General features: G+C 71.9%; 41 protein-coding genes and 1 riboswitch. Of the genes, 27 read left to right on the top strand and 14 right to left on the bottom strand.

Annotation, left to right across the window (positions count from 1 at the left end; genetic code table 11):
• Positions 1 to 52 precede the first annotated feature (52 nt).
• Together E1295_RS26575 and E1295_RS26570 are read right to left on the bottom strand one after the other, a co-directional pair.
• A complete protein-coding gene (locus tag E1295_RS26575; protein ID WP_201761224.1) occupies positions 53 to 361 on the bottom strand; it encodes a ubiquitin family protein in 309 nt (102 codons plus the stop codon).
• A 3-nt stretch (positions 362 to 364) separates the two neighbouring features.
• On the bottom strand, positions 365 to 1,444 hold the full coding sequence (locus E1295_RS26570) for a WD40/YVTN/BNR-like repeat-containing protein (RefSeq protein WP_132633791.1): 1,080 nt from the start codon (positions 1,442 to 1,444) through the stop codon (positions 365 to 367).
• A gap of 152 nt (positions 1,445 to 1,596) precedes the next feature.
• On the opposite strand from E1295_RS26570, the gene E1295_RS26565 reads away from it, so the two are divergent.
• A complete protein-coding gene (locus E1295_RS26565; protein WP_132633789.1) occupies positions 1,597 to 2,388 on the top strand; it encodes a helix-turn-helix domain-containing protein in 792 nt (263 codons plus the stop codon).
• Positions 2,389 to 2,895: 507 nt separating this feature from the next.
• Here E1295_RS26565 and E1295_RS26560 read toward each other — a convergent pair.
• Complete coding sequence (locus E1295_RS26560; protein WP_132633787.1) at positions 2,896 to 4,491, bottom strand: sialidase family protein; 1,596 nt, start codon at positions 4,489 to 4,491, stop codon at positions 2,896 to 2,898.
• Between the two features lie 83 nt (positions 4,492 to 4,574).
• The gene (locus E1295_RS26555) at positions 4,575 to 5,693 is read right to left on the bottom strand and encodes a globin domain-containing protein (RefSeq protein WP_132633785.1); all 1,119 of its coding nucleotides are present in this window, start codon (positions 5,691 to 5,693) and stop codon (positions 4,575 to 4,577) included.
• A 459-nt stretch (positions 5,694 to 6,152) separates the two neighbouring features.
• Here E1295_RS26555 and E1295_RS26550 point away from each other — a divergent pair, with 459 nt between their 5' ends.
• Genes E1295_RS26550 through E1295_RS26540 form a run of 3 tightly spaced genes read left to right on the top strand, consistent with a single transcriptional unit; the run spans position 6,153 to position 8,539 of the window.
• Positions 6,153 to 6,839, top strand: coding sequence for a gamma-glutamyl-gamma-aminobutyrate hydrolase family protein (locus tag E1295_RS26550; protein WP_132633783.1), 687 nt, complete (start codon positions 6,153 to 6,155; stop codon positions 6,837 to 6,839).
• A 9-nt stretch (positions 6,840 to 6,848) separates the two neighbouring features.
• A complete protein-coding gene (locus E1295_RS26545; protein ID WP_132633781.1) occupies positions 6,849 to 7,778 on the top strand; it encodes an alpha/beta hydrolase in 930 nt (309 codons plus the stop codon).
• Positions 7,760 to 8,539 (top strand): enoyl-CoA hydratase/isomerase family protein, encoded by a 780-nt coding sequence (locus tag E1295_RS26540; RefSeq protein WP_132633779.1) that lies wholly within the window; start codon positions 7,760 to 7,762, stop codon positions 8,537 to 8,539. The genes E1295_RS26545 and E1295_RS26540 overlap by 19 nt, the downstream gene beginning before the upstream one ends.
• Positions 8,540 to 8,839: 300 nt before the next feature.
• On the opposite strand, the gene E1295_RS26535 is transcribed toward E1295_RS26540, so the two are convergent.
• Positions 8,840 to 10,021 carry an acyl-CoA dehydrogenase family protein gene (locus tag E1295_RS26535; RefSeq protein WP_132633777.1) on the bottom strand — a complete coding sequence of 394 codons (1,182 nt, stop codon included), beginning with the start codon at positions 10,019 to 10,021 and terminating at the stop codon, positions 8,840 to 8,842.
• Positions 10,022 to 10,047: 26 nt separating this feature from the next.
• On the bottom strand, positions 10,048 to 10,638 hold the full coding sequence (locus E1295_RS26530) for a class I SAM-dependent methyltransferase (protein ID WP_132633775.1): 591 nt from the start codon (positions 10,636 to 10,638) through the stop codon (positions 10,048 to 10,050).
• A 129-nt stretch (positions 10,639 to 10,767) separates the two neighbouring features.
• On the opposite strand from E1295_RS26530, the gene E1295_RS26525 reads away from it, so the two are divergent.
• From E1295_RS26525 to E1295_RS26470, 12 genes are all read left to right on the top strand, one after another.
• Complete coding sequence (locus E1295_RS26525; RefSeq protein ID WP_246080370.1) at positions 10,768 to 12,372, top strand: sensor histidine kinase; 1,605 nt, start codon at positions 10,768 to 10,770, stop codon at positions 12,370 to 12,372.
• Entirely contained in the window at positions 12,369 to 13,046 is a 678-nt protein-coding gene (locus E1295_RS26520; protein ID WP_132633773.1) for a response regulator, read from the top strand. The genes E1295_RS26525 and E1295_RS26520 overlap by 4 nt, the downstream gene beginning before the upstream one ends.
• Before the next feature lie 51 nt (positions 13,047 to 13,097).
• Positions 13,098 to 13,685, top strand: coding sequence for a phosphoribosylanthranilate isomerase (locus E1295_RS26515; RefSeq protein WP_132633771.1), 588 nt, complete (start codon positions 13,098 to 13,100; stop codon positions 13,683 to 13,685).
• Positions 13,685 to 14,467 (top strand): GNAT family N-acetyltransferase, encoded by a 783-nt coding sequence (locus E1295_RS26510; RefSeq protein ID WP_132633769.1) that lies wholly within the window; start codon positions 13,685 to 13,687, stop codon positions 14,465 to 14,467. Before E1295_RS26515 ends, E1295_RS26510 begins: the two co-directional genes overlap by 1 nt.
• Before the next feature lie 158 nt (positions 14,468 to 14,625).
• Positions 14,626 to 15,207 (top strand): cardiolipin synthase ClsA, encoded by a 582-nt coding sequence (gene clsA, locus E1295_RS26505; protein WP_132507165.1) that lies wholly within the window; start codon positions 14,626 to 14,628, stop codon positions 15,205 to 15,207.
• Between the two features lie 4 nt (positions 15,208 to 15,211).
• Positions 15,212 to 17,716, top strand: coding sequence for a mannose-1-phosphate guanyltransferase (locus tag E1295_RS26500; RefSeq protein WP_132633767.1), 2,505 nt, complete (start codon positions 15,212 to 15,214; stop codon positions 17,714 to 17,716).
• Positions 17,717 to 17,995: 279 nt separating this feature from the next.
• Positions 17,996 to 18,508: a double zinc ribbon and FHA domain-containing protein gene (locus E1295_RS26495; protein WP_132633765.1), complete on the top strand. Its 513-nt coding sequence runs from the start codon at positions 17,996 to 17,998 to the stop codon at positions 18,506 to 18,508.
• A 67-nt stretch (positions 18,509 to 18,575) separates the two neighbouring features.
• Entirely contained in the window at positions 18,576 to 19,235 is a 660-nt protein-coding gene (ftsR, locus tag E1295_RS26490; protein WP_220448899.1) for a transcriptional regulator FtsR, read from the top strand.
• 132 nt (positions 19,236 to 19,367) lie between these two features.
• Positions 19,368 to 19,838, top strand: a complete 471-nt coding sequence (locus tag E1295_RS26485) for a bifunctional nuclease family protein (protein WP_090771501.1) — start codon at positions 19,368 to 19,370, stop codon at positions 19,836 to 19,838.
• 147 nt (positions 19,839 to 19,985) lie between these two features.
• Positions 19,986 to 20,606 carry a MerR family transcriptional regulator gene (locus E1295_RS26480; protein WP_132341165.1) on the top strand — a complete coding sequence of 207 codons (621 nt, stop codon included), beginning with the start codon at positions 19,986 to 19,988 and terminating at the stop codon, positions 20,604 to 20,606.
• A gap of 58 nt (positions 20,607 to 20,664) precedes the next feature.
• A riboswitch (glycine riboswitch) is annotated at positions 20,665 to 20,763 on the top strand.
• 179 nt (positions 20,764 to 20,942) lie between these two features.
• Entirely contained in the window at positions 20,943 to 23,774 is a 2,832-nt protein-coding gene (gcvP, locus tag E1295_RS26475; protein WP_132633763.1) for an aminomethyl-transferring glycine dehydrogenase, read from the top strand.
• A 93-nt stretch (positions 23,775 to 23,867) separates the two neighbouring features.
• A complete protein-coding gene (locus E1295_RS26470; protein ID WP_132633761.1) occupies positions 23,868 to 24,665 on the top strand; it encodes a tetratricopeptide repeat protein in 798 nt (265 codons plus the stop codon).
• Between the two features lie 73 nt (positions 24,666 to 24,738).
• On the opposite strand, the gene E1295_RS26465 is transcribed toward E1295_RS26470, so the two are convergent.
• On the bottom strand, positions 24,739 to 25,086 hold the full coding sequence (locus tag E1295_RS26465; protein ID WP_132633759.1) for a hypothetical protein: 348 nt from the start codon (positions 25,084 to 25,086) through the stop codon (positions 24,739 to 24,741).
• An 81-nt stretch (positions 25,087 to 25,167) separates the two neighbouring features.
• Here E1295_RS26465 and E1295_RS26460 point away from each other — a divergent pair, with 81 nt between their 5' ends.
• Complete coding sequence (locus E1295_RS26460; RefSeq protein WP_246080368.1) at positions 25,168 to 25,857, top strand: alpha/beta hydrolase family protein; 690 nt, start codon at positions 25,168 to 25,170, stop codon at positions 25,855 to 25,857.
• Here the strand turns inward: E1295_RS26460 and E1295_RS26455 are convergent.
• On the bottom strand, positions 25,814 to 26,011 hold the full coding sequence (locus E1295_RS26455) for a DUF5999 family protein (RefSeq protein WP_132341476.1): 198 nt from the start codon (positions 26,009 to 26,011) through the stop codon (positions 25,814 to 25,816). The genes E1295_RS26460 and E1295_RS26455 overlap by 44 nt on opposite strands.
• 200 nt (positions 26,012 to 26,211) lie before the next feature.
• The gene (locus E1295_RS26450; protein WP_166427425.1) at positions 26,212 to 26,772 is read right to left on the bottom strand and encodes a TetR/AcrR family transcriptional regulator C-terminal domain-containing protein; all 561 of its coding nucleotides are present in this window, start codon (positions 26,770 to 26,772) and stop codon (positions 26,212 to 26,214) included.
• A gap of 114 nt (positions 26,773 to 26,886) precedes the next feature.
• On the opposite strand from E1295_RS26450, the gene E1295_RS26445 reads away from it, so the two are divergent.
• A complete protein-coding gene (locus E1295_RS26445; protein ID WP_166427424.1) occupies positions 26,887 to 27,285 on the top strand; it encodes a hypothetical protein in 399 nt (132 codons plus the stop codon).
• A gap of 72 nt (positions 27,286 to 27,357) precedes the next feature.
• Here the strand turns inward: E1295_RS26445 and E1295_RS26440 are convergent, their stop codons facing one another.
• The 3 genes from E1295_RS26440 to E1295_RS26430 all read right to left on the bottom strand — a co-directional run bounded on the left by E1295_RS26440 (position 27,358) and on the right by E1295_RS26430 (position 30,394).
• A complete protein-coding gene (locus tag E1295_RS26440; RefSeq protein WP_132633755.1) occupies positions 27,358 to 28,710 on the bottom strand; it encodes an RNA polymerase sigma factor in 1,353 nt (450 codons plus the stop codon).
• A 180-nt stretch (positions 28,711 to 28,890) separates the two neighbouring features.
• Entirely contained in the window at positions 28,891 to 29,205 is a 315-nt protein-coding gene (locus tag E1295_RS26435; protein ID WP_132633753.1) for a hypothetical protein, read from the bottom strand.
• Positions 29,206 to 29,248: 43 nt separating this feature from the next.
• Positions 29,249 to 30,394, bottom strand: coding sequence for an AMP-binding protein (locus tag E1295_RS26430; protein WP_132633751.1), 1,146 nt, complete (start codon positions 30,392 to 30,394; stop codon positions 29,249 to 29,251).
• Positions 30,395 to 30,496: 102 nt separating this feature from the next.
• Between E1295_RS26430 and E1295_RS26425 the strand changes: the two genes are divergently transcribed.
• Together E1295_RS26425 and menD are read left to right on the top strand one after the other, a co-directional pair.
• A complete protein-coding gene (locus E1295_RS26425) occupies positions 30,497 to 31,390 on the top strand; it encodes an o-succinylbenzoate synthase (RefSeq protein ID WP_246080372.1) in 894 nt (297 codons plus the stop codon).
• Positions 31,387 to 33,048, top strand: coding sequence for a 2-succinyl-5-enolpyruvyl-6-hydroxy-3-cyclohexene-1-carboxylic-acid synthase (gene menD, locus E1295_RS26420; protein ID WP_132633747.1), 1,662 nt, complete (start codon positions 31,387 to 31,389; stop codon positions 33,046 to 33,048). The genes E1295_RS26425 and menD overlap by 4 nt, the downstream gene beginning before the upstream one ends.
• On the opposite strand, the gene E1295_RS26415 is transcribed toward menD, so the two are convergent.
• The gene (locus tag E1295_RS26415) at positions 33,045 to 33,938 is read right to left on the bottom strand and encodes a 5'-3' exonuclease (RefSeq protein WP_132633795.1); all 894 of its coding nucleotides are present in this window, start codon (positions 33,936 to 33,938) and stop codon (positions 33,045 to 33,047) included. The two genes, menD and E1295_RS26415, sit on opposite strands and share 4 nt — an antisense overlap.
• Before the next feature lie 31 nt (positions 33,939 to 33,969).
• A complete protein-coding gene (locus E1295_RS26410) occupies positions 33,970 to 35,190 on the bottom strand; it encodes a PP2C family protein-serine/threonine phosphatase (protein WP_132633745.1) in 1,221 nt (406 codons plus the stop codon).
• Positions 35,191 to 35,336: 146 nt separating this feature from the next.
• Here E1295_RS26410 and E1295_RS26405 point away from each other — a divergent pair, with 146 nt between their 5' ends.
• The 7 genes from E1295_RS26405 to E1295_RS26375 all read left to right on the top strand — a co-directional run bounded on the left by E1295_RS26405 (position 35,337) and on the right by E1295_RS26375 (position 41,228).
• Positions 35,337 to 36,446 (top strand): M24 family metallopeptidase, encoded by a 1,110-nt coding sequence (locus tag E1295_RS26405; protein WP_166427423.1) that lies wholly within the window; start codon positions 35,337 to 35,339, stop codon positions 36,444 to 36,446.
• 157 nt (positions 36,447 to 36,603) lie between these two features.
• Positions 36,604 to 37,437, top strand: a complete 834-nt coding sequence (locus tag E1295_RS26400; RefSeq protein WP_132633743.1) for a hypothetical protein — start codon at positions 36,604 to 36,606, stop codon at positions 37,435 to 37,437.
• Positions 37,434 to 38,072 (top strand): hypothetical protein, encoded by a 639-nt coding sequence (locus tag E1295_RS26395; protein WP_132633741.1) that lies wholly within the window; start codon positions 37,434 to 37,436, stop codon positions 38,070 to 38,072. The genes E1295_RS26400 and E1295_RS26395 overlap by 4 nt, the downstream gene beginning before the upstream one ends.
• A 27-nt stretch (positions 38,073 to 38,099) precedes the next feature.
• Positions 38,100 to 38,861 carry a protein phosphatase 2C domain-containing protein gene (locus E1295_RS26390; RefSeq protein ID WP_132633739.1) on the top strand — a complete coding sequence of 254 codons (762 nt, stop codon included), beginning with the start codon at positions 38,100 to 38,102 and terminating at the stop codon, positions 38,859 to 38,861.
• Between the two features lie 148 nt (positions 38,862 to 39,009).
• Positions 39,010 to 39,876, top strand: coding sequence for a terpene synthase family protein (locus E1295_RS26385; protein ID WP_132633737.1), 867 nt, complete (start codon positions 39,010 to 39,012; stop codon positions 39,874 to 39,876).
• A gap of 258 nt (positions 39,877 to 40,134) precedes the next feature.
• Entirely contained in the window at positions 40,135 to 40,728 is a 594-nt protein-coding gene (locus E1295_RS26380; RefSeq protein ID WP_132633735.1) for a GTP-binding protein, read from the top strand.
• A gap of 23 nt (positions 40,729 to 40,751) precedes the next feature.
• Complete coding sequence (locus E1295_RS26375) at positions 40,752 to 41,228, top strand: Lrp/AsnC family transcriptional regulator (protein WP_132633733.1); 477 nt, start codon at positions 40,752 to 40,754, stop codon at positions 41,226 to 41,228.
• The last annotated feature ends 140 nt before the right edge of the window (positions 41,229 to 41,368 follow it).

Below are 41,368 nucleotides of genomic sequence, written 5' to 3'. Positions count from 1 at the left end.
TCCCCGGCCGGAGCGGCGGGCCCGGCCGGTGTCACGGCCGGTGGCGACGGGCTCAGGCGAGCGCGGGCAGCACGTAGACCTCCGCGCCCGGCGGCAGCGCGCAGTCGAGGCTGCCCAGCCCCCGGGCGTTCTCGCCGCACACGATCATGCTGATGTGCCTGCGGATGCGGCCGTACTCGTCGCGCAGCCGCTCCTCCAGCAGCGGATGCGTGCGCCGGAGCATGTCGAGGGCCGAGCCGAGCGTGGGCGGGGAGTCACGGTCGGCGCCCACCGCGAAGACCTTGACCTCCTGCATCCCGCTCACCCACCTGCGCAGCGAACTGGGCAGCACGAACACGACCAACATCACCGGTCTGCTCATGAGTCAGAGCACCGCCGCGCGCACGGTGAGCACGTCGGGCAGGTGCCGGCCGACCAGCGACCAGGTCTCGCCGTCGTCGCGCGAGCAGTGGACCTCGCCGTCGCGCGTGCCGAAGAACACCCCCGCCCCCGACGCGGTCATCGCGTCACGCAGCACGGCCGCGTGGACGGGCTCTTCCGGCAGGCCCGCCGAGAAGGGCTGCCACGTCTCGCCGGTGTCGTCGCTGCGGTGGACGCGGTAGCGGTGGCCGACGGGTGTGCGGTCCATGTCGGCCGTGAGGGGCAGCACGAAGACCGTGCCGGGCCGCGACGGATGGGTCACGATCGGGAACCCGAAGTCGGACGGCAGCGCCGAGCCGATGTCGTGCCAGTCGCCGCCGAAGTCGTCGCTGCGGTAGACGCCGAAGTGGTGCTGCAGGTAGAGCCGATCCGGCACGGCCGCGTCGGCGGCGACCTTGTGCACGCACTGGCCGAACTCGGGGAACTGGGCGCCCTCCGGCAGGAACGGGGCACGGATGTTCTGGTTGGCCGCCTCCCACGACAGGCCGCCGTCGCTCGTGCGGTAGAAACCGCCGGTCGAGACGGCCACCCCCATGACCGCCGGGTCGGTGGCGTGGCAGATGATCGTGTGCAGGCACAACCCGCCGCCGCCCGGCTCCCAGAGCGGGCGGTGGGGGTGCTCCCACAGGCCTTCGACGAGCCGGTAGGTGACCCCGCGGTCCTCGGAGCGGAACAGCGCGCCCGGCTCGACGCCCGCCCACACCACGCCGGGCTCGGACGGAGAGGGCGTCAGCTGCCACACCCGGGCGAGCGTGGCCCCGGTCTTCTCGGGGAAGGCGATGGGCGGCTGCTCGGCCTCCTGCCAGGTCTGCCCGAGGTCGTCGGAGTACATGACCGACGGACCGAAGTGGCCGTATTCGACCCCGGCCAGGAGCCGGGGCGTGGCACCGCGCGTGTCGATGGCCACCGAGGGCACCGCGATCGTGGAGAACTGGATCGGTTGCAGCTCGAACGGGCCGCCGTCCGCCGAGCGGGCCAGGAACAGACCCTTACGGGTGCCGATCGCGAGCACTGCGTCACTCATGACATGCTCCCATGTTCGCTTTGCGGCCATCGTGCCACGCGCCACCGACAGTTACCGAAGTCTGGGAGATTCCCGTCGCCCGTCACCGGTCCGGCGCCGCTTGACCTGGGAGGTAATCGTCCGCATTCTCCCCAGGCGCTAACGTTCCGGATATGAGAGCGGTAGTCGTACATGATGAGTCTTATGGTGATTTGCTGCGGTCATGGCGGCAGCGGCGGCGGGTGAGCCAGCTCGATCTGGCCATCGAGGCCGGGGTCTCCGCCCGCCACATCAGCTTCCTTGAGACCGGCCGCGCCCGGCCGAGCCGCGCGATGGTGCTCAAACTGGCCGAGGAACTGGAGGTGCCGCTGCGGCACCGCAACCGGCTGCTGGTGTCCGCGGGGTTCGCACCGATCTATGCCGAACGCGCGGTGCGGGCTCCGGAGATGCACATCGTACGCCAGGCGCTGGACCGGATCCTGGCCGGGCACGAACCGTACCCGGCGCTCGTCGTGGACGCCGCCTGGAACCTGGTGGCGGCCAACCAGGCGGCCGGGATGTTCATGGACGGCGTACCGGCGGAACTGCTGGCGGAACCGGTCAACGTGATGCGCCTGTCCCTGCACCCCGACGCGATGGGCGGGCGCCTGCTCAACCTGGCCGAGGTACGTGCCCACCTGCTGCACCGGCTGCGCAGGCAGGCCGAGGCGTCCGGCGACGGGCACCTGGCCGAGCTCCACGACGAACTGGCGTCCTACACCTACCCGGGGGTGGACCTGAACGTGGCGCACGTGCCGGGGCCCGGGGACATCCTGCTACCGCTGCGCGTCGCCGCCGGTGACCGGGTGCTGTCGATGTTCACCACGATCGCGACGTTCGGCACGCCGATGGACGTGACGGTCTCGGAGCTGGCCATCGAAACCTTCTGGCCCGCCGACGAAGAAACCGCCGCCACCTTCCGCTGACCACCCGCCCCGCCCTCCGCGTGCGTCCCACGCCCGCGCGCTTCGCCCGCGCCTTCTGGTGGTCGTTGGGGCCCGCCGTATCTCCGCCACTCCCCCGACGCCTTCCCGCCTCCTCGGTGCGCGTTTTGCCCCCGCCTCGCGATGGTCGCTGAGCCCGGCCGCCTCCCCGGCGCCTCCCCGCCGCGCGGCGCAGCGCGCTGCCGGTAGCGCTCCACCGTCAACGCCGGCTCGGATCGCCGCGTCCCCTCGTCACGTCGCCGGCTCGCGCCGTCGTCCTTGCGCGCGTCTCGTCGTCGTCTCGTGTGGTCGTCCTCCGGCGCCTCCCGCCGTCGGCTTGCGCCGTCGTCCGTCCGCGTGTCCCGCCCGTCGGCTCGTCGCCCGGCGACGGGACGCATGCGAAGGACGGAGCGCCCCGCGACGGGGAGGCGAGCCGCCGTCCGCGCGTGCCGTCGTGAGGCCGTGCGTGTCCCTGTGGACCCCCGTGTGGTCCGCGGGCCCCTGCGGTCGTCACCGGGCGGTGGTGGGGCGGTGCGGGCCGTCCTCGCCCGGCGCTATGGCCACCTCGGCCGAGATCGGGGCCGGGCCTCCGCCCGTGATCGGCAGGCCGCCGGAGACGGTGTAGGTGCGTACGTCCAGCGCCCCGCCCGAAGGCGGCGCCGCCACCGTGAAGGCCGCATGGGCGCCGCCGCCGGGCACGACCGACGTGGAGATGTAGTCGCCCGCCATACGGCCGTGCGCGGTGTCGGCGAACCACTCCAGCGGCATCCCCCCATGCAGTTCACGAGGGGCGGCCCAGGTGGCCCCGCCGTTGGCCGAGGAGGTGTAGCCGACCGTGAGGCGACACGTGGCGGCGGTGCACGCGGGGTCGGCGTAGCGGTAGTAGGTGAGGGCGAGCCGGACCGTGCCGCCCGCGCTGGAGCGGTCGACGCCCAGGCCGGGGATGAAGTGGTCGCCGCCGTCGCTGGTGGCCCGCATGACGCGGCTCCACTCCTCACCGGTGGCCGAGCTGCTCAGCACGATGTCGTTGCCGGCGCACCGGTACTGGAAGCGGCAATCGTGCCAGGCGACGTACACGGCGCCGGTCGCGTCCGTCTCGGCCGACGGCAGAGGCGCGGCACGCAGTCCGCCCGCGACCGTGTGCCGGCGCACGGTGGTGACCGGCACGCTGGGCTCCCAGCTCGCGCCGCCGTCGCCGGAGCGGATGGACCGGACCTCGTCCTCGTCGCTCAGGTACGGCACCACCACGGCGCCGTCAGGCCGCACGACCGGCTGCCCTCCGAGCCCGCTCTCCTGGGTGGGGGTCACCGTCCAGGTCAGTCCGCCGTCGGAGGAACGCGCCATCATGATCGTGTTGCCCGCTGCGTGGTCGTCGAACGTCACGTGGCAGTGGCCGTAGAAGGGGCTGGCCGGAGTGTTGTCGCAGACGATCCAGCTCTTGTCCAGATCCCCGCCGTCCCGATCCCCGCCGTCCCGATCTTCGCCGTCCGGGTTCTCGCTGTCTGGGTCTCCGCCGGTCCGGTCCCCGTCGTCCGGGTTCTCGCCGGCCTGGTCCGCGTCCCCGTTCACGTCGCCGTCGGCGGCTGTGGCGACCGTTACCGGCGCGTCCCAGGTGCGGCCGCCGTCGCCGGAGCGGCTGGCGAGCACCGCCGTCCCCCTGATCCCGCCCCGCTCCGACAGCGCCAGCGACGCGATCAGCCAGACGCGGTGCCGGGCGTCGTAGGCGACCGACGGGTCGCTGACCCGGTCATGGGAGCCGCCGCCGAACGTGGTGATCCCCGGCAGCACCCCTTTCGTCCAGGTTCCGCCGTTGTCGGGGGAGGCGGCGAACGCGATGCCCGTGGCGCCCCCGTCGAAGAACCTGCCCGACTGGTGCGCGGTCACGATGGCCGAACCCCACTGGTAGGTGTCGGCTCCGGCCTGGGTGCCGTGCCGGCTGGTGGCGTTGGCGTACGGGTCGGACCCGAGCTCGGTCAGCGGGACCGCCGCGGCGGAGGGGGAGGCCGCGGCGGAGGGGGAGGAGGAAATGAGGAGGAGCGTCGCGACGATGACGGCCGGTACGGACGAGAGCCCGCCGATTCCTCGGCGCCTGGCGGGGGCTGGCACGGTCCACCTCCACTTGGCGTGTCAGTTACAGCTGGCACCGTCCCGCCGCCGCTGTCAACCTTTTGATCGCCGGCCGGTTCCCGTCATCGCCCGGCGTGCACGACGTCGCGGTGGATCCGTGGCAGCGGTACGCCGTCCTGCTGCAGGCAGCGCACGGTCTCGTTCACCATGGGCGACGGGCCGCAGACGTACACGTCGTGCTCGGTCCAGGAGCGTAAGCGCCGGACGGCGTCGGGCAGGTGGCCGCGCATCCCGTCGTACGACGGCTGGTCCGACACCACGGGCACGACCCGCAGCCAGGGGAAGGCCGACTCCATCCTGATCAGGTCGGGCAGGTCGTACAGCTCTCCGGCGGTGCGGGCGCCGTACAGCAGGTGGATGGCGGGCCGGCGGCCGGAGGCGATGATGGACTCGACGATCGCCTTCAGCGGCGCCAGGCCCGTGCCGCCCGCCACGCACAGCACGTCCCGTACGCTCTGCTCGCGCGGTGTCATCGTGCCCGTCGGCGGCCCCAGCATGACGGTGTCGCCGACGCGCGTGTGCCTGGTCAGGGTCGTCGACACCCAGCCGCCGGGCACCGAGCGCACGTGCAGCCTGATGGTGTTGTCCTCGCGCGGCGCGTTGGCGATGGAGAACGTGCGCCACACGCGGGGCCAGCGCGACGTCTGCACGGTGACGTACTGGCCGGACGTGTACGGCAGCCGCTGCGCGGGCCGCAGCGTGATGACCGCGATGTCCTGGTGGCGCAGCTCGTGGCCGACCACCTCGGCCACCCACCAGGCGGGCGAAACCCCCGCGTCGGCCTCGGCCGAGTCGATCATCATCTTGGCGGCGGCCGCGTACGCCGCCATCCAGGCCTCCTCGATCTCGGCGGTCCAGACGTCGGCGGCGAAGCGGCGGACCGTGGCGAGCAGCGCCTTGCCCACGGCCGTGTAGTGCTCGGCGACCACGCCGTACTTGCGGTGGTCCCTGCCCATCTGGCCGAGGTACGCCGCCATGCTGTCCGGGCTGTCCAGGCTCCACACGATCCTGGTCAACGCGCTGAACAGCCGGTCGCGCTGAACGTCCAGAGCCGGCGGGAACAGGCCTCGCAGGTGCGGATTCTCAGCGAACAGCCGGCCGTAGAAGTAGGCCGTGGCCTGTTCGGCCACCGGCTCGATGACGGAGAAACTCTCCTTGACCAGGCGCGGATTCAACGACATATTCCCACCCCACTTGTGACCGGAAAGGCATTCCGGTCTTGTCGTTCACCTCCCTGACGGTTCCGGGTCGTGAGCGCACGTCCGTCCCCGGCAGCTCCGATGCGCTCGCAAATGAGTCTTACACCACCGATGACGCGTCACAACCATTTCCCTCCAATAAGGTGCGAAGCAGAATCTCGCGCCGCGTTGGCCGTACGATATTTCTCAGTTTTTCGGACATAAATCCCGAACAAAAGTCACTTTCATCTTTGTAGGGATGAGTCAGGTCCGGGACGCGCGGCCGAGGGCCGCCGCGGGCGCGGGCGGCGTCCACCGCTCCGGCCGCGTGGGAGGCACGTGGCGGGAGGGGATCTTGAGGAGGGGTGACATATCGGAAAGACTGTGCGCCATGATGGGCATGTAGCCGTCACCTCGACCGGCTGGTGGCCGAACGAACTCCACCATGCCCCTGGAGATCGCATGTCCCGTCCGCTGATCGGTATCACCGCCTACTTCGAGGCCGCCCGCTGGGGCGACTGGGTGCGGGAGGCCGTACTCTCGCCGCCCTCCTACGCCAAGGCGGTCGACCGGGCCGGAGGAGCCCCCGTGGTGCTCCCGCCGCTCGGCCTGCACGCCATCGACGACTACGTACGCGGCCTGCATGGCGTCGTCCTGGCCGGAGGGGTGGAGGTGGAGGCCTCCGCCTACAACGGCGAGCACGACGACCGCGTCCCCGAGGGCCAGCCGCACCGCGACCGCTTCGAGCTGGCCCTGGCCAGGGCGGCGGTCAAGGCCGACGTGCCGATCCTCGCCATCGCCAGAGGCATGCACGTGCTCAACGTCGCCCAGGGCGGCACCCTGATCCCCTGGCTGCCCGAGGTGCTCGGCAACCACCGTCACGCCGAGCCGGGCACCCCGCACACGCTCCAGGTCAGCGTGTCCAGCAAGCTCGGCAAGGCGGTCGGCGAGCAGGTCGAGGTCGTCACTCCGCACCACCAGTCGGTGCGCCGCCTCGGCACCGGGCTGCTCGCCGTCGCGTGGGCCGACGACCAGATCGTCGAGGGCATCGAGGTGCAGGGCCACAGGTTCGGCGTGGGCGTCCAGTGGCATCCCGAGCGCGACGTCGAGGACCGGCTCTTCGATGCGTTCATGGAGGCGGCCCGCTAGGCTGCGATCATGCCGCTGCACCCTCAGTCGCGGGACTACATCGCCGTCCATCCGTCGGATCTGGGCGTTGATCCGGCCATGCTCGACCCGGACGGGATCCAGGAGTTGCGCGCACATGACGGCCTGGCGGCCCAGCGCGGTCCGCTCACCAAACTGCCCTACGTCCGCGACGAGCGCGCCGAGGGCGTGCCGATCCGGATCTACCGCGCCGACCCCGGCGACGCCCCGCTGCCGGTAGTGGTCTACTTCCACGGCGGCGGATGGGTGCTCGGCAGCGTCAAGCGCAACGACGCGCTGGGACGCGACCTGGCCATCCGCACCGGTGCGGTGGTGGTGTCGGCCGACTACCGCCTGGCCCCCGAACATCAATTCCCCGCCGCCGCGGACGACGCCTGGACGGTGGTGCGCGACATCTTCGCCAGGCCCGCCTTCTACCAGAGCAACGGCCGCGTGGCGGTCGTCGGCGACAGCGCGGGCGGCAACCTCGCGGCCGTCGCCGCCTGGCAGGCCCGCGACGCCGGGCTGCGGCTGGCCCACCAGGTGCTCGTCTACCCCGTGCTCGACGTGGCGATGGACACACCCAGCTACTCGGAGTTCGCCAAGGGCTTCGGGCTGGAGGCCGGGGAGATGGCGTGGTTCGCGCGCCAGTACGCCCCCGACGCCGACCCGGCCGACCCGAGGCTGTCCCCGCTGCGCCTGCCCGACGTCGCCGGCCTGGCGCCCGCCACCATCGTGACGGCCGGGCACGACGTGCTCCGCGACGAGGGCGAGAGCTACGCGCAGCGCCTGAGGCAGGCGGGCGTGCCGGTCGGGCTGCGCAGGTTCGACGGCGCGGTGCACAACTTCTTCGGCCTGCCCGGCCTGTTCGACCAGGCGGGCGAGGCCCGCGACCACATCGCGGAACGGCTGCGAGAGGCGCTGTGCCCTACACCAAGCTGAAGATCGACACCCCCGCCGACGGGGTGCTCCGGGTCACGATCAGCGAGCCCGGCCGGCTCAACGCCGTCGACGCCGCCGCCCACCGCGAGCTGGGCGAGATCTGGCGCGACGCCGACCGCGACGACGGCGTGCGCGCCGTGCTCGTCCGCGGGGAGGGCACGGCGTTCTCCGCCGGCGGCGACCTGTCCATGATCGAGGAGATGACCCGCGACCACGCCACCAGGCTGCGCGTGTTCACCGAGGCCCGCGACATCGTCTACAACGTGCTCAACTGCTCCAAGCCGATCGTGTCGGCCATCCGGGGCCCCGCCGTCGGCGCCGGGCTCGCCGTCGCGCTCCTGGCCGACATCTCCGTCGCCGGGCGCACCGCGCGGATCATCGACGGTCACACCCGGCTCGGCGTCGCCGCCGGCGACCACGCCGCGATCGTCTGGCCGCTGCTGTGCGGGCTGGCCAAGGCGAAATACCACCTGCTGCTGTGCGAGCCCGTCACGGGCGAGCAGGCCGAGCGGATGGGCCTGGTCAGCCTGTGCGTCGACGACGACCAGGTGCACGACCGGGCGATGGAGATCGCGGTCCGGCTGGCCGAGGGCGCCCAGGAGGCGATCAGGCTGACGAAATACTCGCTCAACAACTGGCTGCGCCTGGCCGGGCCGTCGTTCGACGCCTCCCTCGCCATGGAGTTCCTCGGCTTCACCGGGCCCGACGTGCGCGAGGGCGTGCGCGCCCTGCGGGAGAAGCGGCCGCCGTCGTTCGGCTGAGCGGCGGGTGTGCTTGCCGCCCGCTCGGGTAGGCGCAGCCCGTAGGTCGACCAGATGGTCGCGCCGGCACCGGCGGGCACGGTTCGCCGAGGCCGAGACCGCCGCCCCGGGGGACGCGGAGCCGAGGGTCTCGCAGGCGTCCGGCGCAGTCCGTACGACAGCTAAGGGGGAGACAGCGTCGCGGCGACGGGCCTGGCGGACGGCGAACGCGCCGGAACGGGCGTCGGCGCTCCACGCCCAGGGGCCGTACCGGCCGCAGGGCCGCTAAACGCCTTCCTGGCCGCACCGGCCCGGAGGCCGCTAGAAACTGCGGGGGAGTCCGAGCACCTGGGTCGCGAGGTAGTTGAGCAGAAGCTCCTCGGTCACAGGTGCGACCTTCGCGATCCGGGCGTCGGTCAGCAGCCTGGCCACCGGATATTCGTGGGAGTAGGCCATCCCGCCGTGCGTCTGGAACGCCGCGTCGGCCGCCTCCCAGGCCGCCTGCGAGGCCGTGAGCTTGGCGATGTTGGCCTCGGTGCCGCACGGCAGCCGCCGGTCGAAACACCACGCGGCCTTGTAGATCATCAGCCTGGCCAGCTCGATCTTGGCCTTGACCTGTGCCAGCGGGAACGAGATCGCCTGGTTGGCGCCGATCGGCCGGCCGAACACCTCCCGCTCCTTGGCGTAGTCGACGGCCACCCGCAGCCCGACCTCCGCGGTGCCGAGCGCCGAGGCGGCCAGCAGCACCCGCTCCGGGTTGAGGATGTCCCACAACACCGCCACGCCCTGGTCGACCTCGCCGACCACGTTGGAGGCGGGCACCCGCAGGTCGTCGATGAAGACCATGTTCGACGGAGTGGTGTTCGCGCCCATCTTGGGGATCGGCCGGTACGTCAGCCGCCCCGCGGCGACCGCCTCGGGCACGTTCACCAGCAGCACCGTCAGCCCGTGGGTGCGCGGGCGCGCCTCGGCGGCCGGGACCGTCCTGGTCACCAGCAGCATCCAGGTGGCCCGCTGCACGCCGGTGATCCAGATCTTCTGCCCGTTGACCACGAAGTCGCCGCCGTCGCGCCTGGCCGACGTGGTGATCGCCAGTGAGTTGGACCCGGCGTCCGGCTCGGTCAGCGCGAAGCAGGTCTCGACCTCGCCGGTGGCCAGCCTGGGCAGCAGCTCCGCCCGCTGGCTCGCCCTGCCGTGCCGGTCGATCGTGAGCGCGCCGAAGCCGGGAGTCAGCACGTACGTGAACGCCGCCCCGCCCGCCGCGCCCGACGCCGACAGCGTCTCCGTGGCCACCGCGAGCTCCAGCAGCCCCTGGCCGCCGCCGCCGTGCTCCTCCGGCACCGCCAGGCCCAGCCAGCCGCCCTTCGCCAGCTCGTCCCAGACCTCCTCAGGCCAGCGCCGGTCGCTCTCGCACCGCTGCCAGTAGCTGAGGTCGTAACGGGAGCAGATGTCGCCGATGCCGCGCTGGACGGCGAGGGCGCTGTCCGGAAGGGTGAAATCCATCACACCATCGTAGAATGATGTTCTGATCAGGGTCGAGGCCGCCTCGCGTGGAACACGAAGGCCGGGGGCGGGTTGCGCCACACCGTACGCCCCGGCACGACCTCCTCGAAACGCTCGGCCAGCAGCGAACGGAACCGCCTGGCCCTGCTGAGCGGGATGGCGTGCACGTAGGAGAACGTGGTGAACGCCGCCACCGGGCTCATCGCCGACGTCACGGCACGGAGCAGCTCATGCTGCGTCTCCTCGGGGAAGGCCGCCCACGGCAGCCCGCTGACCACCACGTCCGCCTGCCGCAGCCCCCGCTCGCGCAGCAGGTCGCCGAGCTTGGCCGCGTCGGCGTGTGCCACGTCCACGGCGGGAAAACGTTCGGCGAGCAGCCGCGCCATCAGGTCGTTGACCTCGACGGCGAGATGGTGACCGCGCCCGGCGAGCCGCTGCTGGATCTCCGCGGTGAACGGGCCGGTGCCCGGCCCCAGCTCCACCACGGTGGGCTCGCCCCTCTCGGGGATCGGCGCGCAGACGTTCGCCGCGAGCCGCCGCGAACTCGGGGCGACCGCGCCGATCTTGGAGGGGGCACGCAGGAACTGGCCTAGGAAGAGTGCGGTGTCGTTCGACATGGCACGACTTTAGGGGCAAGATCTTGAAAGGTCGCTCCATCCTCAGGGCGGATGTCCGGCCAGTTGGAGGAGGCGCGCTCGCCTGGCGGGCGGATCGGCTCTCCATGCTGGGCGGATACCGTTGTGCCCATGCGCTGGCGCGGTGCCCCTCTCGATGTCCTGCTCGCCGTCTCCGGCGTGGGCCTCGACCTGCTCACGACGGCGCACGCGGGCGACACCGCGTTCCTGCCCGCCGAGATGAACGTGCCCATGGCGCTGCTGGTGGGCCTGCCCATGGGGATCGTCCGGCACCGGCCGGTGCTGGTCACCTGCTATCTGGCCGTGCTGCTCGTGGTCACCGACCAGATCGGCTCGTTCACCTCCAACACCGCGCAGATCCTCATCTGCGTCGCCGTCGGCGTGGCGGGCCACCGCTCCGGGCTGCGGGCCACCGCCGCCGCCGTGGCCGTCACGATCGTCGCCACCGCGTGCAACATCGCCGACCCCGGCTTCGCGCCCACCGCCAACACCTGGATGTACTCCGTCCTCCTGCCGGTCTTCCCCGCCGTGCTCGGCGCCTACCTGCGCAGCACGGCGGGCCGGCTGGAAGAGCGCGACGTCACCCCCGACGCGCTGCTCGCCGCCGGCGGGGTCGCCATCACCGTGCTCAGCACGTGGAGCTCCTGGCACCTGGGCGAGCAGCCCGTGTGGGTGGTCGGGCTGCTCGCCGTCGTGGGCGGGCTGTCGCTGGGCATCGCCAGGCGGCTGCCGGGGCTGGTGTTCCTGCTGCAGGGCGTGCTGCTCGTCTCCGCCGACACGTACCTGAACAACACCGTCAACACGTGCGTGATCCTCACCCTGACCGCGATCGGCGTGTTCTCCATGCGGGTGGGGTCATGGGCCTGGGTCGCGGCCGCCTACCTGACCGGGTGCCTGCTCACCGCGATCGCCGTCGTCGGCAACGAGACCGAGATCACCCCGCTCCGCGTCGGCGTGCTGATGACGCTGGTCGCCACGCCGATCGCCATCGGCCGCTACCTCGGCATGAGACAGGCCGCCCTGGCCGCCGAACGGCTGCGCGCCGAGGAGTCCGCCCGCGCGGCCGTCGCCCAGGTGCGCGCCGACCAGCTCGCCGAACGCGAGCGCATCGCGCGCGACGTGCACGACATCGTCGCCCACCACGTCGGGGCCATGGTGCTGCGCGCCGGCGCCGCCCGCTACGCCGCGCCCGACGGCCCCGTCGCCGACGCGCTCACCGACATCCGCGACACGGGCCACCAGGTGCTGCAGGACCTGCGCGAGCTGCTCGACCTGCTGCGCGACCCCGACAGGCAGCCCGGCCTGCTGGCCAACCCCGCCGACGTCATCCGTGAGGCCGCCGAACGCGTGGCCGCCGCGGGCCTCGACGTCGACCTCGATCTCGACCCGGCCGCCGACCACACCCCGCTCATCGCCCGAGCCTCCGCCGCCCGTATCGTCCAGGAAGGACTCACCAACGTGCTCAAACACGCCGGACCAGGCACGAAGGTCCGCGTCAGCGTCACCCCGTCAGGCGACGGGCTTTCCGTGGAGATCCGCAACGGCCGTCCGCCTGCCGACATGGAACGCCTGCCTTCCTCCGGGCGCGGGCTGGCCGGCATGCGCGAACGGGTCCGCGCCCTCGGCGGCACCCTGTCCGCCGGTCCCGACGGCGACGGCGGCTGGCTCCTGGCCGCCCGCCTGCCCGTCCGCCTGTCCCAGGGGAGCGCCGCGTGATCCGGGTGCTGATCGCCGACGACCAGGCACTCGTACGCGCGGGCGTGCGCATGCTGCTGCAGGCCGCGGGCGACATGGAGGTGGTCGGCGAGGCCGTCGACGGCGCCGAGGCGGTGCGCCTGGCCGAGCACCACCTGCCCGACGTGATCCTCATGGACCTGCGCATGCCCAGGGTCGACGGCCTGGAGGCGATCAAACGTGTGCTAAGGGCCCGTCCGGGGTGCCGGATCGTGGTGCTGACGACCTTCGCCGAGGACGCCAACGTCTACGCCGCCCTGCGCGCGGGCGCGGTCGGGTTCCTCGTCAAGGACGACGATCCCGAGCGCATGGTGGACGCCGTGCGCCGCGCGGCCGCCGGCGAGCAACTGCTGGCGCCGTCGGTGTTGCGCAGGGTCGTGGAACGCTTCCTCGCCGCCGGGGAGGAGCACGTCTCGCCCGCGCCGCCCGCCGGGCTGACCGACCGGGAGGTCGAGGTGCTGGCCCTGGTGGGGGCGGGCCTGTCCAACGCGGAGATCGCCGAGGAACTGCACGTGGGCGTCACCACGGTCAAGACCCACATCGCGGCGGCGATGGACAAACTGGGCCTGCGCAACCGCATCCAGGCCGCCGTCGTCGCCCACCGGACCGGCCTGGTCGACGCCTCTTTCCGCCCCGTGCACCCGCGCCGCGGCTGAGCGCGGTGCCGCGGTCGCCGCGGGGCGGGCGCCGCCGCTACAGTCGGAGGTGTGTACGTGAAGATCTGCGGGCTGACCGATCCCGGGCAGGTGAGCGCCGCCGTCGAGGCGGGAGCCGACGCCGTCGGGCTCGTCATGACCCGCAGCCCCCGCAGGATCACCACCGAGAAGGCGGCCGCGCTGGCCGCGCTCGTGCCCGCCCACGTGCTCACCGTCGGGGTGTTCCGCGGCGAGGACCCCGAGACGGTGCGCGCGGCCGCGCTGGCGTCAGGGGTGCGGGCCGTGCAGTTGCACGGCCGGCACCCGCACGGCGACTTCACCGCGTTGAAGGACCTCGGCGTGCGCCTGGTCAGGGCCGTCGACGCGGAGGCCGACCTGCGATGCGGCGCCTTCGACGAGGACCTGCTCATCGTCGACGCGCCCCACGCGGGGTCGGGCCTGCCCTGGGAGTGGGCGGCCGTGCGCGGCCGGCCCTCCGGGCGATGGCTGCTGGCGGGCGGTCTCGACCCGGCCAACGTCGCCGGCGCGATCGCGGAGGCCGAGCCGTGGGGGGTCGACGTCTCCAGCGGCGTCGAGACCTCTCCTGGGGTCAAGGACCCGGCTCTCATCAGGGCGTTCATGAAGGCCGTGCGCGGCTGATGGACATGCTTCCCGGCGCGGCGCCGGCCGACCTGGCGCGCGCCATCGGCTTCGTCCACGCCTTCGCCCGCCGCAGGGCGTCCGCCGAGGTGCCGGTCCCCGGCGGGTTCGCGGTGCTGGACGACCGCTTCCCCGGCTCCTACGACGACAACAAGCTGATCGTCGGCTCCGGCGGCCCGGGCGCCGACGAGGTGCTGCGGGCGGCGGACGAGGTGCTCGCCGGGCGGGCGCACCGGCTGGTGTGCGTGGACGACGACCGGCTAGGAGCCGCTCTCGCACCCGCCTTCGCCGCCGCCGGCTACGAGCACGAGACCAACCTGATCATGGCCTACCGGGGTGAGATTCCCCACGATCCGCCCCCGGCCGAGCGGCTGGAACTGACGGAGTTGCTGCCCGTGCTGCGCCGCGACTGGCGCCAGGTGATGCCCCAGGCGCCGGACGACGTGATCGACGGGCTCGCCCGGCGGGTGGAGCGCCGGCTGCGCGGCGCCGATCAGGTGGGCTTCCGCGCCGTCCGGGCCGGTGACGGCCCGGACGGCGAGATCGCCGCCAGGGCCGACCTGTACGTCGACGGCGGCATCGCCCAGATCGAGAGCGTCTTCACCAGCGTGCCGCACCGGGGCAAGGGCCACGCGCGGGCCCTGATGGCCGCGCTGCTCGCGGAGGCGGCCGAGGCCGAGCTGATCTTCCTGGTGGCCGACGCGGACGATTGGCCGAAGGACTTCTACGCCAGGCTCGGCTTCGAACCCCTCGGCTGCACGCACGCCTTCCTGCGCGCCTGACGGCCGCACTCGGAAGGGGCGGCCACAGGCGTCCGTGCCCGGCAGGTCAGCGGGACCAGGCGGGGGCGGGCCGGGCTTCCGGATCGCCGGAGTGGCCGTCTGGAAGGGGGTCCGGACGGGAGCGCTGTGGTGGAGTTTCACGCAGTAGGGTCTGCTGCGTGAGCGATACTTCCGCCGAGGACCGGATCTGGACGGTTCCTAACCTGCTGAGCTTCCTGCGCCTCCTGGGCGTCCCCGTGTTCCTCTGGCTGGTTCTGGGGCCCAAGGCGGACGGGTGGGCGATCGGGATCCTCGTGGTCGCCGGGTTCACGGACTGGCTCGACGGGAAGATCGCCAGGGCCTTCAACCAGACGAGCAGGCTGGGCAGGATCATCGATCCGGCGGCCGACAAGCTCTACGTCTTCGCCACCATCTTCGCCCTGCTGCTGCGCGACGTCATCCCGTGGTGGCTGGTCGCGGTCATCGTCGGACGCGAACTCTTCGTCGCGTGTTCCTTCCCCGTACTTCGCAAACACGGCTATAAGGCACTTCAGGTGCATTTTCTGGGCAAGGCCGCCATGTTCAATCTCATGTACGCCTTCCCTCTCCTCTTCCTGGCCTCCCACACTGGGTGGTATGCCGATATAGCACGAATTGTCGGGTGGGCGTTCGCCCTATGGGGAACGGGTCTGTACTGGTGGGCGGGGGTGCTGTATGTGGTACAGGTGCGCCGGCTCGTAACCTCGGCCAAGAAGGAGTGATCGGGTGAAGGCGGTCGTCATGGCAGGCGGGGAGGGCACTCGGCTGCGTCCGATGACCGCCAACCAGCCCAAGCCCCTGCTCCCCGTGGCCAACCGCCCGATCATGGAGCACGTCCTGCGCCTGCTCAGGCGGCACGGCATCACCGACACCGTGGTCACCGTCCAGTTCCTGGCCGCGCTCGTGCGCGCCTACTTCGGCGACGGCGACGAACTCGGCATGAACCTCCAGTACGCCACCGAGGACCTGCCCCTCGGCACCGCGGGCAGCGTCAAGAACGCCGCCGACCGCCTCCGCGACGATCGTTTCCTGGTCATCTCCGGGGATGCGCTGACCGATTTCGATTTAACGGACATGATCCGCTTTCATCGTGAAAATGCGGCTCTCGTGACGATCGGGCTGAAACGCGTACCGAATCCGCTCGAGTTCGGGATCATCATCGTGGACGACGAGGGCAGGGTGCAGCGGTTCCTGGAGAAGCCCACCTGGGGCCAGGTCTTCTCCGACACCGTGAACACCGGCGTGTACGTCATGGAGCCCGAGGTCCTCGACATGGTGGCCACCGGCGAGCCCGTCGACTGGTCCTCCGACGTCTTCCCCGCCCTGCTCGCCCGCGGCGCCGCCATCTACGGCTACGTGGCCGACGGCTACTGGGAGGACGTCGGCACCCACGAGAGCTATCTGAAGGCCCAGGCCGACGCCCTGTCCGGCAAGGTCGCGGTGGACATCGGCGGCTTCGAGCTCTCGCCCGGGGTCTGGGTGGCCGACTCCGCCGCGGTCGACCCCGACGCCGTGCTCAAGGGCCCGCTGCTCATCGGCGACTACGCCAAGGTCGAGGCAGGGGCCGAGTTGCGCGAGTACACCGTGCTCGGCAACAACGTGGTCGTCCGCGAGGGCGCCTTCCTGCACCGCGCGGTCGTCCACGACAACGTCTACCTCGGCCCGGGGGCCCACCTGCGGGGCTGCGTCATCGGCAAGAGCACCGACGTGATGGCCGGGGCCCGCATCGAGGAGAACTCCGTCATCGGCGACGAATGCGTCATCGAGGCCGAGGCGTACGTCTCCAGCGGCGTCAGGGTCTACCCGTTCAAGACCATCGAGGCCGGAGCGGTCGTCAACACCAGCGTGATCTGGGAGTCGCGCGGCCAGCGCAACCTCTTCGGCACGAGGGGCGTCAGCGGCCTGGTCAACGTCGAGATCACCGCCGAGCTCTGCGTCCGCCTGGCCAGCGCGTACGCCACCACCCTCAAGAAGGGCGAGCACGTCGTCACCTCGCGCGACTGCTCGCTGGCCGCCAGGGCGCTGAAACGGGCCGTCATCGGCGCGCTCACCGCGGGCGCGATCAACGTCCTGGACCTGGAGGCGGCCCCGCTGCCGGTGGCCCGCTTCCACACCGCCAGGGGGTCGGCGGCCGGCGGGATCGCGCTGCGCACCACGCCGGGTGACCCGCAGAGCGTGGACATCGTCATCATGGACGACCGCGGCGCCGACCTGCCCCCGGCCGCGCAGCGCAAGCTGGAGCGGGTCTTCTCCCGCCAGGAGTTCCGCCGCGCCTTCCCCGGTGAGATCGCGGAGCTCGCCTACCCGGCCAGGGCCGTCGAGGACTACACCCAGGAGCTGCTGCGTCACGCCGGCGTGACCGGGGTCAAGGACATGAAGGTCGTCGTCGACTGCGCGGGCGGCACCTCCTCTCTGGTGCTGCCCACGCTGCTCGGCCGGGTCGGCGTCGAGGTGCTCACCGTCAACGCCCGCCTCGACGACGTCTCGCCCACCGAGACGCTCGCCGGGCGGCGGCGTGACCTGCAGCGCCTGTCCGAGCTGGTCGGCTCCTCGCGGGCGGCCTTCGGCGTCAGGTTCGACCCGGTCGGCGAGCGCATCGCCCTGGTGGACGAGATGGGCCAGCTCATCAGCGAGGAACGCGCCCTGCTCGTCGTGCTCGACCTGGTCGCCGCCGAACGCAGGAGCGGCCGGGTGGCCCTGCCCGTCACCACGACCAGGGTGGCCGAGCAGGTGTGCCGCTTCCACGGCGTGCAGGTGCAGTGGACGTCCACCGCGCTCGACGCCCTCACCTCGGCCGCCGCCGGCCCTGACATGATCTTCGCGGCCGACGGGCGCGGCGGCTTCGTGGTGCCGGAGTTCAGCCCCGCGATCGACGGGCTGGCCGCGTTCCTGCGCCTGCTCGGCCTGGTCGCGCGCACCCGCCTGTCGCTCAGCCAGATCGACGCGAGGATTCCCGAGGTCAGACTGCTCAGGCGGACGGTGCCGACACCGTGGGCGGCCAAGGGCGCCGTCATGCGCTCGGTCATCGAGGCGGCCGAGGCCGAGCCCGAGGGCCGGCGCATCGACACCACCGACGGGGTGCGGGTGGCCCGCGAGGACGGCAGCTGGGTGCTCGTGCTGCCGGCCGCCGCCGAGCCGGTCACCGACCTGTGGGCCGAGGCGCCCGACATGGACGGCGCGCAGGCGCTGCTCGAACGCTGGGCCCGCATCGTGGAACAGGCCGCCCAATGACCACCGGCACGCCGTGGCTTCGGGCGCGTGGAAAAAGGGTGGAGCGCGATGTGCGCAGAAGGTCCCGCAAGATCGTAATGTAGAAACGCGCGGCGGCATGGACCGAAGGGCGGGGGCGGCGGTAACTTTGTCTGCGTCCTGACCACAGTCCAGCGCCCCCGTCTTGACCTTTGCCGCTGATCAGCGTAAGTTGCGGCATTCGCAAACTTGAAAAAGCGAAGCGAGGCGCGCTCCAGAGCACCGTCGCCGCGTCTTCGCGGTAGGAGGCCGAGCCGATCGATGCCGAGCGTCTACTGCACGCAGTGCGGGCACGCCAACCCCGAGGATGCCCGTTTCTGTTCCCGCTGTGGGTCACCGCTGACCAGACTCGAGGTCGCCGGGGACACCACATCGACGATCTCGGTGGCGGGAATCGAGGCGTATGAGGCTGAGACAGGCGACATGCTCCAGGCCGAGCGGGCGCTGGTCGAGCAGCTGCCGCCCGGCGCGGCTCTGCTCACGGTGACCAGGGGGCCCAACCAGGGCAGCCGCTTCCGGCTCGACAAAGACCTGACCACGACCGGGCGCCATCCGGAGAGTGACATCTTCCTCGACGACATCACCGTCTCCCGCCGTCACGTCGAGTTCTACCGCCACCGCGGCGGCCAGTTCTCCGTGCGCGACGTGGGCAGCCTCAACGGCACCTACGTCAACAGGGAGCGGATAGAGGAGGTTCCCCTGCACTCCGGTGACGAGGTGCAGATCGGCAAGTTCCGACTCGTCTTCCTGATGCGGGGCAGCTCCGGGGCATGAGGGGGCGAAGCGGGCGGCCGGCGTACGCCGTCTCGTGCGTGGCCATGCGGCAAGGGGAGGAGCGCGCATGACGTCACAGGCGGCACGCTCGCACATGAGCATCGGGGAGGTGCTCGCGCTGCTGCAGGGCGAGTTTCCCGATGTCACCATCTCCAAGATCCGGTTCTTGGAGGGGGAAGGGCTGATCGAGCCCGAGCGCAGCCCGTCCGGCTACCGTAAGTTCACGCACCTGCACGTGGAGCAGCTGCGTTTCATCCTCACCGAGCAGCGCGACCACTACCTGCCGCTGCGGGTGATCAAGGACAGGATGGCGGAGGGCTTCGGCCGTCCGCGAGCCGTCCAGGACACCGACAAGCAGGAGATCAGGCTCAGCAGGGCCGAGCTGATCGAGGCCGCGGGCATCGACGAGGAGACCCTCGACGAGCTGGAGGACTACGGCCTGCTCGCGCCGGTGGCCCGTCGCTACGACGAGGAGGCGCTCACGGTGGCGCGCACCGTCGGCGCGCTGGCCCGCTTCGGCCTGCGCGCCCGGCACCTGCGCGCGGTCAAGGCGGCGGCCGAGCGGGAGTGCGGCCTGGTGGAGCAGACCGTCGCGCCAATACTCAAGCGGCGCGCCCCCGGTGCCATCGGCGAGGCCGACGAGGTGGCCAGGGAGCTTTCCTCGCTCCTGCTCGACCTGCACGCATCCCTTGTGCGCACGGGCGTCCGGTCCGTCCTGGGGCGTTGAGACCGTAGCGAGCTGGGAGGCGGGGGCACATTCCAGGCCCGCCGGGTGTTACGTTGAATTGCAGAAGCCAGTCAGCAGAAGCAACGACCAAATAGCTGTGCCGGGACACCGGTCAGGAATACGGAGCAGCCCGTGTTGCAGATGGAGGTTGTGGGCGTTCGGGTCGAAATGCCCACAAATCAGCCGATCGTCTTGCTGAAGGAGGCACACGGGGAGCGGTTCCTTCCTATATGGATCGGCATGACGGAAGCCACGGCCATCGCCCTGGCCCAGGCAGAGGAGCCTCCGCCGCGGCCGCTCACCCACGACCTCTTCCGAGACGTGCTGAGCGCCCTGGGCGTAGGCCTGCGGGCGGTCAACATCGTCGCCCTGCGTGACGGCATCTTCTTCGCCGACCTGGTGTTCTCCAACGGCGTGGAGGTGAGCGCGCGGCCGTCCGACTCGATCGCGCTCGCCCTGCGCACGGGGGCGCGCATCTTCGCCAGCGAGGAGGTCGTCCAGGAGGCCGGGGTGATCATCCCGGACGACCAGGAGGACGAGGTGGAGAAGTTCAGGGAGTTTCTTGACACGATCACTCCCGAGGACTTCGGCCGGGCGGGGTAGGTATTTCAGTGCATTTACGCTTCACGACGCGCCGAGCCGGATCGTTGACTGAGCATGGTCGCGGTCCTACGGTGCAAGTGAAACCCGTGGCTGCGCTTCACATACCCCCAGATCAGGCCACGGGATGAGAGAAAGCCGGAGGTCCGCGTGGCGGTCAGCAGCGGCGAGGGAAAGACGGCCGGCCAGGAAGATCCGGTGCGGCGCGAGAGCGCGCGGCAGCGTGCCGGGGAGCAGGGCCTGCTCTTCGACGAACAGCCCGCGGCGCTGCCGGGCGACATCGGATACCGCGGGCCGACGGCGTGCTCGGCGGCCGGCATCACCTACCGGCAGCTCGACTACTGGGCGCGCACGGGCCTGGTCGAGCCCACGATAAGAGCCGCGCAGGGCTCCGGCTCCCAGCGTCTCTACAGCTTCCGCGACATCCTGGTCCTCAAGGTCGTCAAGCGGCTGCTCGACACCGGGGTGTCGCTGCAGCAGATCCGCACGGCCGTGCAACACCTGCGTGACCGCGGGGTGGCCGACCTCGCACAGATCACGCTCATGAGCGACGGCGTCAGCGTCTACGAGTGCACCTCGGCCGACGAGGTGATCGACCTGCTCCAGGGCGGCCAGGGCGTGTTCGGCATCGCGCTCGGGCGGGTCTGGCGCGAGGTCGAGGGCTCCCTCGCGGAGCTGCCGGGGGAACGCGCGGCGGCCGAGGACACCGTCCCGGCCGACCACCCCGCTGACGAACTCGCCCGGCGCCGCCGTGCCCGCCGCACCCGGTGAGCACGGCTCCTGACATCCGGACGAACCGGGCGTAGTAACCTGAGGACAGCAAGGCCGACGACCCCGTGCGGGAGAGTCCCCGGGCCCCTGGGCTCCGGGGCGCCGAAGGAGCAACCCTCCCCGGAATCTCTCAGGCATCCCGTACCGCTCGGGCGAGGCAACTCTGGAAAGCAGGCGCACCCGCCAGGCGCGCCTCACCGACGGTGCAAGCCCCACCGGGGGTGAAGCTCTCAGGTCGCGACCCCGCGCTTGTCCGGGGTCCGCGCTGACAGAGGGGGAGATCCGGCACACGCCCGCGCCCCGGCGCCGGTCTCCACAGCCTCGGGAGGCATCTCCATGACCGATCTGTCCGCTCCGCCGTTCTCGTCCCGGCACATCGGCCCCTCGGAGCCCGAACAGCAGCGCATGCTCGAGGCCGTGGGCTTCGAGTCCGTGGCCGACCTGGTCGCGGTCGCCGTGCCCGAGTCCATCAGGGCCAAGGACCGGCTCACGCTGCCCGCTCCCGCGGGCGAGGCCGAGGCCATCGCCGAGCTGCGCGCCCTGGCCGATCGCAACCAGGTGGTCACCTCGATGATCGGGCTGGGCTACCACGACACGGTCACGCCCGCCGTCATCCGCCGCAACCTGCTGGAGAACCCGGGCTGGTACACCGCCTACACCCCCTACCAGCCGGAGATCTCGCAGGGCCGCCTCGAGGCGCTGCTCAACTTCCAGACCGTCGTCTCCGACCTCACCGGCCTGCCCGTCTCCGGCGCCTCGCTGCTCGACGAGGCCACCGCCGCGGCCGAGGCCATGACGCTGGCCCGCAGGGCGGGCAGGTCGAAGAGCGCCGTGTTCGTGGTCGACGCCGACGCGCTGCCCCAGACCAAGGCCGTGCTCGCCACCAGGGCCGAGCCGCTCGGCATCACGCTCGTCGAGCACTCTCTCGACGGCGAGCTGCCCGAGTGCTTCGGCGTGCTCGTGCAGTACCCCGGCGCGTCCGGGCGGCTGCGCGACTTCCGCGACGTGGCCGCCGCCGCGCACGAGGCGGGCGCCCTCGTCGTGGCCGCCGCCGACCTGCTGGCGCTGACGCTCGTGGCCGCCCCCGGCGAGCTGGGCGCCGACATCGCCGTGGGCTCCTCCCAGCGTTTCGGGGTGCCCTTCGGGTTCGGCGGGCCGCACGCCGCCTACATGTCCGTACGCGAGGGCCTGCAGCGGCAGTTGCCCGGCCGCCTGGTCGGGGTGTCCGTCGACGCCGACGGCGACCCCGCCTACCGCCTGGCCCTGCAGACCCGCGAGCAGCACATCCGCCGCGAGAAGGCCACCAGCAACATCTGCACCGCGCAGGTCCTGCTGGCCGTCATCGCCGGCATGTACGCCGTCTACCACGGGCCCGAGAGGCTGCGCCGCATCGCCCACCGGGTGCACCGCCACGCCGCCGCCCTGGCGGAGGGGCTGCGCGGGCAGGGCCTGGAGGTCGTGCACGACGGCTTCTTCGACACCGTGCTCGTACGCGTGCCGGGCCGGGCCTCCGCCGTGGTCGCCGCCGCGGCCGAGCGGGGCGTCAACCTCTGGCAGGTGGACGCCGACCACGTCTCGGTCGCCTGCGACGAGAAGACCGGCGCCGCCGAGGTGGCCACGGTGCAGGCCGCGTTCGGCGTCTCCACCCCCTTCACCGACGTCGAGGGCACCGCGGACGCGCTGCCCTCCTCGCTGCTGCGCGAGTCCGGCTACCTGACCCACCCGGTCTTCCACAGCCACCGCTCCGAGACCGCGATGCTGCGCTACCTGCGCAGGCTGCAGGACAAGGACGTCGCGCTCGACCGGTCGATGATCCCGCTCGGCTCCTGCACGATGAAGCTCAACGCGACCACCGAGATGGAGCCGATCACCTGGCCGGAGTTCGCCGCCGTGCACCCCTACGCGCCCGCCGCCCAGGCCGAGGGCTACCTCGAGCTGATCGGCACGCTGGAGCGCTGGCTGGCCGAGGTGACCGGCTACGACGCCGTCTCCATCCAGCCCAACGCCGGCTCCCAGGGCGAGTTCGCCGGGCTGCTGGCCATCCGCGCCTACCACCGCGCGGGCGGTGAGAGCGAGCGGGACGTCTGCCTCATTCCCTCGTCGGCGCACGGCACCAACGCCGCCAGCGCCGTCATGGCCGGCATGAGGGTCGTGGTCGTGGCCTGCGACTCCGGCGGGAACGTCGACCTGGACGACCTCGATGTCAAGATCGCCAAGCACCGCGACGCGCTGGCCGCGATCATGGTGACGTACCCGTCCACGCACGGCGTCTACGAGGAGACCATCACCGAGATCTGCGCCAAGGTGCACGAGGCCGGTGGCCAGGTCTACGTCGACGGGGCCAACCTCAACGCGCTGGTCGGGCTGGCCAAGCCCGGGGAGTTCGGGGCCGACGTGTCCCACCTCAACCTGCACAAGACGTTCTGCATCCCGCACGGCGGCGGCGGGCCCGGCGTCGGCCCGGTCGCGGTCCGCGGCCACCTGGCCCCCTACCTGCCCGGCCACCCGCTGCGCGACGGTTCGCCGGTGGGGCCCGTCTCCGCGGCCCCCTACGGGTCGGCGGGGATCCTGCCGATCTCGTGGGCGTACATCAGGATGATGGGCTCCGACGGGCTCACGGCGGCCACCGAGCAGGCCATCCTGTCGGCCAACTACCTCGCCAAGCGGCTGGCCCCCCACTACCCGGTGCTCTACACCGGGCGCGGCGGGCTGGTGGCCCACGAGTGCATCGTCGACCTGCGCCAGATCACCAAGGAGACGGGCGTCACCGTCGACGACGTGGCCAAGCGCCTCATCGACTACGGTTTCCACGCGCCCACCATGTCGTTCCCCGTGGCCGGGACGCTCATGATCGAGCCGACCGAGAGCGAGGACCTCGGCGAGCTCGACCGGTTCGCCGACGCGATGATCGCCATCCGGGGCGAGATCGCGAAGGTGGCGTCCGGCGACTACGACAAGACGGACAACCCTCTGCGTAACGCGCCGCACACCGCGGAGTCGGTCAGCGCCGACGAGTGGCGGCACCCCTACTCGCGGACCGAGGCCGCCTACCCGCTGCCGTCGCTGCGCGACGGCAAGTACTGGGTGCCGGTGCGCCGCATCGACCAGGCCTACGGCGACCGCAACCTGGTGTGCTCGTGCCCCCCGCTGGAGGCCTACGAGGACTAGTCACCGGGTGGGCCAGACCTTCGGCGTCAACCCGGCAGACATGATCGCCGGAAGTCGTTAGGCTCGGGGCGACCGTCGCCAGAAGGAGCTCTCTTGACGTCCTCAGAGCTGGAGACCCCGCCTCTCGACACCGCCCGGCGCCTGGCCGAACGCGGTGACCTCGACGGCGCCGCCGCCATCCTGCGCGAGCTCGCCGCCGACCCCGACGAGCCCGACCGGGCGCAGGCCGCCGTCGGGCTGGCCGTGGTGCTGGAGGAGCGCGGCGACGTCGAGGCCGCCAGGGCGGCCGCGAGGACCGCGCTGGCGACCGGCCACCCCGAATACGCCTCCCAGGCCGCCTGCCACCTGGCCCAGGGGTTCGAGCGGGAGGGGCGGGCCGAGCAGGCCAGGGCCGCCTGGCAGGCCGTGCTGGGGGTGGGCGCGGCGGCGTACGTCCCGCTGGCCCACCTCGCGCTGGCCCGGCTGGCCGTGCGGGCGCACGACCTGGAGGAGGCCGAGCGGGAGCTGCAGGCCGCGATGGCGGCCGGCGACGGCGAGGTCGCCGCCCACGCCGCGCAGGAGCTGGCCGACCTGCTGATGGAGCACGGGGAGCCCGGCGCCGCGGCTGAGCTGCTCCTGGACGCCCTGGAGGCCGTGCCCGAGGCCGAGGCGCCGGGGCTGCGGGTCCGGCTCGGCATCGCGCATCTGGAGCTGGCCTGCGCGGAGTTCGCGGAGACCGTGGAGAGCGGCGCGGACGCGCAGACGAGCGCGCTGGCCATCGAGCTGCTCGCGCGCACCCTGCCGTTGCGCGGGCGCGACGACGACGCGGGGCGGGTCTGGTCGTACGGACTGGAGCACGCCGACGAGACCCTGGCCGCGGAGGTCAGGCTCCGCTACCAGCGCGACACCTGACGGGGCCCGCGGCCGCTGCGACGGCCGGGCCGTGGGACGGCGGAGGCGCTCCCGTTCCCTCCACCGGCGCAGGTCAGCCGCGGCGCATGATGGCCGCCGCGGCGGCCACGTTGATGGCGACGATGGCCAGCCATGTGATGAGCAGCCCCACCAGGCCGGCGTTGGCCGACGCGATGGCCGTCAGCGGGATGCCCATGGCCATCGAGCCCAGCGCCACCGGGATCATCGACCCGCCCGGCGTGGACTTCTTGCGCGGTGGGGCCCCGTTACGGTCGAGCTCGGCGCGTACGCGGGCGGCGATGGTGTCGTCGAGACGCTGGGCGAACGAGTCGACGAGCGCCTCCTCGTAGTCAGGCCCGAGGTCGCGACGGGCGTCGAGCGTGGCCTGCAGATCTTCCCTGAGGGGACGCTGGTCCGGCATATGGTCATCATCCATCCTCGATGCGGTGCCGTCATCCGGCCTGAGGGCTAGCGGGCCCTCCTCCCCAGGTACGGTGCTGGCATGGAGGTGACGACCCCGCGCGGGCCCGCGTACGTGGAGATCGACGAGGTGCCGGACGCGCGGCTGCTGCTGGTGCTGACCCACGGGTCGGCCGGGGGAGTGGACGCTCCCGACCTGCTGGCCGTGCGCGAGGCCGCCATGGGCGTGGGCGCCAGTGTGGCGCGGGTGACGCAGGCGTTCAGGGCGGCGGGGGCGCGGGCGCCGGGTTCGCCGGACAGGCAGGACGAGGCGTGGGAGATCGTGCTGTCCGAGCTGCGCTCGCGTCTGCCGGGGCTGCCGCTCGTGCAGGGCGGCCGGAGCAACGGGGCGCGGGTGGCGTGCCGCACGGCGAGGGCGGTCGGCGCGGCGGCGGTGGTGGCGCTGGCCTTTCCGCTGCATCCGCCGGGGAGACCCGAGCGATCGCGGGCCGGCGAGCTACGCGGCGCCGGGGTGGACGTGCTGGTCGTGAACGGTGATCGTGACCCCTTCGGGGTGCCGGACGCCGCGGATGCCGCGCGCCTGGTGGTGTTGCCGGGGGAGGGCCACGACCTGAAAAAGGACCCCGCCCGGGTGGGCGAGGTCGTGGCGGAGTGGATCACCCGCTACGGCGGGCCGCCACGGCAGGGCAGCCCTGGGCGCCCGCGTGGGGGTGCCGCCCGCGTGGGGATCAGGCCGCGCCCACCAGCGGATCGGGCCGGTGAGGCGCGATGACGGTGCCGCTGGGCAGCAGCTCGCCGGTGTCCTCGAACAGGACGACGCCGTTGCAGAGCAGGCTCCACCCCTGCTCGGGGTGGCAGGCGAGGGTGCGTGCCGCCTCGCGGTCAGGCGCCTCGGCATCCGGACAGGCCGGGTCGTGCGGGCACATCGGCGTGCCTCCGATATCTCGTGGGATGCTCCCGTTCTGGAGGGGCGGGAGCCGGCTCGGGTTGTTGTCCTGGCAAGTGTGCGACTGTGTCACACGTTCCGACATAGCCCATTCGGGCTGTTACAGGAGGGTCCCTGGTGCGTGTGACCTTCGACACAGCGTGCCTTATGCAGGATAACCGGCCAAGCACGACACGCGCATCACGTTTGCAATCCCTTGAGGAGAGCGTCGAGCCCGCGCTCGAAGTCGATATCGGCTCTTTCGTCCCGTCTGACCCATTCATCGACGTCAGGGTCGGCCCAGCCTGATTGCTGCACCTCGACGGCGACGCTGCCGAAGACGAAGGCCCGGAGCGTGCGCACGGCCTCGGCGGCGTCCGGCAGCCCCCCGTCGGCGAGCTGCTCGACCTGCTCCTTGACGGCGAGCGCGGTGGCGCCCTTGGGCGGCTTGGTGAGGGCCAGGGCCAGCACGCCGGGATGCTCCCGCAGTGCCTCCCTGCTCGCCCTGCACCAGGCCCTGGCCGTCTCCTGCCAGGTCGGGTGCTGCTCGACCTGGACGGCGGTGACGTGTTCGGCCAGCGCGTCCATCAGCGCCTCCTTGCCCCGGGGCAGGTGGTGATAGATGGCCATCGCCTCCACCTGCAGGGCGTCGCCCAGCCGGCGCATGGTGAGCCGGCGCAGGCCCTGGCCGTCGGCGATGTGGAGCGCGGCCTCGATGATGCGCTCGCGGGAGAGGGGCACGGGTGGTCGCTTGGCGGGCATGGAGATCATCTTACTATGTAAAGGAGCTTGCTCCGGGCCGATTTCCGCACGTGTCGCGCGACGGCGTACCCTGAACGTCGACACGATTGACCACAGCGTGAAGGGGCCGAGTCGATGGCGTTTTTCCGTCCGCGGGTGAGCCGGGAGGCCGAGGTTCGCTTCCACGCGGACCAGGAGATCTCCAGGAGCTACCCCGAGCTGATCGAGAAGGCCCGTGAGGCCGAGCGGACGCTGCGCGTGCTGCAGGCCGCGGAGGCCGACGAGATCGAGCTACTGGCTGCGGGCCAGGCCCTCGACCGGGCGCTGACCGACGCGCTGCGTGCCGCCGAGGCGGGGCAGCGGGCCACGTTCGGGGTGAAGGCCTACGACGACCGGATCGCGCGCCGCAAGGCCAAGGCGACGCCCGAAGGGGCGATGTGGACGGACGAGGTCGAGCGCCTGCGCACGCTGCGCGAGCACAACCGCATGTGGAACATCCCGGGGGTGCCGCGCCCGGTGCCCGCCACCGCCTGACATCCGGCGGCTCCAGGAGCGTCTTAGAGAAGAAAAGAGCCCCGGCACACACGATGTGCCGGGGCTCTTCCGTCAGCTGGCCCAGTCGAGCAGCGGGCGGGTGTTGCTCGGGTGGCGCAGCTTGGACAGCGACTCCTTCTCCAGCTGGCGGATGCGCTCCCGGGTCAGCCCCAGGTGCTTGCCGATCTCGTCCAGCGTGTGCGGCTTGCCGTCCACCAGGCCGAAACGCAGTGCCATGATCTTCGACTCGCGCGGTGAGAGGTTGTCGAGCACGCCGCGCAGCTGGTCGCCCAGCAGCTGGCGGTCGACGATCTCCGATGCCTCGGGGGAGTCGACGTCCTCGATGAGGTCGCCGATCGTGGTCTCGCCGTCCTCGCCGATCGTCGCGTTCAGCGAGATCGGCTGGCGGCTGGTGCGCAGCAGCTCCTCGATCTGGTCCGGGGTCTTGTCCAGCTCGGCCGCCAGCTCCTCGGGGGTCGGCTCGCGTCCCAGGCGCTGGTGCATGTCACGCTCGATGCGCGACAGCTTGGACAACATCTCCAGCACGTGCACCGGCAGCCGGATCGTACGCGCGGAGTCGGCGAAGCCGCGCTGGATGGCCTGCCTGATCCACCACATGGCGTACGTCGAGAACTTGAATCCCTTGGTGTAGTCGAACTTCTCCACCGCCCGGATGAGCCCGAGGTTGCCCTCCTGGACCACGTCGAGCAGCGACATGCCGCGGTCGGTGTACTTCTTGGCCACCGACACGACCAGGCGCAGGTTGGCCTCCAGCATGTGGTCCTTGGCCTGCTTGCCGTCCTCGACGACCATGAGCAGGTCCTCCCGCTGGTCGGGCGGCAGGTCGGTCTGCGTCTCGAGCTTGTACTCGGCGTACAGTCCGGCCTCGATCCGCCTGGCCAGCTCGACCTCCTGCGCCGCGGTGAGCAGCGTGCGGCGGCCGATGGACTTCAGGTAGGTGTGCACCGAGTCGCCCATGACGGACTGGGTGTCGTCCAGGTCGTTGGCGTCGCCGTCGTCCTCGGCGCTCAGGTGGAGCTCTTCCGGTACGTCCTCCTCGTGCTCCGGCTTGGGCTCCGCCGGGACGGCGGCCCGCGCGTCGGCGGGGGAGGCGGTTTTTGCCTCGGCCGCCTTGCGGCCGGTAGTCTTTGCGCGCGAAGGCTTCTTGGGGGTCTCTGTCTTCTTCTGGGCGCTCTGCTGCCCGGTCTTCCTGGGGGTGGCGGTGCTGAGAGACGGCTCGTTCTCGGCGGCCAGGCTCACGCCGGCCTCTGACAGCTCCCGCAATATCGTGCGGCCCTCAGAGGGGCTGATGCCGGCTCTGCCGAACGCGTCCCGCAGTTCCGCCAGAGATAGGTGACCCTGGGTTCGCCCTCGTTCGAGCAGCTGGTCGAGAGACGCTGGGGTCGCCAAGGCGGTTCTGGGCATGAGGACACCTCCTCCGTACGGAGTCGAAGCGATCAGGCAGGTTGTGGTGGGGCGGCTTCGTGTCCGCACGGCGCACCAGTATCAATAACGCCAATCGCCGCCATTTGTTCCCCGTGCGGACGAATGTCATGAAAAAGGGGTGGATCGCCCCTTTCGGCGGACCACCCCTCGGCTCGTTCGCTAGTCGCCCACCTCGATCGAGACCTCGGGCATCGGCATGGGGTCGGCGTCCTCCATGCGGTCGCCGGTCCAGTATTCGATGACCCGGCGGGGGTCCGGGTTGACCTCGCGGGAGACGACGACGTCGTCGCCGGTGGGGCCGGGCGTCGAGGCCTCCGGCCGGCCGGACGGCGACGCCTGCTCCACCACGGCCCGGGTCTCCTCGCCCCTCTGCTCCAGCTTGCCCGCCGAGGCGGCCGCCGCGATTGAGGCGCCTCCGACCACGATCACGCCGACGACGGCCGCGGATGCCCACATCTTGCGGGTCTGGTCCATGAAGGCTCCCTCCCTTTCCCCGGTTTGACGCAGCCGCAACTCATCAGGTTCCTGCCCTCAACCGCACAAGGTCGGTCTTTCCGTTCGGCAACAGCGGCAGCCGGAGTTCCAGGCGTAGTTCGCGCGGGGCGGCGTAGGGAGGAAGCCTATCGCGGCAGTATGCCGTTAATTGTGCAAGCGTGGGAGGTGTGTCGGGGTTGACGGGGACGACGACGGCCGTGACCCGCTCACCCCACTCCGGGTCGGGCGTGCCGAACACGGCGGCGTCGGCCACCTCGGGGTGCGTGCACAGCACGGCGGTCACGGCGCCGGCCACGACCTTCTCGCCGCCGGTGTTGATGACGTCGTCGGCGCGGCCCAGCACGCGCAGCCGGCCCCCGGTCAGTTCGCCGAGGTCGGAGGTGACGAACCAGCCGTCCTCGAGCGGGGCGGGCCCGCCGAAGCGGTAGCCGGAGAAGAGCACGGGCCCGGCGATCCTGATCCGGCCGTCCTCGCCTACTTTGAGATCTACATCGTAAAGGGGCTGGCCGTCGTACACGCAGCCGCCGCACGTCTCACTCATCCCGTACGTCGTCACCAGCCGCGCCCCGAGCGCCGCGGCCCGCTCCAGCAGGTCCGGCCGGGCCGCGGCGCCGCCGAGCAGGATCGTGCGGAAGACCGACAGGTCGGCCCCCAGCTCCACCAGGCGATGCAACTGGGTGGGCACCAGGGAGACGTGGTCGGCGCCCGAGGCGAGGACCGCGTGCGGGTCGAACGACGGATGGATGATCGGCTCGCTGCCGGACAGCAGGGAGCGTACGAGCACCTGCAGCCCCGACACGTGCGAGACCGGCAGGCAGCACAACCAGCGCTCGCCCTTGGAGGCCTCGACGCGGCGCAGTGAGGCGGTCGCCGAGCTGCCCAGGGCCGCGGCCGAGAGCAGCACGCCCTTGGGCGCGCCGGTGCTGCCGCTGGTGGCGATGACGACCGCGACGTCACCGGGAACGCCTTCGCCGCCGCTCTGCAGGGCCCCGTTGACGTGGGTGGGGCGCAGCGCGGCCAGCGGCGCCTCGGAATGGCCGGGCGGCAGGGGGAGCACGGCGGGGCCGTCGCCCTCGAGCGCGTCGCGGATCGCCGCGAACAGGGCGGGTCCTGGAGGCTGCACAATGGCATGAAGCGGACGGTCCGGATGCGACGGGTTCCTCCACATGCTCGTAAGGTTAGTGGCGACAGGTCGGACAGATGTGCAGGGAGGGTCGTGACGCGTTCTCCCGCGGCGCCCGAGGTCAGTGCCCATGTCTTCCGCATCCCGATGCGCACGCGTTTTCGCGGGCAGACCGTCAGGGAAGGGGTGCTGCTGCGCGGTCCGGCCGGATGGGGCGAGTTCTCCCCGTTCCCCGAATACGGCCCGCGCGAGTGCGCCCGCTGGCTGGCCTGCGCCCGCGAGGCGGCCTTCGAGGGCTGGCCCGAGCCGGTGCGCGACAGCGTTCCCGTGAACACGACGGTGCCGGCCGTCGATCCCGTGCGCGCCCACGACATGGTGCGCCGCTCCGGCTGCGGCACGGCGAAGGTCAAGGTGGCCGAGCGGGGCCAGACGTTCGACGACGACGTGGCGAGGGTCGAGGCCGTGCGCGACGCGCTCGGGCCGTCGGGCCGGCTGCGGGTCGACGTCAACGGCGCGTGGGAGGTCGATGAGGCCGTGCGCCGGCTCAACCGCCTCGACCGGTTCGACCTGGAATACGCCGAGCAGCCGTGCGCCACCCTCGAGGAGCTGGCGGCGGTGCGGCGGGCGTGCGACGTGCCGATCGCGGCCGACGAGTCGATCCGCAGGGCCGAGGATCCGCTGCGGGTCAGGGCGGCCGGGGCGGCCGACATCGCGGTGGTCAAGGTGCAGCCGCTGGGCGGGGTGCGCGCGGCGTTGCGGGTGGTGGAGGCGTGCGGGCTGCCCGCGGTGGTCTCCAGCGCGGTCGAGACGTCGGTGGGGCTGGCCGCGGGGCTGGCGCTGGCCGCGGCGCTGCCGTCCCTGCCGTACGCGTGCGGGCTCGGCACGATGTCGCTGCTGTCGGGCGACGTCGTGGACGACTCGCTGGTGCCGGTGGACGGGCGGCTGGCCGTACGGCGCCCGACAGTGAATTATCAGCATTTGTCGGCGTATGAAATCGAATCTCCCCAGTGGCTGGGCCGGATGCAGGAGGCGTCACGTTGAACCCCGCTACCGCGCTGGCCACGGTGCTGGTCGACGAGCTGGTGCGCTGCGGCCTGACCGATGTCGTGCTGGCCCCCGGCTCCCGCTCCGCGCCCCTGGCGCTGGCGCTGTACGCCGAGTCCCGGGTGCGCCTGCACGTGCGCATCGACGAACGGTCCGCGTCCTATCTGGCGCTGGGGCTGGCCAGGCGCTCCGAGCGGCCGGTGGCGCTGATCTGCTCGTCCGGCACGGCCGTGGCCAACTTCCACCCGGCCGTGATCGAGGCGAGCGAGGCGGGCCTGCCGCTGCTGGTGCTCACCGCCGACCGCCCGCCCGAGCTGCGCGGCACCGGCGCCAACCAGACGATCGACCAGATCAAGCTGTACGGCGACGCCACCCGCTGGTTCGCCGAGGTCGGCGTGCCGGAGGAGCGGCCGGGGCAGGTCGCCTACTGGCGGTCGCTGGCCTGCCGCGCCTACCAGCGGGCGTCCGGCCCGGCCGCACCGGGGCCCGTGCACCTCAACCTGGCCTTCAGGGAGCCGCTGATCCCCGACGGCGACACCACGTGGTGCGAGCCGCTCGGCGGCGGCGTCAACGGCCCCTGGGTGCGGGCCAGGGTCGCGCCCCCGCCGGTCGCCCTGCATCTCCCGCCGACCAGGCGCGGCGTGCTCGTGGTCGGCGACGGCGCCGCCAACGTGCGCCGTTACGTCGCCGCGGCCGGCATGGCGGGCTGGCCGGTGCTGTCGGAGCCGAACGGCGGCGGCCGCTACGGCGACCACGCCGTCTCCACCTACCACTACCTGCTGGACACGCCCGAGTTCGCCGACGCGCACCTGCCCGACGTGGTGGTCACGCTGGGCCGCCCCGGGCTGTCACGGCCGCTGCTGTCGTGGCTGCAGCGCGCGGGAGAGCACATCGTGGTGGCGCCCGACCTCGACCGCTGGCCCGACCCCACCAGGTCGGCCACGCAGGTGGCGCAGGCCGTGGAGATCCCGGTGGCCTCCGGCGACGACACGTGGCTGCACTCCTGGCGTCAGGCCGACCAGGCGGCGAGGACGGCGCTCGACGCGGTGCTCGACGTGTCCGGCACGAGCGAGCCGCGCCTGGCCAGGGACCTGGTCGACGCGCTGCCCAACGGAGCCCTGCTGTTCTGCGGGTCCTCGATGCCGATCCGTGACCTGGACCAGGCGATGCGGCCGCGGCGCGGCATCCGGCTGATGGCCAACAGGGGCGCCTCCGGCATCGACGGCCTGGTGTCGACGGCCATGGGGGCGGCGCTGGCGCACAACGGCCCGGCGTATGCGCTGATGGGCGACCTGTCGTTCCTGCACGATCAGAACGGGCTGATCCTCGGGCCCCGTGAGCCCAGGCCCGACCTGTGTCTCGTGGTCGTCAACAACGACGGCGGCGGCATCTTCTCGCTGCTGCCCCAGGCGGCGGTCCGCGACCCGTTCGAGCGGGTGTTCGGCACGCCGCACGGGGTGGACCTCGGCTATGTGGCGGCCGCGACGGGGACGCCGTACACGCTGGTGGAGGAGATCACCGAGCTGCCCAAGGCGCTGCGCGGCGAGGGGCCGCGCGTGGTCGAGGTGCGCACCGACCGCGAGGAGAACGTGCTCGTGCACGCCCGCCTGCGCGACGCCGCGCAGGAGGCCGTCCGCGCCCTGCCGCAGGACTAGCCGCCCAGGGCGTCGAGCAACCGGTTGAGCGGCGTGTCGAGGCCGTGGCGGTCGGCCAGGCGCACGAGCGCGTCGGGGTCGCGCGGCTTGGCCGGCAGGGTCAGGTCGGCGGCGGGCAGCGGCGCGTCGGAGGCCACCTCGACGACGGCGGGGGCGGCGCGCAGGTAGTCGCGGGCCGCGGTCAGGCGGGTGCGGCTGCCGGCCGGGAAACCGTCGGTGATGCCCGCGTCGAGCGCTTCGAGCATGGCCTCCAGCGAGCCGAAGCGGGTGATGAGCGCCGCCGCGGTCTTCTCGCCGACGCCCGCGACGCCGGGCAGGCCGTCGCTGGGGTCGCCGCGCAGGGTCGCGAAGTCGGCGTAGGCCCGCCCCGGGATGCCGTATTTGGCGGTGACGAACGCCTCGTCGACGATCTGCAGGTTGCGGATGCCGCGGGCGGTGTAGAGGACGCGTACGGGACGGGCGTCGTCGACGAGCTGGAACAGGTCGCGGTCGCCGGTCACGATGTCGACGGCGCCGGTGGCCTGGTGGGTGAGCGTGCCGATCACGTCGTCGGCTTCGTAGCCCGGCGACTCCAGGCGCGCGATGCCGAGCGCGTCGAGCACGTCCTGGATGATCGCGATCTGCGGCACGAGCGCCTCGGGGACCTCCTCGGCGTCTCCGTGGGCGACCCGGTGCGCCTTGTAGGTCGGGATGGCCGCCACCCGGAACGCGGGCCGCCAGTCGGCGTCCATGGTGGCCGCGAGCGCGGTGGGGGAGTGGCCGCGCACGAGGGTGGCGATCATGTCGATCAGGCCGCGTACGGCGTTGACGGGCTTGCCGTCGGGCCCCTTGATCGACTCGGGGACGCCGTAGAAGGCGCGGAAGTAGAGCGATGGGGTGTCCAGAAGCATGAGCACGCCTCTATCGTCGCACTCCCGCCGCTCACCCGGGCCGCTCCTCCTCGCGCGCGGGGACGCCGACGGCGAGCAGGCACGCGTCGTCCTCCGGGTTGGGGCCGCCGATGCGGGCCAGCAGGCGGTCGAGGCCCGGCTCGAGGTCGCGGGCCGACACGTCGCGGGCGGCGGCCATGACCAGGTCGAGGCCGACGTCGATGTCGCGGGTGCGCCGCTCGACCAGCCCGTCGGTGAACATCAGCAGCAGGTCGCCGGGCAGCAGCCGGGTGGTCGCCAGCTCGTACGGGCCCGGCCAGTCGGCGCCGAGCAGCACCCCGCGCGGCTGGGTGAGCCGGGTGGCCACGCCGTCGCGTACCAGAACGGGGGCCAGGTTGCCCGCCTGGCTCCAGGCGAGCACGCGCGTCTCGGGGTCGAGGTGGCCGATGATCGCGGTGGCGGTGGTGTCCTTCAGCTGGTGCATGACCAGCTCGTTGAGCCAGGCCAGCAGCCGGTGGGCTGGCCGGCCGGTCATGGCCAGGCCGACGAGGGCGTGGCGGAGCTGGGCCATGCGCGCGATGGCGGGCAGGCCGTGGCCGGAGACGTCGCCGATGGCCAGCAGCAGGCGGCCGTCGGGCGTGGGAGCGGCCTCGAACCAGTCGCCGCCCAGGTTGGCGGTCTTCTCGGCGGGCACGTAGCGCACGGCGATCCGGGCGTGGGGCAGCTCGAGGCGCCCCGCGGGCCCTGGCAGGATGGCCTCGCGCATGGCGAGCATGACGTGGCGTTCCTCGGCGGCCCGCTCGCGGGCCTCCAGCAGCTGGCGGCGCGACTCCGAGACCATGCGCTCGGCGCGGCGGCGGCCGGTGATGTCCTGGATGACGCCGTGCATGCCCACCGGCCCGCCGGGCGCGGACAGCGGCTCGAGCACCACCCGCAGGTCGCGCAGCTCGCCGGTGCCCGCTCCGCGGCGGATGCGGAACTCCGCCTGCACCGGCTCGATCCCGCGTACGACGGACCACAGCAGCCGGTCGAGCGCGCCCATGTCGGCCGGTTCGACGAGGTCGGCCAGCTCGGGCAGCGGGATCGGGCCCAGCGCGGGGTCGCGCCCGAAGATCACGTAGACCTGGTCCGACCAGATGGTCTCGCCGGTGTGCAGGTGCCACTCCGCCCAGCCCATGTTGCCCAGCCGCTGGGCGTGCGCCAGCCGTACGGCGAGCAGCTCGGCGTCGCTCTCGCGCCCGAGCAGCTCGGCGGCGCCTATGACCTCGGCCATGCGGTCTCACCCTCGAAGCGCGGCGGAACTGGACAATTGGCCTCACATTACGTGAGCGACCTCGAACGGAGTGTAGCGACGCCTTCTTGTGTTGTGAGAGCTTTTCGCGGATTTTAGGAGGCGTCGTCGGGAGTAGATTTGGGCCTGTGACGTCCTCAGATCTGTATCCCGTGTCCCGTCTTGCCGCCGTCCAGGAGGCCACCGCCAAGGGCGGCCTCGACGCCCTGCTCCTCACTCCCGGTCCCGACCTGCGCTACGTCAGCGGCTACGACGCCAAGCCGCTGGAGCGGCTGACGTGCCTGGTGGTGCCCGCCTCGGGCGAGCCGTTCATGATGGTGCCCCGGCTGGAGGTGCCGGCCGCGCAGGCCTCGCCCGCCGCGCGGCTGGGGCTGGAGTTCGTGGCGTGGGACGAGACCGACGACCCCTACGCGGTCGTGGCCGCCCGCCTCGGCAGGGTGGCCAGGGTGGGGCTGGCCGACCGCATGTGGGCCATGTCGTCGCTGCGTTTCCGCGAGGTGCTGCCGGAGGCCGAGCAGGTGCTGGCCGGCGGTGTGCTGCGGGAGCTGCGCATGCGCAAGTCGCCCGCGGAGGTGGCGGCGCTGCGCGAGGCGGGCCTGGCCATCGACTCCGTCCACCGGCGTGTGCCGGAGCTCCTGCGGGCCGGGCGCACCGAGCGCGAGGTGGGCCGCGACATCGCCGAGGCGATCCTGGCCTCCGGCCATGCGACGGTCGACTTCGTCATCGTGGCCTCAGGCCCCAACGCCGCCAGCCCGCACCACGACGTGTCCGACCGGGTGATCGAGGCGGGGGAGCCCGTCGTGGTCGACATCGGCGGCCAGCTGCACAACGGCTACTGCTCCGACTCCACCCGCACCTACTGCGTGGGCGAGCCGCCCGCGGACTTCGCCGCCTACTACGAGGTGCTGCGCCGGGCCCAGGACGCGGCCTGCGCGGCGGTGAGGCCGGGGGTGTCCTGCGAGTCGATCGACGCCGCGGCCCGCGACCTGATCGCCGAGGCCGGCTACGGCGAGGCCTTCATCCACCGCACCGGCCACGGCATCGGCATCGAGACGCACGAGGAGCCGTACATCGTGGCCGGCAACGGCCAGGCGATGGAGCCCGGTTTCGCGTTCTCGGTCGAGCCGGGCATCTACCTGCAGGGCCGGCACGGCGCCAGGATCGAGGACATCGTGGTCTGCACCGAGAACGGCGGGGAACGCCTCAACACCACCCCCCGCGACCTGGTGATCCTCTAGGGGCTGTCAGATTCATCCGAATGGGTCGCCATTCGTGACACGACGACTCCTTTACGTGTGCTTAGGTATTCCCCTGACTTGTTGTGTGCCGGAGTGGAGTTGAAGGGTGTCAAGGTACGGCTGGTGTCATTCGGCGTTCGCGCCTGCGGTGAGCCTGATGGTCGCGATGCTGTTGCTGGTGTCGGGGGCGGTGGGTGCGCTGCTGACGCTCGTGGGCGCGACCACGGCGCCGGCGGGTGCGGCGCTCGTGGTCACGCTCATCATCGCGGTGTTCCTGACCGCCGTTCTCCGGATCGTCAGGGCCGTGCCCGACATCCGGCGGGAAAACGCCGCCACGGCGCGTGCGGTGGCGAACGTGCAGGCGGTGAAGCCGGGTGACGACACCCTGGTGGGGCGCCGGCTGCGGTTGTTCCGGGAGGCGGCCGAGGCGGGCAACGACTGCGAGGCGGTGCTGAGCGCCCGCTCCGCGCTCGACGACAGCGAGATGGCCAACAAGCACCACCTCGACCACGCGCTCATCTGGGCGCTGCCCGTCTTCGGCTTCATCGGCACCGCTCTCACCATGGCCGGCATGGTCACCTCGTTCTCCGACGCCCTCGACGACCAGGGCGACCCCAGCGTGCTGATCGACGCGCTCAAGCAGCACGTGCTGCCCGAGCTGGCCTCCGCGTTCGGCGTCACCCTCATCGCGCTGTTCCTGAGCGTGGTCGCCTTCGGCGCGATGGCCCTGGTCGAGCGGGCCGAGCGGGCCGGCGTGGTGGCGGCCGACGACGTGTTCCTCATCTACATCGCGCGCCTGCCCGCCAAGCAGGCGGCTCCCGCCATGCACGGCCTCACCCAGGAGCTGGCGCAGTCACGGCAGGAGATGGCCCAGACGAGGGGCAGGACCGAAGAGCTGGTCAAGGGCCTCGACGCGCTGCGTACCGCCGTCGAACGGATGAGCGCGGCCGAGACCCGCCCGCAGAAGTACACGCTGGTGAGGGAACCGTGAGGAAGCGGCCCTCGACCTCGTTCGCGCCGCCGCTCGACCTGCGTTTCATCGACCTGTTCATGGCCATCGTGCTGGCGCTGTCCTTCATCGCCATCATGCTGACCGTCGTGGCGCGCATGCTGCCGACCGAGGACGCCACGCAGCCGCAGCGGCAGCAGAAGAGCGTGGCCCAGCTCGAACGCCAGCTCGACGCGGCGGTGGCGGCCCAGCGCAAGGCCGAGGCGGAGCTGCGGGCCACGCAGCAGCAGATCGCCGACCAGACCGCCTTCGCCCTGCCCTGGTGGCTCATCGGGTTCTGCGCGCTGCTCGGCGTGCTGGCCGTCTTCATGAACTGGCGCATCCGGTTGTGGAGCAAGGGGAGCCTGCCCCGCCTGCGCACCTGGTTACTGGTGACCGTGGTGATCGCCGTGGTCACGGTCGTGATCAGGGAGCTGAGCGACCGCGACGGCTACCTGCTGCTCGCCGAGATCCCCTGGTGGGCGGCCGACGCCCTCTGCCTGGGGCTGCTGCTGGTCGCGTACGTGCTGATCACCGGCATCCGGGACAGCCGGGCCACGCTCAGCGAGATCCGGGCGCGGCCGGTGGACGGTCCCGCCCTCGGCGAGGAGCGCCGGCGCGTGCCCTCCGCCCGCTGACGCCGCAGGTGTGGCACAGTCACTGCCATGTTCACTGAGGTCACGTACGCCACCAGCGCGGGCTCCGGCCGGGGGAACGAGGACCTGGTGATCGCCGGGCCGTCGTGGATCGTCGTGCTCGACGGGGCCACCGCGGCGGCCGGGGTGGACAGCGGGTGCGTCCACGACGTCTCGTGGCTCGTGGCGCGGCTCGGGGGAGCGCTGGCGGCCCGCCTGTCCACCGGCCGCGACGACGACCCCTTGGCCGATGTCCTGGAGTCGGCCGTCGAGGAGCTGATGGCGGCCCACGGCGGCACCTGCGACCTGGGCAACCCCGACTCGCCGTCCTCGACGGTGGCGATGGCGCGCGCGGGCGGCGGCGGGCGGGTCGACTACCTCGTGCTGGGGGACTCGCCGGTCGTGTGCTCCCTGCCGGACGGGGGAGTCCTGACGGTGGCCGACGACCGGCTGGAGCGTCTGCCGGGCGGGCGGCCGTACTCGCTGGAGCTGGTGCGGCGGATGCGCAACGCGCCCGGCGGCTTCTGGGTGGCGGGCGCGCGCCCAGAAGCCGCCAGGGAGAGCGTGTGCGGGACGGTGGCGGCGGACGGGGTGGCGGTGCTCACCGACGGGGTGGCGCGGCTGGTCGACTGGTACGGGTGGAGCTGGGCGGACGTGCCGGCGGAGCTGGCCGCGCGGGGGCCCGCGGCGCTGGTCGCGGCCGTGCGGGAGCTGGAGTCGGCCAGGGGACCGGTGTGGGGCAAGGTCCACGACGACGCGACCGTGGCGTGGGGACGGCCGGACCGGTCCTGACTCCTGCCCTGGCGCCAGGAGGGACGTGCGGCGGCGGGCCCCTGCGCCTTGATCGCACCTCCATGTTCATGAACAATTCGGTAACAGGAGATAACCGGATATTGGGGGTCGTCGCCCATGACCCGCGAGCCGATCGAGCGGCCCTAGGATGCGGGACGACGAGCTGAACGAGGCGTTCGAGCTCGGGCGGACGTGCGCGCTGGCCGCCGAATGCGGCAGAGACCTGCGGCGGTGCGCGGAGATGTACAGCGGGCTGTTCCCCGCGGCGGCCTTCGACGCGCAGTGCTACAACACCCTCGCCCTCACCACGGCCTTCAGCGCGCCCTGGGCCAGCGCCGGCCGCCTGCAGGTGGTCAGCAGGGCCGCGCTGTGGGTGATGGCCGTCGACCGGCTGGTCAACCACACCGCGAGCACCCGCGAGCAGGTGGACCGCCTGGTCCGCGAGTGCCTGTCGGTCGCCGACGGCGCCGTGCCCCGGTCGGCCGCCACCCGGTTCCTCGCCGACCTGCGCGACGAGCTGGCCACCGTGAGGGAGTTCGGCGAGCTGAGGTGGCTCTGGCGCGGCCAGCTCGCCCGGATGCTGGCGGGCCTGGTCAGGGCCTGGGTGTGGCGCGACACGAACGCCGTGCCGACGCTGGAGCGCTACCTCGACAACGCCGACAGCCGCGGCTCGTGCTTCGTCGACGTGTCGCACTGGATCTACACCGCCGACCGCTGGGCCAGGACGCATCTGGAGGAGCTGCGGGACGTCAGCCGGCTGGTCCAGCGTTACCTGCACCTGCTCGGCGACGTCGCCTCCTACCGCAAGGACGTGAGCTGGGGCGACCTGAACGTGTTGTCGCTCGGTGTCAGCGGCGCCGAGGTGAGCGAGGTGATGGCCGGGCTGGCCCGTGAGGCGGCCGACCTCATCGAGCCGGTACGCGAGCGCAGCCCCCGCACCGCCATCTACCTGCGACGACAGATCGGATTCACCGCCGGCATCAACGGAATTTCGGACTTCGACCGGACAGCGTAAAAGACTTGTCGGATTCCTTGACAGGCGAGCTTGACACCGGGCCAGCGGTATCGGCGAATAAGGGTGTTATGGACAACAAACCGTGACATTTTGTTTCTTGTAAAAGCTTGCGGCTTGAGAGGAAAATGTGGCGTTGCTAGGGTGTCTCGATGCCAGGCATGTGGATCGAGATCCTCAACGCGCCTTGACAGGTACCACTGACCACGGCACCACACAGGCGGGGTCGTGCATGCGCGGGAGACGTACAGGCGGTGCTGGATGGAATTCGGTCACACTGACCGTTGGCGGCTTCCCACGGCGATCAAGATTCTGATCGCCGGGGGCTTCGGCGCGGGGAAGACCACCATGGTCGGAGCCGTGTCCGAGACCCGGCCCCTTCGCACGGAAGAGGCGCTCACCCACATCGGCGCGCACATCGACGACCTGGCGGGCGTCGAACGCAAGCTCACCACCACCGTGGCCATGGACTTCGGCCGCATCACGATCCGCAACGACTACATGCTCTACCTGTTCGGCACCCCCGGCCAGGAACGCTTCTATTTCGTGTGGGACGAACTGGCCGTGGGCGCGCTCGGCGCCGTGGTGCTGGCCGACACCCGCCGCCTCGACGACTGCTTCCCCTCCGTCGACTATTTCGAGAAGCGCGACCAGCCGTTCATCGTGGCGCTCAACTGCTTCGACGGCAGCCGGCCCTTCACCGTCGGCGAGGTGCGCTCGGCGATCGGCCTGGAGCCGGACATCCCCATCGTGCTGTGCGACGCCCGCAGGCGCGACTCCGGCAAGGAGGTGCTCATCACGCTGATGGAGCACGCGATCCGCAGGGGAGTCACCCCGGTCGGGACCATGTCGTGACCATGAGCGGCTACCTTTGACCGGTGGAGGAAATCGACCGCCGGATCGTCACGCTGCTGGCCCGCGACGGCCGCATGAGCTTCACCGATCTGGCCAGGGAGACCGGGCTCTCGGTCTCGGCCGTGCACCAGCGCGTACGCAGGCTGGAGAAGCGAGGAGTCGTCCGCGGATACGCCGCGATCATCGACCACGACGCCGTCGGGCTGCCGATGACCGCGTTCGTGTCGATCAAGCCGATCGACCCCGCGGCCCCCGACGACGCCCCTGACCGGCTGGCGCACCTGACGGCCATCGAGGCCTGCCACAGCGTGGCGGGTGACGAGAGCTACATCCTGAAGGTGCGCGTGGCCTCGCCGGTGGCGCTCGAAGACCTGCTGCAGCAGATCCGCGCCTCGGCCAACGTCTCGACCCGCACCACGGTGGTGCTGAGCACCCCCTACGAGCACCGCGCCCCCGAACTGGCCGACGAGCCCGCCCCGGGCCACGAGCGCACCGGCTGACCGTACGTTCTTACGAAGTCCCTACGGTCGCCTCCCGCTCCGCCTGCCGGGGCGTGCGCCGGTGCCAGGCTGCTCACCATGGACCACCGCAGGCCCCTCACCCCGCACCCCGGCACGCGGAGCGGGAGGCGACCGTAGGG

It is taken from the genome of Nonomuraea mesophila (assembly GCF_004352805.1).
GTDB classification, from domain to species: Bacteria; Actinomycetota; Actinomycetes; order Streptosporangiales; family Streptosporangiaceae; genus Nonomuraea; species Nonomuraea longispora.
The sequence above is the reverse complement of the archived record's forward strand: the minus strand, read 5'-3'. Positions and strand labels throughout refer to the sequence as shown.

What these genes read in the sequence shown, in the direction of transcription:
- E1295_RS26495 (WP_132633765.1), top strand. Translation starts at nt 17,996, where the DNA reads ATGCCGAGCGTCTACTGCACGCAGTGCGGGCACGCCAACCCCGAGGAT.
- E1295_RS26445 (WP_166427424.1), top strand. Translation starts at nt 26,887, where the DNA reads ATGGCGTTTTTCCGTCCGCGGGTGAGCCGGGAGGCCGAGGTTCGCTTC.
- E1295_RS26455 (WP_132341476.1), bottom strand. Translation starts at nt 26,011, where the DNA reads ATGTGCCCGCACGACCCGGCCTGTCCGGATGCCGAGGCGCCTGACCGC.
- E1295_RS26430 (WP_132633751.1), bottom strand. Translation starts at nt 30,394, where the DNA reads ATGTGGAGGAACCCGTCGCATCCGGACCGTCCGCTTCATGCCATTGTG.
- E1295_RS26510 (WP_132633769.1), top strand. Translation starts at nt 13,685, where the DNA reads ATGGACATGCTTCCCGGCGCGGCGCCGGCCGACCTGGCGCGCGCCATC.
- ftsR (WP_220448899.1), top strand. Translation starts at nt 18,576, where the DNA reads ATGACGTCACAGGCGGCACGCTCGCACATGAGCATCGGGGAGGTGCTC.
- E1295_RS26525 (WP_246080370.1), top strand. Translation starts at nt 10,768, where the DNA reads ATGCGCTGGCGCGGTGCCCCTCTCGATGTCCTGCTCGCCGTCTCCGGC.
- E1295_RS26380 (WP_132633735.1), top strand. Translation starts at nt 40,135, where the DNA reads ATGGAATTCGGTCACACTGACCGTTGGCGGCTTCCCACGGCGATCAAG.
- E1295_RS26390 (WP_132633739.1), top strand. Translation starts at nt 38,100, where the DNA reads ATGTTCACTGAGGTCACGTACGCCACCAGCGCGGGCTCCGGCCGGGGG.
- E1295_RS26450 (WP_166427425.1), bottom strand. Translation starts at nt 26,772, where the DNA reads ATGCCCGCCAAGCGACCACCCGTGCCCCTCTCCCGCGAGCGCATCATC.
- E1295_RS26415 (WP_132633795.1), bottom strand. Translation starts at nt 33,938, where the DNA reads ATGCTTCTGGACACCCCATCGCTCTACTTCCGCGCCTTCTACGGCGTC.
- E1295_RS26545 (WP_132633781.1), top strand. Translation starts at nt 6,849, where the DNA reads ATGCCGCTGCACCCTCAGTCGCGGGACTACATCGCCGTCCATCCGTCG.
- gcvP (WP_132633763.1), top strand. Translation starts at nt 20,943, where the DNA reads ATGACCGATCTGTCCGCTCCGCCGTTCTCGTCCCGGCACATCGGCCCC.
- E1295_RS26570 (WP_132633791.1), bottom strand. Translation starts at nt 1,444, where the DNA reads ATGAGTGACGCAGTGCTCGCGATCGGCACCCGTAAGGGTCTGTTCCTG.
- E1295_RS26440 (WP_132633755.1), bottom strand. Translation starts at nt 28,710, where the DNA reads ATGCCCAGAACCGCCTTGGCGACCCCAGCGTCTCTCGACCAGCTGCTC.
- E1295_RS26400 (WP_132633743.1), top strand. Translation starts at nt 36,604, where the DNA reads ATGGTCGCGATGCTGTTGCTGGTGTCGGGGGCGGTGGGTGCGCTGCTG.
- E1295_RS26530 (WP_132633775.1), bottom strand. Translation starts at nt 10,638, where the DNA reads ATGTCGAACGACACCGCACTCTTCCTAGGCCAGTTCCTGCGTGCCCCC.
- E1295_RS26425 (WP_246080372.1), top strand. Translation starts at nt 30,497, where the DNA reads ATGCGCACGCGTTTTCGCGGGCAGACCGTCAGGGAAGGGGTGCTGCTG.
- E1295_RS26565 (WP_132633789.1), top strand. Translation starts at nt 1,597, where the DNA reads ATGAGAGCGGTAGTCGTACATGATGAGTCTTATGGTGATTTGCTGCGG.
- E1295_RS26555 (WP_132633785.1), bottom strand. Translation starts at nt 5,693, where the DNA reads ATGTCGTTGAATCCGCGCCTGGTCAAGGAGAGTTTCTCCGTCATCGAG.
- E1295_RS26385 (WP_132633737.1), top strand. Translation starts at nt 39,010, where the DNA reads ATGCGGGACGACGAGCTGAACGAGGCGTTCGAGCTCGGGCGGACGTGC.
- E1295_RS26535 (WP_132633777.1), bottom strand. Translation starts at nt 10,021, where the DNA reads ATGGATTTCACCCTTCCGGACAGCGCCCTCGCCGTCCAGCGCGGCATC.
- E1295_RS26575 (WP_201761224.1), bottom strand. Translation starts at nt 361, where the DNA reads ATGAGCAGACCGGTGATGTTGGTCGTGTTCGTGCTGCCCAGTTCGCTG.
- E1295_RS26435 (WP_132633753.1), bottom strand. Translation starts at nt 29,205, where the DNA reads ATGGACCAGACCCGCAAGATGTGGGCATCCGCGGCCGTCGTCGGCGTG.
- E1295_RS26465 (WP_132633759.1), bottom strand. Translation starts at nt 25,086, where the DNA reads ATGCCGGACCAGCGTCCCCTCAGGGAAGATCTGCAGGCCACGCTCGAC.
- E1295_RS26550 (WP_132633783.1), top strand. Translation starts at nt 6,153, where the DNA reads ATGTCCCGTCCGCTGATCGGTATCACCGCCTACTTCGAGGCCGCCCGC.
- E1295_RS26460 (WP_246080368.1), top strand. Translation starts at nt 25,168, where the DNA reads ATGGAGGTGACGACCCCGCGCGGGCCCGCGTACGTGGAGATCGACGAG.
- E1295_RS26410 (WP_132633745.1), bottom strand. Translation starts at nt 35,190, where the DNA reads ATGGCCGAGGTCATAGGCGCCGCCGAGCTGCTCGGGCGCGAGAGCGAC.